52 protein-coding genes, 1 tRNA gene and 5 pseudogenes (1 of these 58 only partly in view) are annotated in these 56592 nt (G+C 58.4%); 23 read left to right on the top strand and 35 right to left on the bottom strand.

The annotated features are described in order from the left end of the window. The 6 genes from QO002_RS02875 to ccoN form a co-directional block, all read right to left on the bottom strand. On the bottom strand, positions 1-228 hold the beginning of the coding sequence (locus QO002_RS02875) for a FixH family protein (RefSeq protein ID WP_307226503.1). Its footprint begins 270 nt before the window's first position; only the first 228 of its 498 coding nucleotides appear in the window; the start codon lies at positions 226-228; its stop codon lies off the left edge, out of view. Beyond that, positions 225-1799 carry a cytochrome c oxidase accessory protein CcoG gene (gene ccoG, locus QO002_RS02880; RefSeq protein ID WP_307226505.1) on the bottom strand — a complete coding sequence of 525 codons (1575 nt, stop codon included), beginning with the start codon at positions 1797-1799 and terminating at the stop codon, positions 225-227. Before ccoG ends, QO002_RS02875 begins: the two co-directional genes overlap by 4 nt. Before the next feature lie 116 nt (positions 1800-1915). After that, positions 1916-2845, bottom strand: coding sequence for a cytochrome-c oxidase, cbb3-type subunit III (ccoP, locus tag QO002_RS02885; protein WP_307226507.1), 930 nt, complete (start codon positions 2843-2845; stop codon positions 1916-1918). A gap of 1 nt (position 2846) precedes the next feature. Continuing rightward, the gene (locus QO002_RS02890; RefSeq protein WP_307226509.1) at positions 2847-2996 is read right to left on the bottom strand and encodes a cbb3-type cytochrome c oxidase subunit 3; all 150 of its coding nucleotides are present in this window, start codon (positions 2994-2996) and stop codon (positions 2847-2849) included. A 9-nt stretch (positions 2997-3005) separates the two neighbouring features. Next, positions 3006-3737, bottom strand: coding sequence for a cytochrome-c oxidase, cbb3-type subunit II (gene ccoO / locus QO002_RS02895; RefSeq protein ID WP_307226511.1), 732 nt, complete (start codon positions 3735-3737; stop codon positions 3006-3008). Between the two features lie 11 nt (positions 3738-3748). Continuing rightward, positions 3749-5359 carry a cytochrome-c oxidase, cbb3-type subunit I gene (gene ccoN / locus QO002_RS02900; RefSeq protein ID WP_307226513.1) on the bottom strand — a complete coding sequence of 537 codons (1611 nt, stop codon included), beginning with the start codon at positions 5357-5359 and terminating at the stop codon, positions 3749-3751. On the opposite strand from ccoN, the gene QO002_RS02905 reads away from it, so the two are divergent. From QO002_RS02905 to QO002_RS02915, 3 genes are all read left to right on the top strand, one after another. Next, a complete protein-coding gene (locus tag QO002_RS02905) occupies positions 5358-5567 on the top strand; it encodes a hypothetical protein (RefSeq protein ID WP_307226516.1) in 210 nt (69 codons plus the stop codon). The two genes, ccoN and QO002_RS02905, sit on opposite strands and share 2 nt — an antisense overlap. Positions 5568-5631: 64 nt before the next feature. Continuing rightward, positions 5632-6975 carry an oxygen-independent coproporphyrinogen III oxidase gene (gene hemN, locus QO002_RS02910; protein WP_307226517.1) on the top strand — a complete coding sequence of 448 codons (1344 nt, stop codon included), beginning with the start codon at positions 5632-5634 and terminating at the stop codon, positions 6973-6975. A 78-nt stretch (positions 6976-7053) separates the two neighbouring features. After that, on the top strand, positions 7054-7227 hold the full coding sequence (locus tag QO002_RS02915; protein WP_307226519.1) for a DUF1328 domain-containing protein: 174 nt from the start codon (positions 7054-7056) through the stop codon (positions 7225-7227). A gap of 65 nt (positions 7228-7292) precedes the next feature. Here the strand turns inward: QO002_RS02915 and QO002_RS02920 are convergent, their stop codons facing one another. The 3 genes from QO002_RS02920 to QO002_RS02930 form a co-directional block, all read right to left on the bottom strand. Next, the gene (locus QO002_RS02920; RefSeq protein WP_307226521.1) at positions 7293-8732 is read right to left on the bottom strand and encodes a sensor domain-containing diguanylate cyclase; all 1440 of its coding nucleotides are present in this window, start codon (positions 8730-8732) and stop codon (positions 7293-7295) included. A 215-nt stretch (positions 8733-8947) separates the two neighbouring features. Beyond that, on the bottom strand, positions 8948-10633 hold the full coding sequence (locus QO002_RS02925; RefSeq protein WP_370878444.1) for an ABC transporter permease: 1686 nt from the start codon (positions 10631-10633) through the stop codon (positions 8948-8950). Positions 10634-10775: 142 nt separating this feature from the next. After that, a complete protein-coding gene (locus QO002_RS02930; protein WP_307226527.1) occupies positions 10776-11798 on the bottom strand; it encodes a Fe(3+) ABC transporter substrate-binding protein in 1023 nt (340 codons plus the stop codon). A 359-nt stretch (positions 11799-12157) separates the two neighbouring features. Here QO002_RS02930 and QO002_RS02935 point away from each other — a divergent pair, with 359 nt between their 5' ends. Further along, positions 12158-12526 (top strand): PepSY domain-containing protein, encoded by a 369-nt coding sequence (locus QO002_RS02935; protein ID WP_307226529.1) that lies wholly within the window; start codon positions 12158-12160, stop codon positions 12524-12526. Positions 12527-12673: 147 nt separating this feature from the next. Here QO002_RS02935 and QO002_RS02940 read toward each other — a convergent pair whose 3' ends face one another. Beyond that, entirely contained in the window at positions 12674-13462 is a 789-nt protein-coding gene (locus QO002_RS02940) for a COG4705 family protein (protein ID WP_307226532.1), read from the bottom strand. 26 nt (positions 13463-13488) lie between these two features. After that, complete coding sequence (locus QO002_RS02945) at positions 13489-13749, bottom strand: hypothetical protein (protein ID WP_307226534.1); 261 nt, start codon at positions 13747-13749, stop codon at positions 13489-13491. 323 nt (positions 13750-14072) lie between these two features. On the opposite strand from QO002_RS02945, the gene QO002_RS02950 reads away from it, so the two are divergent. The 4 genes from QO002_RS02950 (at position 14073) to QO002_RS02965 (ending at position 17284) form a co-directional block, all read left to right on the top strand. Then, positions 14073-14450 (top strand): hypothetical protein, encoded by a 378-nt coding sequence (locus tag QO002_RS02950; RefSeq protein WP_307226536.1) that lies wholly within the window; start codon positions 14073-14075, stop codon positions 14448-14450. A gap of 167 nt (positions 14451-14617) precedes the next feature. After that, positions 14618-15295, top strand: coding sequence for a winged helix-turn-helix domain-containing protein (locus QO002_RS02955; RefSeq protein WP_307226538.1), 678 nt, complete (start codon positions 14618-14620; stop codon positions 15293-15295). Continuing rightward, a complete protein-coding gene (locus QO002_RS02960) occupies positions 15282-16655 on the top strand; it encodes a HAMP domain-containing sensor histidine kinase (RefSeq protein WP_307226540.1) in 1374 nt (457 codons plus the stop codon). Before QO002_RS02955 ends, QO002_RS02960 begins: the two co-directional genes overlap by 14 nt. Positions 16656-16720: 65 nt before the next feature. Next, positions 16721-17284, top strand: a complete 564-nt coding sequence (locus QO002_RS02965; protein ID WP_307226543.1) for a dual specificity protein phosphatase family protein — start codon at positions 16721-16723, stop codon at positions 17282-17284. Positions 17285-17485: 201 nt separating this feature from the next. On the opposite strand, the gene QO002_RS02970 is transcribed toward QO002_RS02965, so the two are convergent. The 8 genes and pseudogenes from QO002_RS02970 to napA form a co-directional block, all read right to left on the bottom strand. Next, positions 17486-18223 (bottom strand): phosphatase PAP2 family protein, encoded by a 738-nt coding sequence (locus QO002_RS02970; protein WP_370878445.1) that lies wholly within the window; start codon positions 18221-18223, stop codon positions 17486-17488. 60 nt (positions 18224-18283) lie between these two features. Then, a complete protein-coding gene (locus QO002_RS02975; RefSeq protein ID WP_307226545.1) occupies positions 18284-19633 on the bottom strand; it encodes a sensor histidine kinase in 1350 nt (449 codons plus the stop codon). A gap of 17 nt (positions 19634-19650) precedes the next feature. After that, positions 19651-20028 carry a diacylglycerol kinase gene (locus QO002_RS02980; protein ID WP_307233111.1) on the bottom strand — a complete coding sequence of 126 codons (378 nt, stop codon included), beginning with the start codon at positions 20026-20028 and terminating at the stop codon, positions 19651-19653. 2 nt (positions 20029-20030) lie between these two features. Further along, positions 20031-21683, bottom strand: a complete 1653-nt coding sequence (locus tag QO002_RS02985; RefSeq protein ID WP_307226546.1) for a phosphoethanolamine transferase — start codon at positions 21681-21683, stop codon at positions 20031-20033. 269 nt (positions 21684-21952) lie between these two features. After that, positions 21953-22162, bottom strand: coding sequence for a hypothetical protein (locus QO002_RS02990; RefSeq protein ID WP_307226548.1), 210 nt, complete (start codon positions 22160-22162; stop codon positions 21953-21955). Positions 22163-22668: 506 nt separating this feature from the next. Next, positions 22669-23367, bottom strand: coding sequence for a NapC/NirT family cytochrome c (locus QO002_RS02995; protein ID WP_370878446.1), 699 nt, complete (start codon positions 23365-23367; stop codon positions 22669-22671). 4 nt (positions 23368-23371) lie between these two features. Next, the gene (locus tag QO002_RS03000) at positions 23372-23875 is read right to left on the bottom strand and encodes a nitrate reductase cytochrome c-type subunit (RefSeq protein ID WP_307226550.1); all 504 of its coding nucleotides are present in this window, start codon (positions 23873-23875) and stop codon (positions 23372-23374) included. Beyond that, positions 23842-25578, bottom strand: a pseudogene (gene napA / locus QO002_RS03005) (periplasmic nitrate reductase subunit alpha); the annotation flags it as partial. The pseudogene napA and the gene QO002_RS03000, both read right to left, overlap by 34 nt. Before the next feature lie 156 nt (positions 25579-25734). Between napA and QO002_RS03010 the strand changes: the two are divergent. Genes QO002_RS03010 through QO002_RS03020 form a run of 3 tightly spaced genes read left to right on the top strand, consistent with a single transcriptional unit; the run spans position 25735 to position 28888 of the window. After that, positions 25735-26961 carry a tyrosine-type recombinase/integrase gene (locus tag QO002_RS03010; RefSeq protein WP_307226552.1) on the top strand — a complete coding sequence of 409 codons (1227 nt, stop codon included), beginning with the start codon at positions 25735-25737 and terminating at the stop codon, positions 26959-26961. Beyond that, positions 26958-27896, top strand: a complete 939-nt coding sequence (locus QO002_RS03015) for a tyrosine-type recombinase/integrase (protein ID WP_307226554.1) — start codon at positions 26958-26960, stop codon at positions 27894-27896. The genes QO002_RS03010 and QO002_RS03015 overlap by 4 nt, the downstream gene beginning before the upstream one ends. Beyond that, positions 27893-28888 (top strand): tyrosine-type recombinase/integrase, encoded by a 996-nt coding sequence (locus QO002_RS03020; protein WP_307226556.1) that lies wholly within the window; start codon positions 27893-27895, stop codon positions 28886-28888. Before QO002_RS03015 ends, QO002_RS03020 begins: the two co-directional genes overlap by 4 nt. A gap of 104 nt (positions 28889-28992) precedes the next feature. On the opposite strand, the pseudogene QO002_RS03025 reads toward QO002_RS03020, so the two are convergent. The 4 genes and pseudogenes from QO002_RS03025 to napE form a co-directional block, all read right to left on the bottom strand. Next, a pseudogene (locus tag QO002_RS03025) lies at positions 28993-29763 on the bottom strand (molybdopterin-dependent oxidoreductase); the annotation flags it as partial. Further along, a complete protein-coding gene (locus QO002_RS03030) occupies positions 29738-30025 on the bottom strand; it encodes a chaperone NapD (RefSeq protein WP_307226558.1) in 288 nt (95 codons plus the stop codon). The gene QO002_RS03030 and the pseudogene QO002_RS03025, both read right to left, overlap by 26 nt. Beyond that, positions 30018-30518: a ferredoxin-type protein NapF gene (gene napF, locus QO002_RS03035; RefSeq protein WP_307226560.1), complete on the bottom strand. Its 501-nt coding sequence runs from the start codon at positions 30516-30518 to the stop codon at positions 30018-30020. The genes QO002_RS03030 and napF overlap by 8 nt, the downstream gene beginning before the upstream one ends. A gap of 7 nt (positions 30519-30525) precedes the next feature. After that, the gene (gene napE / locus QO002_RS03040; RefSeq protein ID WP_307226562.1) at positions 30526-30711 is read right to left on the bottom strand and encodes a periplasmic nitrate reductase, NapE protein; all 186 of its coding nucleotides are present in this window, start codon (positions 30709-30711) and stop codon (positions 30526-30528) included. A 225-nt stretch (positions 30712-30936) separates the two neighbouring features. On the opposite strand from napE, the pseudogene QO002_RS03045 reads away from it, so the two are divergent. The 7 genes and pseudogenes from QO002_RS03045 to tnpC form a co-directional block, all read left to right on the top strand. Continuing rightward, positions 30937-31114, top strand: a pseudogene (locus QO002_RS03045) (integrase core domain-containing protein); the annotation flags it as partial. Between the two features lie 261 nt (positions 31115-31375). After that, the gene (locus QO002_RS03050) at positions 31376-37276 is read left to right on the top strand and encodes an Ig-like domain-containing protein (protein ID WP_307226564.1); all 5901 of its coding nucleotides are present in this window, start codon (positions 31376-31378) and stop codon (positions 37274-37276) included. Positions 37277-37548: 272 nt separating this feature from the next. Next, on the top strand, positions 37549-37908 hold the full coding sequence (locus QO002_RS03055) for a hypothetical protein (protein ID WP_370878447.1): 360 nt from the start codon (positions 37549-37551) through the stop codon (positions 37906-37908). Between the two features lie 85 nt (positions 37909-37993). After that, positions 37994-38332 carry a SpoIIAA family protein gene (locus QO002_RS03060; protein WP_307226566.1) on the top strand — a complete coding sequence of 113 codons (339 nt, stop codon included), beginning with the start codon at positions 37994-37996 and terminating at the stop codon, positions 38330-38332. A 75-nt stretch (positions 38333-38407) separates the two neighbouring features. Continuing rightward, positions 38408-38770, top strand: coding sequence for an IS66-like element accessory protein TnpA (tnpA, locus tag QO002_RS03065; protein ID WP_307226568.1), 363 nt, complete (start codon positions 38408-38410; stop codon positions 38768-38770). Then, complete coding sequence (gene tnpB / locus QO002_RS03070; protein WP_307226570.1) at positions 38767-39087, top strand: IS66 family insertion sequence element accessory protein TnpB; 321 nt, start codon at positions 38767-38769, stop codon at positions 39085-39087. The genes tnpA and tnpB overlap by 4 nt, the downstream gene beginning before the upstream one ends. 98 nt (positions 39088-39185) lie before the next feature. Continuing rightward, a pseudogene (tnpC, locus tag QO002_RS03075) lies at positions 39186-40540 on the top strand (IS66 family transposase); the annotation flags it as partial. A 284-nt stretch (positions 40541-40824) separates the two neighbouring features. On the opposite strand, the gene QO002_RS03080 reads toward tnpC, so the two are convergent. After that, positions 40825-41946, bottom strand: a complete 1122-nt coding sequence (locus tag QO002_RS03080; protein ID WP_307226573.1) for an IS110 family RNA-guided transposase — start codon at positions 41944-41946, stop codon at positions 40825-40827. A 56-nt stretch (positions 41947-42002) separates the two neighbouring features. On the opposite strand from QO002_RS03080, the pseudogene QO002_RS03085 reads away from it, so the two are divergent. After that, positions 42003-42239 (top strand): annotated as a pseudogene (locus tag QO002_RS03085) (transposase domain-containing protein); the annotation flags it as partial. Beyond that, on the top strand, positions 42239-42565 hold the full coding sequence (locus QO002_RS03090; protein WP_307226575.1) for a hypothetical protein: 327 nt from the start codon (positions 42239-42241) through the stop codon (positions 42563-42565). The pseudogene QO002_RS03085 and the gene QO002_RS03090, both read left to right, overlap by 1 nt. Before the next feature lie 861 nt (positions 42566-43426). Here the strand turns inward: QO002_RS03090 and QO002_RS03095 are convergent. The 6 genes from QO002_RS03095 to QO002_RS03120 all read right to left on the bottom strand — a co-directional run bounded on the left by QO002_RS03095 (position 43427) and on the right by QO002_RS03120 (position 47288). After that, the gene (locus QO002_RS03095) at positions 43427-44230 is read right to left on the bottom strand and encodes an SDR family NAD(P)-dependent oxidoreductase (RefSeq protein WP_307226577.1); all 804 of its coding nucleotides are present in this window, start codon (positions 44228-44230) and stop codon (positions 43427-43429) included. After that, positions 44227-45012, bottom strand: coding sequence for a hypothetical protein (locus QO002_RS03100; protein WP_307226580.1), 786 nt, complete (start codon positions 45010-45012; stop codon positions 44227-44229). The genes QO002_RS03095 and QO002_RS03100 overlap by 4 nt, the downstream gene beginning before the upstream one ends. A gap of 10 nt (positions 45013-45022) precedes the next feature. Further along, positions 45023-45616: a protein-S-isoprenylcysteine O-methyltransferase gene (locus tag QO002_RS03105; RefSeq protein WP_307226582.1), complete on the bottom strand. Its 594-nt coding sequence runs from the start codon at positions 45614-45616 to the stop codon at positions 45023-45025. 53 nt (positions 45617-45669) lie between these two features. Next, complete coding sequence (locus QO002_RS03110) at positions 45670-46254, bottom strand: hypothetical protein (protein ID WP_307226585.1); 585 nt, start codon at positions 46252-46254, stop codon at positions 45670-45672. Positions 46255-46411: 157 nt separating this feature from the next. Then, positions 46412-46531, bottom strand: coding sequence for an ABC transporter (locus QO002_RS03115; protein ID WP_307233116.1), 120 nt, complete (start codon positions 46529-46531; stop codon positions 46412-46414). A gap of 169 nt (positions 46532-46700) precedes the next feature. Further along, on the bottom strand, positions 46701-47288 hold the full coding sequence (locus QO002_RS03120) for a L,D-transpeptidase (RefSeq protein WP_307226587.1): 588 nt from the start codon (positions 47286-47288) through the stop codon (positions 46701-46703). A gap of 211 nt (positions 47289-47499) precedes the next feature. Between QO002_RS03120 and QO002_RS03125 the strand changes: the two genes are divergently transcribed. Continuing rightward, entirely contained in the window at positions 47500-48255 is a 756-nt protein-coding gene (locus QO002_RS03125; protein ID WP_307226589.1) for an SDR family NAD(P)-dependent oxidoreductase, read from the top strand. 324 nt (positions 48256-48579) lie between these two features. On the opposite strand, the gene QO002_RS03130 is transcribed toward QO002_RS03125, so the two are convergent. Then, positions 48580-48655, bottom strand: a tRNA-Ala gene (locus QO002_RS03130). A 261-nt stretch (positions 48656-48916) separates the two neighbouring features. After that, positions 48917-49303, bottom strand: a complete 387-nt coding sequence (locus tag QO002_RS03135) for a TIGR02300 family protein (RefSeq protein WP_307226591.1) — start codon at positions 49301-49303, stop codon at positions 48917-48919. A 309-nt stretch (positions 49304-49612) separates the two neighbouring features. Here QO002_RS03135 and cmk point away from each other — a divergent pair, with 309 nt between their 5' ends. Beyond that, on the top strand, positions 49613-50239 hold the full coding sequence (gene cmk / locus QO002_RS03140) for a (d)CMP kinase (protein ID WP_307226593.1): 627 nt from the start codon (positions 49613-49615) through the stop codon (positions 50237-50239). A gap of 116 nt (positions 50240-50355) precedes the next feature. After that, complete coding sequence (gene rpsA, locus QO002_RS03145) at positions 50356-52059, top strand: 30S ribosomal protein S1 (RefSeq protein WP_307226594.1); 1704 nt, start codon at positions 50356-50358, stop codon at positions 52057-52059. A gap of 80 nt (positions 52060-52139) precedes the next feature. On the opposite strand, the gene QO002_RS03150 is transcribed toward rpsA, so the two are convergent. From QO002_RS03150 to QO002_RS03160, 3 genes are all read right to left on the bottom strand, one after another. Further along, a complete protein-coding gene (locus QO002_RS03150; protein WP_307226596.1) occupies positions 52140-52745 on the bottom strand; it encodes a nucleoside deaminase in 606 nt (201 codons plus the stop codon). A 76-nt stretch (positions 52746-52821) separates the two neighbouring features. Next, a complete protein-coding gene (locus QO002_RS03155) occupies positions 52822-54294 on the bottom strand; it encodes a nucleobase:cation symporter-2 family protein (RefSeq protein ID WP_307226598.1) in 1473 nt (490 codons plus the stop codon). Positions 54295-54458: 164 nt separating this feature from the next. Then, complete coding sequence (locus QO002_RS03160) at positions 54459-56321, bottom strand: hypothetical protein (RefSeq protein ID WP_307226600.1); 1863 nt, start codon at positions 56319-56321, stop codon at positions 54459-54461. Positions 56322-56592: the final 271 nt, after the last annotated feature.

Below are 56592 nucleotides of genomic sequence, written 5' to 3' on the forward strand. Positions count from 1 at the left end.
GAAATCCATCGTCCAGCCAAGTGCTTCCTGTTTGCGGGCGGCGGCGAGGCCTTCGTTGAATTGCTGGCTCGCCACATAGGAGTTTTCGACAACGAGGCCGCTCCAGCTGGATTTGGCGAAGCTGAACATCACCATGTTGACCGCTATGATGGTGCCGAAGAAGGCAACGAGGATGGCAAGCATGTGCCGGCCGGTGAATTCGCGCGGGCGTGCAGCGGCAGTTTTCATCTCGGGATCTCCGGTGTTTCGAAGCTGGTGCGATAGGTGCTCTGTTCGTCGCTGCCGCGATCTTCGGCGATCAGATCGAAGCTCACGGCACCGGGTGTGGCATCTGTCGATGGCTGACGCACGAAAACCTTGACAGTGCGCAGGCGATCGGGTTCGACGGGGACGATCAGCGCGCCGCTGGCGTCGTTTTCCAGGCCGGCCGCCGTCATCGAGGCACCGGCAAGGCCTTCCATATGCAGCGTGAAGGCTCGGGGTTCGGGGCGCATGTTGAGAAGCTTGACCGTATAGCCGTTGCGGATCGAACCATCCGAGAGCAGCACATATTGCGGATTGCGGTCCCTGAGCACGTTGATTTCCACGCGGTTCCGGGTGACGAGGGCCGTGAGCAGCAGCCCGATACCGAGTAAGGCCCAGAGGCCGGCATAGAGCAGCGTGCGTGGTCTCAGAAGCGTAGCCGGCTTCACACAGGAGAGTGCCGGGGAAAGCTTACCCTCTGCGGTGCGCACCAGCGACGGCGTGATCGGCTGGATGCCGCCGGCGGTCGCGATCGCCATGTTGGCGTTGTAGTCGTTAAGGGTGGCGTAGGAGATCAGACCGCGCTCCTTGCCGAGCTTGTCCATGACGCCATCGCAGGCGTCGATGCAGAGCGCGCAGCTAATGCATTCCAGCTGCTGGCCGTCGCGAATATCGATGCCCATGGGGCAGACGGCGACGCAGGCGTTGCAATCGACACAATCGCCGGCCGTAACGCCCGTGGCTGCCGCCTTCTTCTGGTGGCGGCCGCGCGGTTCGCCGCGCCAGTCGTTGTAGGTAACGGTCAGCGAGGTCTCGTCGAGCATGACGGCCTGGATGCGTGGCCAAGGGCACATATAAGTGCAGACCTGTTCGCGCATCAGCCCGCCGAAGGCATAGGTCGTGGCGGTGAGGATTGCGACTGTGATATAAGCGACGGGTGCGGCTGCGCCGGTCATGACCTCGTGCAGCAATGTCGGCGCATCGGCGAAGTAGAAGATCCAGGCGCCGCCGGTCGCAACCGCGATCACGATCCAGATCGAATGCTTGACGGTCCTGAGCCAGAGCTTATGCGGGCTCATCGGCGCTGCATCGAGCTTCATGCGGGCATTGCGGTCACCCTCCACCCAGCGCTCGACCACGAGGAAGAGATCGACCCACACCGTCTGCGGACACGTATAGCCGCACCAGGCGCGGCCGACGACGGAGGTGACGAGGAACAGGCCGATGCCAGCCATGACGAGAAGGCCGGCGACGAAGAAGAATTCCTGCGGCCAGATCTCGATGAAGAAGAAATAGAAGCGGCGATTGGCGAGATCGATCAGCACGGCCTGATCGTGTGCATAGGGACCGCGATCGAAGCGCAACCAGGGCGTCAGATAATAGATCGCCAGCGTGATCGCCATGACGATCCACTTGAAGCGGCGGAAATTGCCGGATGCGCGCTTCGGAAACACCTTCTTGCGGGCTGCATAAAGCGGTTGGCGGATCCGCGCAGAATTGACGGCGACGGCATCCAGCGTTTCCACCTCCGGCTTGGTTTGGGTCTCGTCCAGCATCCGTATTCTCCGGCCAGCGCCTTCACGAGGAGGCGAAGCGGCCACCGCCACCTCGCCTCCTCAGCTTCGTCCTTCCCCACCGTCGCATCCGAGGCCGCGCAGTGCCTTGATCCGGATCAAGCCGGACGGGCGACGCGGGTGATTTCTCTCTTCTCTCCGGGAGGGAAAAGAGAACCGCGCACTACTTGCCCGCCTCCGAGCGAATGGACGAAGACCGTTAGTTCCTTCACCGCGGTGTCGCCGAGACGTGCGCCCCAGGCGGGCATCATGCCGTGCTTCGGCGCCTTGATCTGGGCGACGATGCCTGCCTCGCCATGGGTTTTCAGCCAGATGGCATCGGCGAGATCGGGTGCGCCGAGTTCCTGGTTGCCCCTCGCATCATTGCCGTGACAGGCGGCACAGCTTTCCGCAAAGACCGTCCTGCCCTTTTTGACCAGACCGGAGTTTTTCGGCGTACCGGAGAGGCTGACGACAAAGGCGGCGACGGACGCGATCTGCTCGCGGTCGAGTATGTCGGAGAAAGCCGGCATTTCCGACTGGTGCGTATCGGCATCGCCGGCCGAACGAATACCGTGAGCAATGGTGTATTCGATCTGTTCCGGCTTTCCGCCCCAGAGCCAGTCGTCGTCATTGAGGTTGGGATAGCCTGCACCGCCAGCAGCGCCCGAACCATGGCACTGCACGCAATTGACCTTGAAGGCGGCAGCACCTGACTGGATCGCCGTCTGCCGCAGCGTATCGTCGGCCAAAATTTCGCTGACGCTTTTGTTGGCAAGGGCTGCCGTATGGGCGCTGCGTTCGGCTTCGACAGAAGCAAGCTCGGCCTTTACCTCGCCGCGGCTGGAGTAGCCGAGAACGCCCTGCGTCGCCGACGTCACCAGCGGCCAGGCGGGATAGAAGACCGTGTAGCCCAGAGCCCAGACGATGGTCGCATAGTAGGTATAGACCCACCAGCGTGGCATTGGGTTGTTGAGCTCGCGGATACCGTCCCATTCATGGCCGGTCGTCGATACTCCCGAAATTTCGTCCAGATGGTCTTGCTTCATCTCAGTCATCCTTGAAGGGGACATCGGCCGCTTCATCGGCCAGCGACTTGCTGCCGGGCCGGAAGGCAAAAATGAGCGCGGCGAGGAAGAAGGCCGCCATGGCGACCAGCCCCCAGCTATCGGCAAAGGCGCGCAGCCAGTGATAGTCCATGGCTGCCTCCTATCGTTCGCCGGCAGTTTCGTCGTAGGTCTTGAAGTCGACCAGCGTGCCGAGCATCTGCAGGTAGGCGACAAGCGCATCCATCTCGGTTAGCGCCTGCGGATTGCCGTCGAAATCGCCGAGCTTGGCCTTCGGATAGCGGGCTTCGACGCCGGATGTGTCGGCATTCGGATCGGCCTGCGCCCTGATATCCGCCGCGGCGTTGTCGATCATTTCGTCCGAATAGGGTACGCCGACGGCGCGGTTTGCCTTCAGGTTCATCGCTACCAGATCGACGGCAAGCGGCGTTTCCTTCAGGAAGGAATAGCTGGGCATCACCGATTCCGGCACAACGTCGCGCGGCTCGATCAGGTGCTGTACATGCCACTCGTTCGAATAGCGGTCGCCGACACGAGCGAGATCAGGTCCGGTGCGCTTCGAGCCCCACTGGAACGAATGGTCGTACATGGATTCCGCCGCGAGCGAATAATGCCCGTAGCGCTCCACTTCGTCGCGGAAGGGCCGGATCATCTGGCTGTGGCAGACGTAACAGCCCTCGCGGACATAGATGTTGCGGCCCGCGAGTTCGAGCGGCGAATAGGGGCGCATGCCCTCCACCTTCTCGATGGTGTTTTCGAGGTAGAAGAGCGGTGCGATCTGTACGATGCAGCCGATGGAAACGACGATCAGCGATCCCACGAGAAGAAGCGTCGCGTTGCGCTCGATCAGCGAATGCTTGTCAAGAAGTGCCATGGGTGCGGCTCCTATTCGGCCGGCTGAGGAACAGCTGCGAGACCCGGAATGGCGGTCTCGTCGCGCTGGTAGCCGAGGATTGTCATGGTGAGGTTGAAGGCCATGATGAGCGCACCCGTGAGGTAGAGCCCGCCGCCGATGGCGCGTACCACATAGTAAGGGAACATCGCCGCCACGGTTTCCGCGAAGGAATAGACCAGGAAACCCTGCGAATCATATTCGCGCCACATCAGGCCCTGCTGGATGCCGGCAACCCACATGACGGCGGCATAGACGACGATGCCGAGGGTAGCGAGCCAGAAGTGCCAGTTGACCATGCGCATGCTGTAGAGGCGTTCGCGCCCCCAGAGCTTCGGCGTCAGGTAATAGAGGGCGCCGAAGGTGATCATGCCGTTCCAGCCGAGCGCGCCGGAGTGCACGTGACCGATGGTCCAGTCGGTATAGTGGCTGAGCGAATTCACTGACTTGATCGACATCATGGGGCCTTCGAAGGTCGCCATGCCGTAGAAGGCGAGCGCCATGACCATCATGCGGATGATCGGATCGGTGCGGATCTTGTCCCAGACGCCCGAAAGCGTCATCAGGCCGTTGATCATGCCGCCCCAGGAGGGCATCCACAGCATGATCGAGAACACCATGCCGAGCGTCTGGGCCCAGTCGGGCAGCGCGGTATAGTGCAGGTGGTGCGGCCCGGCCCAGATATAGAGGAAGATCAGCGACCAGAAATGGATGATTGACAGACGGTAGGAATAGACCGGCCGGTTCGCCTGCTTCGGAATGAAGTAATACATCATGCCGAGGAAGCTGGTGGTGAGGAAGAAGCCGACGGCATTATGGCCGTACCACCACTGGGTCAGCGCATCCTGCACACCCGAGAAGGCCGAATAGCTTTTCACGCCGAGAAAAGAGACCGGCACTGCCAGGTTGTTGACCACATGCAGCATGGCAATGGTGATGATGAAGGCGAGGTAGAACCAGTTGGCCACATAGATATGCGGCTCCTTGCGCTTAAGGATCGTGCCCAGGAACACCACGAGATAGCAGACCCAGACTACCGTCAGGAACAGGTCGACATACCATTCCGGCTCGGCATATTCCCGGCTCTGGGTGATGCCGAGCAGATAGCCGGTCGTCGCCATGACGATGAAGAGATTGTAGCCCCAGAAGACGAACCAGGCGAGATCGCCGCCGAACAGCCGGGCGCGACAGGTGCGCTGGACGATGTAGAACGAGGTCGCGATCAGCGCGTTGCCGCAGAAGGCGAAGATGACCGCCGAGGTGTGCAGCGGGCGCGTGCGGCCGAAATTGAACCAGGGTTCGATATTGAGATCGGGATAGGCGAGCTGCAACGCCACGACCACGCCGACCAGAAAGCCGACCACGCCCCAGAACATGGTGGCGACCACGCCGTAGCGGATCGGGCCATCCATGAAGGCATTCGGGTCCACTTTGGGCGAGGGACCGAAGGAGGAGGTGCGCATCAGGGCGATGGTGGCGCACAGCAATACGAAGAAAAGCACCCACATGTGGCTTGCAAACAGATGGTCTGCCGCAAAGCCCGCCCCGAGAAGGGCCAGAAAGGCCGATAGGCCGGTGCCGATGATGGAGCGTCCGTGTGTCATGAAAGAGGTCCCCACCTCGATGTATCAGCGACGAAACCGGCCGCTGGCACGAAATGATGAAGCCATGCGCCGTCGCCTTAGACACAACGCGATGGTGATCCGACCCCTGATCGGTTTCCGGGTCTTCACGGCTATTTACGGGGTGGCGGGCGCTTTCGCCTTGATCCAGATCAAGTCGAGAAAGATCGACTTGGAGGAGGGAATTTGACCGGGATCAAGGCGGGCGGGTGGCGCAGACGCTAGGTTGATCGGCGAAAACCGGAGATTTGCCGATGAGATCGACCCCTTCCGCGCTGCTCAGCCAGTCGGTTCCGCGCTACACCAGCTACCCGACCGCACCACATTTCCACGCCGGCATCGATTGCGAGACAGCGCGCCGCTGGCTGGGCGACCTGCCGCGCGAAGAGCCGGTGTCGCTCTATGTGCATATCCCCTATTGCGATCGGCTCTGCTGGTTCTGTGCCTGCCACACCAAGCAGACCCGGCAATACGCACCCGTGGCCGCTTACCTGGAGGCTTTGCTTTGCGAGGTCGCGACGATCGGACGGTTGATAAAAGCCCCCGTGAAGGCGATCCATTTCGGCGGCGGCTCTCCGACGATGCTGACGCCTGAGGACATGAAGAGGCTCGGGGAAGCGCTCAAGGGCGCCTTCGACTGCGCGCCCGACCTGTCCCTCAGCGTCGAGATGGACCCGAACGACATGGATGAGGCGCGCTTCGATGCGCTGGCCGAGATCAGCATGAGCCGCGCCAGCCTCGGCATCCAGGATTTTGATCCGGTGGTGCAGAAAACCATCAACCGTATCCAGTCCCTCGAGGATACCGCCTGGGTGGTTGAGGGCGTTCGCGCCCGCGGTGCCCGCTCGGTCAATTTCGATCTGCTCTATGGCCTGCCGCACCAGACCGTCGCGGGTGTCGGCACGACGATCCGGCAGGCTTTGTCGCTGAAACCAGACAGGCTGGCATTGTTTGGCTATGCCCATGTACCCTGGTTCAAGAAGCACCAGACGATGATCGACGAGGCCAGCCTGCCGGATGCTGCCGCGCGCCTTGCGCAAGCCGAGGAGGCACGACGGATCATTCTCGCCGCCGGCTACCGGGCGATCGGCATCGATCACTTCGCGCTTCCCGCCGACAACATGGCGATCGCGGCCGAAAACGGCCGTCTGCGTCGCAACTTCCAAGGTTATACGGACGATAGCTGCGACAGCCTGATCGGGCTTGGCTCCTCCTCCATCAGCCAGCTTCCACAGGGCTATCTCCAAACGATGCCGGCCACAGGGGAATATATGCGGCTTGTACCGGCGGGTGGTTTGGCCACGGTGCGTGGCACCGCACTCAACGACGATGATCACGCGCGGGGCTGGGTGATCGAGCGGCTGATGTGCGATTTCGGCTTCGACGGACAAGAGGTAACCCGTCGCTTCGGCGCGAACGGGCAGGCTATCTTCCAAACCGCGAACGTGCTTGCGATCGGCAACGATCTCGGCTTCCGTCGCCGCGGCGACCGATTTGAACTCGACCCGGAAAGCGCTCACAGGACGGCACGACTGGTTGCGGCGGAATTTGACGCCTATCTCGGCACGGGTGCAGCGCGCCATTCGGTCGCGATGTGAGGATTGAAGGAGGCGGTGCGGAACCGGAATGGGGTCGCAAGCGTTTTATGGGTATTGAACCCCAGAAGGAAAAATTCGATGCTGAAATGGGCGCTTATCTTCTTCGTCGTGTCGCTGATCACCGGCTTCCTCGGCTTTTCCGGCGTTTCGGCGGCGACCGCCACGATCGCCAAGATTCTGTTCTATATTGCGCTCGTCATCTTCCTGATTTTCCTAGTACTCGCCTTCATGGCCGGCAGCGTTGTGGTCTGACGGAAAACTGGAATACCAAAGGCCGACAGGCCCCTCTGTCGGCCTTTTCCTTTCCCCAACTGGTTTTAGGAACGGGCCTCGCGCGGGGGCGCAGGCGTTCTGATCTCCTCGTAGTGGGCCTGCTTATGCTGATACATCAACAGATCGGCGCGGCGTACGACGGCTTCCATTTCTTCACCGGGCTCGCTGGTGGCGGCACCGACAGCGATGCTGATCGGCGCGTTGGAGTAGTACTGGTTGTTGATCTTCAGGAGTTTGTGGAGATTGTCGATCATGATGGCGACATCAGCCTCATCGCTGGCCGGCATGATCACAGCAAATTCGTCGCCACCAACGCGGGCAGCGTGATTGGGGAGCGAAACCGCTTCGTTCAGCACCTCGCCCAAGCGCCGCAGAAGGGAATCCCCCGCTGCATGGCCGAGCTGGTCATTGGTGGTCTTCAGTCCGTTCAGGTCGATGACGATGACTGAGACGGGACGAAGTGACTTGCGCTGAAGCCGGTTAAGCTCATCGGTGTAGAAGGCGCGGTTGTGCAGCTTGGTCAGCACATCGTGCTTGCCGAGATATTCGAGATAGGCCTCGGCCTTCTTGCGAGCGGTGATATCGGTCAGCGCCACCTGAACCAGCGACCAGTCGCGCTCGCGACCGGGGAATACGGAAAACTGCAGGAGCACGTAGCGCTCGCTGCCGTCGAGCGCATAATTCACCACTTCGCGTTGGTGAAACAGATTGCCGTTCCACAGCTCGATGAGCTGTTCGCGAAAATGTTTTTCCATCTCGTCGCGGAAGATCTCGGACTGGCGCTGCAGCAGCGTCCTGGAATCCGGCGCACCGAAGAGATCGAGCGTCGCCCTGTTGACGGCGATGACGCGGATCTCGCTCATGCACTGGCGCACGAATTCCGGATGAACATCGGTAAAGACGCGGAAATCGACGATGCCGCGGTCGCGCGCACCTTCGAGCAGGTTCTTCACGCCGCTGAAATCCTCGACCCAGAGGGAGACCGGCGAATGTTCGAACACACCTTCGGCATAGCGGCGCGCATCCTCGCGGGCCGTCACGTCCTCCGTCGTCAGGAGCACCCTGCCGAGGCTCTCCTCGTATCCCGGCAGAACGGAGCCGCGCAGTTGGATATCGAGCCTGCGGCCGGAGAGCGTGTAGTTGACGGCGCTGCCGGAAAATTCCGTGCGACCTTCCCAGAGCTGGGACAGTTCATTGATGTGGCTCGTCAGCATCTCGTCGCGGAACACGGAATGGAGATTGGCGACCAGATGGTCGCGGTCGCGGGCCTCGAAGAGCTCGAGCATGCGGCGGTTGACCTTCAGGACACGAATCCGCTGCGAGCAAGCGACGACCCGGCCTACATCTGCCCTGAGAAAGGTTCGGATATCCTGAACCCCCTCCGCGCGCCAGAGGTCGAACAGCTCTTTCACCCCGCTAAAATCCTCGATCCACATCGCAATCGGTGCAAGATCGAAGACATTGGCTTCATCGGTATCCATCATCAGTACTCATTTTTTACACCTGCAGATCCGGTTGAGCGCCGCAACACGCAGTCGCCCTTCCGCCACCAGAGGTACACGCCACCTTGCCAAAGCACAACGCGGCGCATGCATGTGTCCTATGCAGAAAACGATGAGTGAAGCGCTGTGCGGCGGATCTGGAGCGACCTGGGTTGGCCGGACGGTTGGGTCGTGGGTCCGCAGTTCCTTGGAGCGGATCAGCGCGGGATGGAGGAGCGAGCGCGCCCGACCCTGGAAAGCAGGATGACGGGCAGAATGCTGATTGCAACAATGGCGAGGGCCGCGATGGAGGCTTCCTCATAGGTGCCTCTTGCCGCTTCTCCGTAGAGATGCGTGGCGAAGGTCTCGATGTTGAGCGGTCGCAGGAGCAGGGTTGCCGGTAACTCCTTCACGCAATCGACGAAGACCAGCAGGGCCGCCGCTGAGATCGCCGCTTTGGAGAGCGGCAGATGCACATGCAGGAACGTGGCGGTTTGCGACCGGCCGAGACTACTTGCTGCATGATCGAGCGACCCGGGAATGCGCAAAAGCCCCGCTTCAATGCCGCCGGCCGATATCGCGAGGAAGCGAACCGTCAGTGCATAGACGACCGCGATTCCCGAGCCGATGAATATCAGCCCGGTCGAAAAACCGAACCACGCTGTGGCGGTCCGATTGATGAAGCCGTCGAAGCCGTCCAGGACGATCAACACGCCGATGGCGATCACTGTGCCGGGCGCGGCATATCCCATGGAGGAAACGCGCAGCAGCATGGCGGACTTTGCTCCCGGCCTGACGCGGGTTGCATAGGCCACCACCAGCCCGAAGACGATCGTGGCGATAGTCGCAAGAGCGGCAAGTATGATGGTGTTGAAGGCTTCATCGATAATCCGCGATGACAGGCCGGCGAACTGGTAGCGCTTCCAGGCTTCCGCCGTGAGGTAAAACGCCGGTGCGCCGAAGCCCAGCAGAACGGGCATGAGGCCTGCGAGGAAGAGAAGCATGCCCTTCGGTCGCGATACCCGCTGCACCGTCAGTCCACGGCTGCGGCGGGCATCGGTGGCGTAGTGCTGCTTGCGCCGCGCCCAACGTTCCAGCGCAACCAGCGCCACGACGATCAGCAGCAGCGCGAGTGCAAGCTGGGCGGCCCCGGGCAGGTCGGAACGGGTGATCCAGGTGGTGTAGACCGATACGGTCAGCGTCCTGACGCCAAGGAACTCCGCAGCGCCGATATCGTTCAGCGTTTCCATCAGCGCAAGGCTGATACCGACGGCGACGGCAGGGCGCGCGAGCGGAAGCGCTACGCGCCAGAACACCGCCCGCCGTGAGATACCGAGCGTGCGGGCCGCGTCGATGAGATTGCCGCACTGGGTGAGAAACATCGCCCGGGTGGGGATGTACACATACGGGTAGAGCACAAAACCCAGGAGCAGGATGCAGCCGATCATGGAACGTGTGTCGGGCAGGCGGAATTGCCGGGGGCTGTCATAGCCCAGCAGCCAGCGGATGGCGCCTTGTACGGACCCGATGGGATGCAGGATATCGAGATAGGTGTAGGCGATGATGTAGGTGGGCACGGCAAGCGGCAGCAGCAGCGCCCATTCCAGCATGCGGCGGCCAGGAAATTCATAGGCCGTCACGAGCCAGGCCGTCGTCGTGCCGAGTGCAGCCGTGACCAGGCCGACACCTGCGAGCAGGATGATCGTATCGACCAAGGCCACTGGCAGAGTGGTTGACAGAAGGTGCCCCCACAGATCTGCGGAGCCCTTGGCTGCTTCCAGCAGCAGGCCGCCAATTGGGAGGACGACAACGAAAGCGATCACGCTGGCAACTGTCAACCAGCCGCTGCCGGAGTGCCTTGCGGAGCGGACGGCCGCCGTACTGATCGCCATTGCCTGATCCATGGGTGGTGGAAGAAGACGCCCGAAGGCGCCTTCCGCATGCCTTAGAGGATGTCCGGTTCAGATTGAACCGGACATCCTCTAAATTCCTCTGTTTTCGTTTGTTTTTTCGGGAAAACAGGTTTCCACTTTTCCCTGACGAACTTTAGTTGTCGAAGCCGACTTTGTCTACGAGTTCGCTCGCCTGCTTGCGAAGGCTGACGATTTCCAAAAGCGACTTGTTGTCGATCTTCAACTCGCCGAAGGAGGCGATGATCGGATCTGCGGCGGCACCCGGCTTGACCGGATATTCATAGTTGGCTTCGGCATAGATCTTTTGTGCTTCGTCGGAAACGAGATATTCCAGAAGCTTCACTGCCTCGGCCTTGTTCGGCGAATGCTTGGCAACGGCAGCACCGCTGATGTTCACCTGCGTCCCGCCATCCTTGAACGTCGGCAATACGACCTTGATAGCTTCGGACCACTTGGCCTGGTCCTCGCCGCCCTTTCCGGAGCGCATCAGCCCGACATAGTATGAGTTGGCGATTGCGATATCGCAGATACCGCCGAGGATGTCCTTGGCCCCGTCACGGTCGCCGCCGGCGGCTTTGCGTGCCAGATTGTCCTTTACGCCCGCCAGCCATGTCTCGGTTTCTTCAGCACCGTGGTGGGCGATGTAGTCGGCGAAGAGAGCGGTGTTGTAGGGATGCTGGCCGGAGCGAATGCAGACCTTGCCTTTCCACTTGGGGTCGGCCAGGTCTTCATAGTTGAACGAAGCGAGATCGAGATCCTTGGCCACGTAGAGAACACGGGCGCGCATCGAAAGACCGAACCAGTTGCCCTGCGCATCGCGCAGCTGCTCGGGGACGGCCGCATTCAGCACCGTGGAGTCGATCGGCTGGGTAAGGCCTTTGTCGACGAGATCGACGAGGTTGCCGGCATCGACGGCCATCAGGATATCGGCGGGCGAGCTTTCACCTTCGGACGCGACGCGCTCGGCAAGACCATCCTTCAGGAAAACAGTATTGACCTTGGTGCCGGTCGACGCCGTGAAGGCTTCGAGCAGAGGCGCGATCAGCGCGGGCTCGCGGGTCGTGTAGACGTTGATTTTCGCAGCCGCAGCAAGCGACGGGATCGTCAGGAGCGATGTGGCGAGAAAGGTCGAGGTCAGGATAGTGCGCGGGTTCATGAATTCCCTCCGGTGTGAATGCGCACCGCTTCGATCATTTCATGAATAGATTAGTCAAGTTTGATCCGCCGAATTTACCGTATCTTTCACGCGGACTTGATTGGCTGTGATTGCACGCACACGTTTTGCAATGCGGTATCCGGTCCAGCAGCGTCCGCTATCTGGTGAAAGCGCAGAGGAGCGCCATCCAAGGGTGTCATTTGGCAGTTCATTACGCCATAAGCCGGCGCGTTCTTGACCTGGGTGGGCAATCCGGGCCTCCTTACCAAAGCGTAAACTCCGGAAGAACCCGATGTAAGTTCGGCAGCCCATATTCTGATTTGGCAGGCCATCCCGGTCTCGCCAGATTGGAGTAGATTATGACTGGATACAAATCCCTCTCCGTTGCAATGGCCGTTCTGCTGGCTACGGGAAGTGTCGCTTCCGTACTGACGACCCCGATCGCTGCCATCGCTGCAGAGCATGAAGACAAGAAAGATGACGCCTCGGAGTTTGCAAAGCTGAACGCGGCAAAGATCAGCCTCTCCGAAGCGGTCGCAGCAGCCGAAAAGGCCAATGGCGGAAAAGCGGTCAATGCCGCTCTCGATAACGAACAGGCCGATGCCGTCTTCGAAGTCGAATTGATGACCGCCGATGGCTCCAAGAGCGTTTCAGTGGATGCGATGACAGGCAAGGTCAGCCAGATTGCCGACCAAGGCGAAAGCGGCCAGGAATCCGACGTCGAATGATCTCGTAGCCAGGTTGTATTGAACGCTGCCTCCGCAACACAGTTGCGGGGGCTTTTTCGAGTCGGGCGCGAAATGGGTGATGCAGCAAAAGGCCTCCCCGTTTCATCGGGAAGGCCTTTCGTGCCGATCCAGATTGCGTGTGACAGCCTATCCCTGCTGCTCGCCGGACAGTCCTGTCGTGCGCGGGGCCTGGGTAACCGTCAGGTAGGCGACGAGCACGACAATGACCAGGAGGAAAAGGAAGCTGGTGATGATTGTCCCGAAACCCAGGCCGCCATATTCTACCGGTTGCGACAGCAGATCGCCAAATGAGGCGCCTAGGGGGCGGGTAAAGATATAGGCTAGCCAGAAAGCGAGGATCGCATCGATCTTGAACGCATAATAGGCCGCGGCAATCGCCGCGATGATGGCGCCGAAGAGGATCCCCGTTGTCAGATAACCGAGCGCGAAAACTTCAGCAACGAGATCGCCGACCGCGGTGCCGAGCGCAAACGTAAAGAGGATAGCCAGCCAGTAGAAGGCCTCCCGTCGAGCGGTGAAGATGGAGTGAATGGACAGCGTCTTCTCCACTGCATACCAGACTGCAAAAGTCGCTGCGAGCGCCAGCGTGAAACCGATGGCCGTCGTTTCCAGCGCCACCCCGAAATTGTCGACGAGGTTATGGGTCACCAATGTGCCGACGACGCTGATCAGCACCACGGCCGTCCAATAGAAGGACGGCACGTAGCGCTTCTGTGCGAACTGGAACCCGAGCGCGATCACGAGAACGGCCGACATGAGGACGGACGTCGCCGTCAGCCCCCATCCGAGATTGACCGCCAGATAGTCGGCGGCAGTTTCGCCCATGGTGACGGCCATGAGTTTGATGAGCCAAAATTCCACGGTGACATCGGGAACCCGGTTCTGCGGAAGGGACGTCGAGGCAAAATTGGTCATGATGGTTCTCCATCGCAAGGGGCGTATCACTTGCCCATGATCGTCATGGCTTCGGTCAGAAAACCGTCCGAACGGGCGTCGTCGTCGGCATTGCAGCGCTCGACGGCCTTGGTCTCCAGGTCATTCACCTTTGCCATGTCGGCATTGCTGAGCGAGGTGGTCTGTTTGGCAGCGCGCATCTCCTTCAACATCTCCTCGCAAGGAACATTGGCTGCCTGGGCACCGGAGAGGGAAAGCGGGGCGCCGGCAATTACGGCGATGAGGGTGGCGGCAAGAAACGACTTCATCGGATATTTCCTTCTTTGAAACTCAGGGCTTAGCTATTCCGCTGCCATAGAGGGCGGGATGCACAACCTCTAACCGCACGCTCATACGCTCGCCTGGCCGTGAGAATACGGTTTTGTAAGGTTTATGAAGAACGTCTTGATGCGATCGCCATGACAAGATGATTTTTATTTGAAAACAATAGGATATATAATTTATATGATTGGTTCGGCAGATAAAAATCCTCAGCTTACCAAACCGTAATCCACCCGCGAAGTTATCGTAAAAACTTCTCTTCATTCTCGCAACCACCGGACGACCGGGCCCTGCCTCAATGGAGATCGTGATGAAGAAACTTCTTGTCGTTGCTGCGTTCCTGTGTTCGCCAGCGCTGCTTGCCGCCCTCTCCCCTCCGGTTCTTGCAGCCACCGCGCCAAGCGAGCTCGGCGACCTCTCCGAGTTCAAGGTAATCGCAACCGATAGGCTTGCGCTGGTCACGAAAGGCGATCTCACCGCCGCCAAGAAGCGGATTACGGATTTCGAAACGACCTGGGACCAGAACGAAGCGACGCTCTACCAGAAGAATCATGATGAGTGGGGTGTGATCGATGACGCCGCAGACCTTGCGATCGGCGCACTTCGCAAAGGAAGCCCCGATCCCGTAGAGGCCGAGCAGGCCGTGAGCGGATTGATCAACGCTCTTGAAGATCCGATGGTGCATTAGCGTTAGCGCCGTCACGCTCCCGCTCGCCGCCGCAAGCAGGAGCGTATCGGCGGGCGCGATTGACGCACCCCTCGCCATCGCGTCCGCCCCCTAAACCCATTTTTCCATGAAGGAGACCTAAAGATCCTTCTTTGTTATAAGCAGACACCGAAGCCAGTGAGATCCGGATGCGTATCCTTCTGATCGAGGACGATCGAAAGACCATAGACTACATCGTCAAGGGATTGACGGAGGCTGGCCACGTCTGCGATCCGGTCGAGGACGGCCGCGACGGGCTGTTCCAGGCAACTCGTGAAGCATATGACGTCCTGATCGTTGACCGGATGCTGCCGGGGCTCGACGGATTATCGGTGATGAAGGCGATGCGCGCTGCACGGGTGCTGACGCCTGCGCTCTTCCTCACCTCGATCGGTGGCGTCGATGATCGCGTCGATGGCCTGGAGGCCGGGGGCGATGACTATCTTGTCAAACCCTTCGCATTTTCAGAGCTGCTCGCGCGCGTCAACGCGCTTGGCCGCCGGCCGCCGCCCCAGGAGCAGACGACCGTGCTTCGTGTCGCCGATCTTGAGCTCGACCTCGTCAAGCGGAGTGTGCGCAAGGGAGGACAGGTCGTCGATCTGCAGCCGCGGGAATTCACCCTTCTGGAAACCCTGATGCGCGGGGAAGGTCGCGTCCTGACCCGAACCATGCTTCTTGAACGCGTCTGGGACTTCCATTTCGATCCCAAAACCAGCGTAGTCGAAACGCATATCAGCCGGTTGCGTGCCAAGATCGATAAACCTTTCGAGGTCCAGCTTCTCCACACGATCAGAAATATCGGCTACAGCCTGCATGCGCCCCGTTAGACTGTATCGCAGTACGCCGTTTCGCCTGGCACTGGCCTTTGGCGTGCTTTTCGTGCTGGGCTTCCTCGTTTCCGGCCTCGTTACCTATCAGTTCCTGAAGCGTGAGCTCATGGCGACGCTCGATACATCCGTGGCGGAAATGTACTCGGTGACAACGTCGAACTACGCGCCGAACGACATGGAAGATCTCGTTTCCGCAATCGAAGCGTATGGCAAGCATCCGGCGCCGGATGCACGGATCTTTTCGCTGGTCGACGGCGCCGGGCGCCGCATTGCCGGCAACATAACCGCTCCCAAGCTTCCGGATGGCCTGTCGAGCATCACCGCCTGGGATATCGGCATCGCTGACGATACGGTGTTCCGCGTCTTTTCAGGCGCGGTCGGCCCGAACAGGCTGACGGTTGGACGCAGCCTGTCGGAAACCGATGATTTCGAAGATATTGCCGTTCTGAGCTTCGGTTGGTCGGCGCTTCTGACCATCATTTTTGCGGCGGTCGGCGGCATCATACTGGCGACCAGAGCACAAAAGCGGCTCGATGGCGTCGTTGACACCATGGTCGATATTTCGAATGGACACATGCAGGCCCGTATCCCCGTCAGCGGTCGGCGTGACGACATTGATCTTCTTTCGATCAGGATCAACGACGCGCTTGAGCGACTCTCGCGGCTGGTCGAGAGCATGCGGCAGGTGAGTGCCGATATCGCCCATGATCTCAAGACGCCCCTCAATCGGCTGAAAATCACCATCGAAGATGCGATTGAGCGGAATGAAAAAGGCAAGCCCGTCGGCGATCTCCTCGCGGATGCCTTCTGGGAAAGCGACCAGATCAATGCGACGTTCGACGCGCTGCTGCGGATATCGCAGATCGAGGCTGGCGGACGCAAGGTTCGGTTCCGCTCGGTCGATCTTGTGGATGTGATGGCCGAGGTAGCCGAAATCTATGCAGACGTTGCAGAGGACAATGGCCAGACATTGACGCTCGCAAACCCTCCGGCCTCGGATTGCCGCGTTCTGGGAGACCGCGAGCTTTTGACCCAGCTGTTCGTCAATCTCGTCGAAAACGCCATTAATCATGGTCCGCCGGGAACCCGAATCGGCCTTGCGCTTGACGTCGATGGGAATAAAGTAACAGCGACTGTGCGTGACACCGGTCCCGGCATTCCGTTGGAGGAGCGCGAGAATGTCTTCCGCCGGCTCTATAGACTGGACAAAAGCCGTTCGACGCCCGGAAGCGGCCTTGGTCTCAGCCTGGTTCAGGCCATCGCCGAGCTTCATATGGGCGAAATACAACTGTCCGACAATGCGCCAGGCCTTGTTGTCTCTTTGATCCTTCCGGTTGTGCTTCCCGCCGACTTTTAGGTGTGTCGTTCAGCTTCCTGTCAGGACAATAAGCGAAAAGTGTGCTGATCAACAGGAAACAGTCGATGCGTAAAATGTTGAAATGGTCCGGAATCTCGGCATGCCTGGCCGGGATCGGTCTTGGGGCGTACCTTGTCGGGATCCAGTTGACGGGTAACTTCGCCGTTGTCGTGCCCGGCGAGGTTTATCGTTCCAACCAGCCATCGGCCTCCGAAATAGCGGACTATGCGCAACTCTATGACATCAAGTCGATCGTCAATTTGCGCGGCAGTGATGACAAGGCTGCCTGGTACAAGGACGAGGTCACCGCTGCGAAAGGTCTGGGCCTGACCCACATCGACTTCAAGATGTCAGCCGACCAGGAATTGACTCTCGAAGAAGCGCGTCAACTGACAGCCATTCTTCGCGATGCGCCAAAGCCCCTTCTGATCCACTGCCGTTCCGGCGCCGATCGGACCGGTCTTGCATCGGTCATCTATCTCAATCGTATCGCGAAGGTCGATGAGAGCACCGCGGAGCGACAGCTCTCCATCCGCTTCGGCCACGTCGGTATTCCGTTCTTTTCGCCCACCTACGCTATGGACGAAACCTGGGAGCGGATTGAAAAGGACGACAATTTCGCAGGCTAGAGCCTGTCGCGTAAAACTGTGCAGCGGTTTTGCGATAACGACATTCGCAAGAACAAAGAGCTAAGGCGTGGGGAGCGAATCTGAAAGATCGTGACGCGCTTTGGAGTTTGTCAGGGAAAAGTGGAAACCGGTTTTCCAGAAAAGACAAACGAAAACAAAAGAATCTAGAGGATGTCCGGTTCGATCTGAACCGGACATCCTCTAGCGACTTTCGTGCAGCTCTTCCTTTTCACGACTTTCGGTACCGAAAACCAAAGTCCGCGCCACGATCCAGCAAAGCGTTGCCCAGACGGTACCCGCGCACCACCCCCCAAGAACATCTGTCGGATAGTGTACGCCGAGATAGACGCGGCTCATGCCGATCAGCAGCGTCAGCAGAACGGCAATACAGATGATATAGATCCGGGCGCTGCGGCGGAGCTGCAGGCGTGACAGAAGTGCGCCCAAGGTCAGATACGTCACCGCCGACAGCATGGCATGGCCGCTTGGAAAACTGAGATCGTGCACGTCAACGAGATGCGGGACGATCTCGGGTCTCGGCCGGGCGATGCCGAGCTTCAACAGCGTGCTAATTCCCCAACCCCCGAGGACGCCGAGAAGCACGAAAATTCCCAGGCGTCTTTGCCGAATGATCAGCAGATAGAAGACGGTGACAAGCGTGATCAGGGTGAGGACCGTCGTTCCGCCGAGACTGGTGATGTCATCAACCGAATGGGTCAGCCAACCGGGTCCGATCGGTACCGAAAGATCGTTTGCCCGTCGCAGGGAAAGCAGGATTTCTTCGTCGAAACCCCTCGTGTCACCCTCGGTGACCTCGCTGGCCAGTTGCAGAAACAGGAAGCCGCCTGCCGATACCAGGCCGAACATCATCAGAAGCCAGGGCTCAATCGAACGCAGACGGGCAATCAGCGGCTTGATCAAGGTAAGGGGATGCAACAAGTCATGTTTCCATTCATGATCAGGCAAAGGGCGATGGAACGATAGCCCCTGCGAGGGTATTCAAAGTTCAATGCGGGCTTCAAAACCGGCCGTCTTCCCTCTCGCCGGTGACGCAAGGATCAATCTTCCCTTCATTTCTTCCACCAGACGCTTCGCAATTGCCAGTCCCAGTCCAGAGCCCGCAGCCTTTGTTGGTCCGCGCATGAAGCGTGTCGTCAGCCCCGCCAGAACCTGCGGCTCGATCACATTGGCGTCATTTAATATACAGATGCAGCCGTCTTTTTGTACCCGGACGTCGATCTTGCTTTTCGGCGGACTGTGGATGAGTGCATTTTCCAGGACATTTCGAACCACGATCGCGAAAGCATCCTGGCTAGTTGCGCGCTGTAGGTCGACACCGTCCTCAACGATAAAATCCATACGACCGGATCCGAGCGAAGACCGTTCGAAATCCTGCACGATCAATCCTAGGACCGGCAGCAGGTCGATCTCCTTGTCGACGATACCGAGGCCCGCTTCCGCGCGGGACATTTGCAGCAGCTTTTCAGCAAGCCGCGCGAGATTTGAGAGCGAGCGCTCGATCCGTCTCGTGCGCTCCTTGAATTCGGCGGGTACTTCAGCCCGTAACCGTTGTGTCTGCGCCAGTGCCGCGGCGATCGGTGTTCGCAATTCATGGGCGCTGTTTGCCGTGAATTCGCGTTCAGCTTCAAAGGCCGCTCGCAATCGACGGAGCAGAATATTGACCGACCGCGCAATCGGCTTCAATTCTATCGGCAACGATTTGTCCGCGACCGATGCCAGATTACCGCCATCCTTCTGGGCAATTTCTGCGCGCAGTTGATTGATTGGTTCCAGAAAGCGTCGCGTTGCCAGAAATATGGCAAATATGCTTGCTGGAACGAGAATGATCAGGGGTAGGAAAAGTGCAATTCCGCCCTCAAACAGCGCCTCCCGCCGATGCTTCAGAGAATCGGCGACCTGGACAAAGATCGAATTGTCGTCAGTGCTTGTAGTGTAGATTCTCTGAGACGGCGTATCGGTGAAGCCGTTGACAAGGGGCACATCAAACGGCTTTGCGCCCGCACCGCGGGAGTGCAACAGCACCATGCCTTTGCGATCGCGGGCCTGAAATGTCAGATATTCATCGTTTGAAGGCTGCCTTTCGGTGGTTTCCTGCGGCGTCGTGGTCGTTGCCTTCAGCTTCAGATCGTCTACGACAATCGGCAGCAGTCGTTCGGCCGCCTGCCGCAGGCCATTGTCGAAGATTTCCGAATATTCGTCCTGCATGATGGCCAGCCCGAGGCCGATGGTGAAAAGCCAGACGATGACCGTAACTGCCGTAAGAGCAATCGTCAGCCTGCGGATCATGCTGGTGCGATACTCTCGCCTTGTTCTATCCGCAGCCGCCATCGATCGGCATCCTCCCGCTATGGCAGCAGCGAAGTGCCGATCGTGTAGAGCAGAAGAATCCCGTTGGCGCACAGCAGGCAAAAGACGGAAAATGACCCCAGATCCTTGGCATGTCGTCCCGTTGCCGAGATCTCCGGTGAAATTCGATCGATGATTTCCTCGATCGCTGTGTTTATTGCCTCCACAGCAAGGAGCAGCAGAAAGAGGATCAGCGCGGCCACAAGAGTGAGGCCGCTGGCACCGATCCACCCGTAAATGGCCACAAGAACCAGGAAACCGAACACCTCATGCCGGAAGGCCGCTTCCTTCCAAGCACGCACGGCCCCGCTGGCAGAATACTGGGCCGCGGCGAAAAAGTGCCTCACGCTGGTAAGTTTCGGGACGGTAGAGGTCATGCTCATGAGGACACTCCCGTCTTGCATGGGCTGAATACGTCGAGCGACTTGTCGTATATGGAGGTTTGCACGTTCGTCATTCCGAGAACGCTATGAAACAGGTTGTCATGGGAGCGTCCCCCGGCCGCTGCCTCCTTGGACAGGCAACTGCGATCGACCCCGATCGAGCGCGCAAAATCCTCATCGAGCCAAACGACGAACGGAACATGCGTTTGCACGTCAGGGGCGAAAAGATAGGGGGTGCCGTGAAGATAAAGGCCACTCTCCCCGAGTGACTCTCCGTGGTCGGACATATAGAGCATGCTGCTGGCAAGCTTGTCTGAGCGTTTGGCCAGTCGGTCGATCACTTCGGAAAGAAAATGGTCGGTATAGAGGATCGTGTTGTCGTAGGCGTTGACGATTTCCTCATCCGAACAGTTGGCGATTTCAGCAGTCCTGCAATCAGGCTTAAAGCGCCGGAATTCCTCGGGATAGCGCAGGTAGTAGGTCGGACCATGGCTTCCCAACTGGTGGAGGACAAGAACGCTGTCTTTCGTCACGGAGTCCAGCCATGCGTCCAACCTGTCGAGGAAGATGGCGTCCTTGCATTCGCCTTCCGTGCACAGCGTGGGATCTTTCGTATTTGCAAGATCGATATACTTGATCCGGTCGGCGACGCCTTTGCTGCCGGTGTTGTTGTCCCACCAGGCAACGTCAAGACCGGCATGCGCCAGCACGTCGACGAGTGTCTCTTGCGCGAGAGCGCCCGCGTGGGAATAGCCGGCGCGCGTCAGGTTGGAGAACATGCAAGGCAGGGAGGTCGCGGTTGCGGTTCCGCAGCTTTCCGTGTTCGGGAAATAGATCACATCGCGTTTCTTGAGCTCCGGGTCGGTTTCCCGGCTATAGCCATTGAGCGAGAAATTGGCGGCCCGGGCAGTTTCGCCCGCCACGATGATAGTCACGCGAGGTTTGCGAAGTCCCGCCAGCGGAGGCATCAGCGTCGCGTCCTGCCCGAGCGGCTTGGCAATGATCGTCTTTTCCCTGCCAGTAAGAATGAGATATTTCACGGCGCCGGAGATGGGAGTGACGGGGTTGAGCATCTTGACCAAATCCCTGTGCTGCCGAATGGCGGCGGTATAGGGTTTGGAGAAGGCAACAGAGACAATGCCCACGATCACCAGACTACCGGCGACGACAGCTGTATTCCTGGCAATCTTCTGCAGGACCGGTCTGTGGACGACGCGAACCCACAGAACAAGCAGGATCGGCAACACGACAAACAACGCCATATGCAGCAGGAATTCAGGTGTGATGAGATGGTTTGCTTCAGCTGGCGTCGTCTCGGCGGCATTGCGAATCATGTCACTGTCAATGACGACGCCAAAGCGATCCATGAACCACGCGGCGCTTCCGGCCGCTGCGATCAACAGGATAAAAAATGCCTTTGTCACGTACTTGATTGAAAAGGGGATCACAACGGCGATGAAAAGGAAGCTCAGGCCGACATAGAGCCCGATGAGTGCGCCGGGATGATCTGCCAGATAAGTATTCGCCCTGGACCAGAAGGTGAAGTTGGTGAGGAATACAAGGTAGAGCGCGACGATCGCGCTTAGCGTGACACTACCAATCGCAGGCCTGCGCCAGATGCCGCCGGCCTGCTTGCTGTCATTTTGCATTTTTCAACTGCCAGATTAATTCGATGGGATGCCGCGCCTTTTGTACACCGACGCGATACCCCAGGCAAAGCATCGGCGTCCTTGCGGAGCGCCGTTTGGCTCGCCTCATCGACTATCAATCTGACACGTACCTGAATGGCCAGGTCTTTGGCATCACCGAGCCCGCATGGCGACCGAGCCGCCATTGGATTTCTGTCGTGTTTAATAGACCTAACCTGCGAGAGGGCACCGCAAGGGGGTGCGGAAATAGGGCTGGCTCTTGCCGCTGATCATCTCAAACACCCCATCGACCTTGAAGACAGATTGAAGGTGTCCGCTTGAGGCCAAGTCGGCACTTGCGCCTTCAAACGCGCGCTTTCCGCCTGACATAACATCACCCGATCGGCAATGGCCATCGTATGGTTGAGATCGTTGATTGTCAGAACGATGGCAAAACCACGTTCCGTGCTCAGACGGTCGAGCAATTGCAGGATCTCCATCTGGTGGCCGATGTCGAGAAAGGACGTTGGCTTTTCGAGCAGCAGCGTATCGGCTTCCTGTGCGAGGGCGGTTGCAATCCAGCCCCTTGTCGTCCCCCGCCGGAGAGAGCTTTGAGGTCGCGGTCAGCGAGAGCGACGAGGCCTGTTTGCTCGAGGGCTCGGTTGACAGCCTCCCGATCCTTGCTCGAAAAGCCCTGAAACGGGCCCAGATCCGCAAACCGTCCCTGCCGGACGAGCTGCTCCACCCGTCTGTTCTCCGGGGAGGTCGGGTTTTGCGTAAGAAACGACAGGCGCCTGGCGAGTTCCCGGCGCTTTCAAGTGTTGACCAGCCGATCCACGTGGTGGGCGTCTATGAGGTCTCGAAAGCTCCTGATGTCGGCTATGCCAGGCAATTTCTGCTTTGGCTTGAGAAATGGCACACAATGGAGCTGAGTGATCCTGCTTTTCGGGTCGATTGGATCATAATGGGTTTGGGACGCCGCAGATTCCGACTCAGGCGTATCTGGTCAGAATGCCTCGGCGTGGGCTTCGGCCAAAGCACGCCGAAGATCTTCGATGGGCGTGTTGTCCGCCATCTTCTTTCCTTCGAGTTCCTTCGGCATTTTCCAGCCTGGATCGATCCCCTCCATATTGGGTAATTCGTGAGCGATGCCTTTGTGACAATCGATGCACGTCGCCTTTCCCGAAAGGAGATATCGCGTATGGATTTCGGCGGCTCTCTGGGTTTGCTTCTGAAGATCCATCGCGACTGAAGAATGGCAGTTGCGGCATTCCAGACTATCGTTGGCCTTCATCCGGGCCCATTCGTGCTGGGCCAGCTCGAGGCGATGTTCGAGGAATTTGGATCGCGTATTGATCGTGCCGAACATCTTGCCCCAGACTTCCTTCGACGCCTGCATCTTGCGGGCGATCTTATCGGTCCACTGGTGCGGCACATGACAGTCGGGACAGCTCGCGCGCACGCCTGAGCGGTTGGAAAAATGAATGGTACGCGTCAGTTCCTGATAAACATTGTCATGCATCTCATGGCAGGACGTGCAGAATTTCTCGGTATTGGTCAATTCGAGCGCCGTATTGAACGCGCCCCAGAACATCACACCGCCGACGAAACCGCCCAGCGTCAGGAAGCCAAGACCGAGGCTTCCGGCTGGCGTGATCATGATCGCCCAGGCCCAGGCGACAAGTTTCATGATCCATCCGATCATGGCATTACTCGCTTCCCGCCGGCTTGAATCCCAATTCGCTCATGTCCTTGAAGATATTGCGTACCAGTGGTTGGGTATTTGCCTGCGGAACGTGACAGGCCGTGCAGAAGTAGCGCCTCGGTGAAACATCGGCGATCATCTGTCCGTCCCGGGTCATGTAGTGCGTCACGCTGATCATCGGGGCACCGGAATCCTGCGTGAACTCACGCTTGTGACAGGTAAGACACCGGTTGGCGTTGACGGAAAGCTCGTAGCCCTCGATCGAGTGCGGGATAATGGGCGGCTGGTCGGGATAGGCACGCATCCTGCGCTGGTCATCAATGACCCATTTTGGCAAAATGGCCGCAGCGCCGGTCTCCATGGACGGCGTCGGACCCTCGAGCTGCGGCACCGTCTGCGACACAACCTGACCAATCGCAGTCGTCGCGGCAAACATCAGTATCCCAACGACGAGTACTATCCATTCAGGTCGCCTCAAATGGCGACGGGGAGAATCTTGACCGCGCATTTTTTGAAATCCGTCTGTTTGGAGATGGGATCGGTGGCGTCGAGAGTAACCTTGTTGATCAATTGACTGGCGTCGAACCATGGAACGAAGATGACACCGGACGGCATGCGATTGCGGCCACGAATGTCTATGCGGGAACGGATCTCGCCACGACGCGAGATGATGCGGACTTCCGCCCCTTGGTTGATACCCCGCTTGCGCGCGTCATCGGCATTCATGAAGCAGCGTGCACCGGGAAAAGCCTTGTAAAGTTCAGGCACCCGCATGGTCATAGATCCGGAATGCCAGTGTTCCAGCACCCGCCCCGTGACCAGCCAGAAATCAAACTCCTCATCGGGCGATTCTGCCGGCGGCTCGTAAGGTACTGCGAGGATGATCGCCTTGCCGTCCTTCTGCCCGTAGAACTTCACGCCTTCGCCAGCCTTCACATAGGGGTCGTACCCCTCACGGTAGCGCCACCGTGTTTCCTGGCCGTTCACAACGGGCCAACGCCGGCCACGGACCTCGTGATAGAGGTCGTAGGGCGCGAGATCGTGACCGTGTCCCCGCCCGAACGATGCATATTCCTCGAACCGGCCTTTCTGAACGTAGAACCCGAATGCCTGGGCCTCGCTGTTGTCGTATTCGCCATTGATCTCGTTGAGCGGAAACCGATCGACCTCGCCGTTGCGAAACAGCACATCGAAAAGGGTCTTGCCCCGATAGGTCGGATTGGCGTCGAGCATCTCCGCCGGCCAAACCTCGTCCGTGGTGAAGCGCTTCGAAAATTCCATCATCTGCCAGAGGTCAGAGCGCGCTTCGCCAGGAGCCTGGACAAGCTGATGCCAGACGTGGGTCCTGCGTTCTGCGTTGCCGTAAGCACCTTCCTTTTCCACCCACATGGCCGCAGGAAGGATGAGATCGGCACTCATCGCAGTGATTGTCGGATAGGCGTCGGAGACGACGATAAAGTTTTCGGGATTGCGATATCCCTGATAGGTCTCGTTGCTGGTGTTGGGTGCTGCCTGGACGTTGTTGTTCACCTGAACCCAATAGAAATTGAGCTTGCCGTCCTTCAGCATCCGGTCCTGCTGGACTGCATGATAGCCGGGTTTCTCGGGAATGATGCCATGGGGAATGCGCCAGATTTCCTCCGCATGTTTGCGATGCTCGGGATTGGTTACAACCATGTCTGCCGGCAGGCGGTGTGCGAACGTTCCCACCTCGCGTGCCGTGCCGCAGGCAGAAGGCTGCCCCGTCAGCGAGAACGGACTGTTGCCCGGCTCGGAGATTTTTCCCGTCAGCAGATGCAGGTTGTAGACCATCTGGTTTGCCCAGACGCCGCGGACATGCTGGTTGAACCCCATGGTCCAGAGTGACATGACCTTGCGATCGGGATCTGCGTAAAGCTCCGCCAATTGTTCAAGGAACTCCGGATCGACACCGGTCATCTCGACCGTTTTCTCCAGTGTGTATTCAGCGACGAACTCCTTGAAGGCCTCGAAATCCATCGGCTCGGTCTTACCCGGATCGGCCGAATTGGCAGCCTTCATTTCCACCGGGTTGTCCGGTCGCAGGCCGTAACCGATGTCAGTCGCGCCGCGGGCGAATTTGGTATGTTGCTCGACAAAGGCCGTGTTCACACGTCCCGTCTGGATGATGTGGTTGGCGATGTAGTTGAGGATTGCAAGATCGGTTCCCGGCTTGAAGATGATCGGAATGTCATGTGATATGTTCGCCAGAACATATCACCTGTTATGTTGCGGCCGGATTTATGTTGCGCAAGCCTCTCAGTTGCTAGGGCGCTTGGGCGTCGTGGGGTTCTTGACGCAACATAATTCAAGGGGTGGGTAGCAAGCCTTTTCCAATGGAGGTTTGCTATGGATCTGACGACTGATACCGACCATCCGGCCGGCTGCTACCATGATGACGCGCCGTTTGCCGAAGAGCGGGACCGTTACCTTCACCACTGTGCGGAATGCGGGGCGACTGCCGCTTCGCTGACGATAAAGCGCAACGAGCTGTTGTGGATTGCCACGCGTCTCGGCCCGGATGTTTCTTCGAAGCACATCGACATCGAGGCACTCCGACGGATTGCTATTGAGAGGCAACAAGCCCACGGAGCAGTCACAGCAGCGCGAAGAGTTGTCGATATCGGACGACCTTGGCTTCGATTTCTCGGCTGGTGGCGTGAACCGAGTGCCGGATTTGAGTATCAGAGCCAACTCGACGAGTATGTGACATGGATGCGCGATGAGCGCGGCTTCACACCATCGACACTCGAGCAATGGACCCGTGTGATCGGAAGGTTCCTGCGCTGGTGTGACGAGACAAATCGGCATCTTGGCGATCTTCAGGCCGGCGACATCGACGCTTATTTCGTTACCCAGGCAACGGGACGATGGTCCCGCGTGTCGGTCGCCAACACTGCTTCGGCTCTGCGCGGATTTCTACGCTACGCCGGAAAGCGGGGAATGTGCGAAGACAGTCTGGCCGGATCGATTTGCCGTCCCCGGCTCTACCAACAGGAGTCTCTGCCGTACGCCCCGGACTGGTCAGATGTGCAGCGCATGTTGGCCGATGCCGAGACCGACAAGCCGCGGGACATCCGCGATCGTGCAATCCTGCTGCTGCTTGCGGTCTATGGAATGCGTAGCGGCGAGGTCGTTGCATTGCGCCTCGATCAGATCGACTGGTCCGGTCGGACGCTCAGGCTTTTCCGTCTGAAGCGCCGCCAGCCACAGATCTATCCGCTCGTTTCGTCTGTTGCTGAGGCGCTCGCCCGCTACATCGACACGGTACGGCCGCCGTCATCGTGCCCGGAAGTCTTCCTCTGCATGCAAGCGCCCCGTCGGTCGTTGAAGGCAGGCAGCATCTATGACGTCGCCAACCGCAGATTTGTCGCGCTTGGAATCGAAGCGGCCCATCGCGGAGGGCATGCCCTGCGCCATGCCTGCGCCTCTCGGCTTCTCGCCGAAGGTCTATCGATAAAGGAGATCGGGGACCACTTGGGGCACCGTAGCGCGACGGCAACCAGTATCTACGCCAAGGTTAACATGAAAGCCCTTCGCGAGGTTGGTGCATTCGACCTGGGAGCGCTGCAATGATGCTGACCGATGTTGTCGACGCGTATCTGGCCAAGCAGCGGTCATTGGGCATGCGTTTCGAGTCCGCCGAGGTGCTGCTGCGCAGGTTCTGCCGCGTAATGGGCAATCTCGGGATCAGCGAGATTGCCCCAGAGGCCGTAGCCGCGTTTCTCCAAGGCAGCGGCTCGCTCAGCGCCACCTGGATGCTGCGTTACAGGGTTTTGAGCGGTCTTTACCGCTTCGCCGTCAGCCGCGGCTACGCAGCGTCCTCGCCAATGCCGACAATGTTCCCGAAGTTGCCGCCGCAACAAACGCCATATGTCTATTCGACGGAAGAGCTACGCCGGCTGCTGGACGCGACCTCGATCCTGAAGCTTGGGCACAGTCCTCAGGTGCCGGCAATGTATCGCACCCTTCTCCTGCTGCTTTACGGTAGCGGTATGCGCATCGGCGAGGTGCTTCGCTTGGTCTTGCAAGACGTGGACCTGACCGAGCAGATCATCACTGTCCGCGACACGAAGTTCTTCAAAACGCGTCTCGTGCCGATCGGACCAAAGCTCAACTACGAGCTGGCTGCGCATATCGAACGCCGGCGTCTTCTCCCTTTGCCGCGTGGAGAAGAATCACCGTTGTTCACCACGCGCGATGGCCGGCCGTGGCACTATGTGCGGGTTATTTCCTGGTTCCAGCATGTCCGTCGAGCCGCCGGAATCGATTGCCCGTTCGGCGAGCTTCGGCCGCCACGACTGCACGATATTCGTCACACCGCCGCCGTGCACCGGGTGGTCGCCTGGTATCGCTCCGGTCAAGACGTGCAACGGTTGCTTCCGCAACTCACAACCTACCTTGGCCACATCGATATACGTTCAACGCAGCGCTATTTGCACATGACGCCCGATCTTCTCGATGCAGCCAGCCAGCGCTTTGCGCAATATGCAATGGGGGCCGGACCATGAAGGATGAGAACCCCCTTGGTCCGTGGATCCGTCGCTTCCTGTTGGAGCATCTGGTCGCTGAACGCAATCTATCCCGCAACACCCAAGCCAGCTACCGCGACACGCTTAAACTACTGTTGCCGTTTGCAAGTAAGCAAGGAGGTTGCGCCATCGAACGTATGACAGTGGAAGAGCTGACGCCGGCGGTCGTCCGCAAATTCCTGGCCCATCTAGAACGCGATCGCCAATGCAGCGAAGCAACCCGTAACCAACGGCTTGCGACCATTCATTCATTGGCACGCTACATCGGCATGCGTTCGCCGGTCCATCTGGCCTGGTGTTCCGAGATAAGGGCGATCCCATTCAAGAAAACGGCAAAAGCCTCGATCGGCTATCTCGAAAAGGCCGAGATGGATGCGCTTCTCGGTCAACCCGACAGGCGTACGAACCTTGGAGTGCGCGACCATGCCCTGCTGTTATTCCTATACAACAGTGGTGCGCGCGCTGATGAGGCAGCAAAATTGACGATCGGCAATCTTCAGCTGGGCACGTCTCCGTCAGTGCGGCTTCATGGTAAGGGAAACAAGATCCGGATCTGCCCATTGTGGCCAGCGACTGCGGTATCGCTGGCTCGCCTCGTCACCGATCGGGATGGGAGCGATGCAGTCTTCCTGGGGCGGAGGAAGGATCCTTTGACACGGTTCGGAATACACCGCATCGTCACGCAATATGCCGCTGCGGCGAGCAAAATGGTGCCGGCCCTGGCCACAAAGCGCGTCAGCCCCCATACGATTAGGCATACGACAGCAGTCCACCTCCTGCGCGCGGGCGTCGACATCAACACAATCCGCGCCTGGTTGGGCCACGTGTCGTTGGATACCACCAATATCTACGCCGAGGTGGATCTGGAGATGAAGGCAAAAGCATTGGCCAAAGTTGATATCAGCGGCCTGAAGGAGCCCCCAAGGCAACAAACCCTGCCGTCACTAATGGCATTCCTGAAAGCATTGTAGTCACCACCATCCCGTTCTTCTTATGTGGCGCTAGGGCCAAGGAAACATCGATGATCCTTGGCCCATCCCCCGCAGTCGCAACATAAATCCGGCCGCAACATAACGGCCAGATCCATACTGCGATGGGTGAAGGTGGACAAAACCGCGACGCGAACATGTGGCTGGCCGAGGCGGCGATCAGCAACCCGCGTCCACAGGATCGGGTGCATCTCGGCCATGTTCGATCCCCAGAGCACGAAGGCATCCGCATTCTCGAAATCGTCGTAACATCCCATCGGCTCATCCATGCCGAAAGTACGCATGAAGGCGACGGCAGCCGACGCCATGCAGTGGCGGGCGTTTGGATCGAGATTGTTCGATCGGAATCCGGCCCGCATCAGCTTGGTTGCTGCATAGCCCTCGAAGATCGTCCACTGGCCGGAGCCGAACATGCCGACGGCTATTGGCCCTTTCTCCTTCAGCACTTTCTTGCACTGCTGCGCCATCACATCGAAGGCTTCGTCCCAACTCACCGGCGTGAACTCGCCATCCTTGGCGTAGGCGCCGTTGCTCTTGCGTAGAAGCGGAGTCTTTAATCTGTCCTCGCCGTACATGATCTTGGAAAGGAAGTAGCCCTTGATGCAGTTCAAGCCGCGGTTTACCTCCGCCTGCATGTCGCCGTGGGTTGCTACGACCTGACCTTGCTTGACGCCGACCATCACGCCGCAACCGGTCCCGCAAAATCGGCAGGGCGCTTTCGACCATTTGATCTCCAGCGCAGTGACGCCACCGGGCACCGGCTGTGCGGCAGCGGGAAGCGCTATGCCTGCCGTGGCGGCGGCAATGCCGGCTGCATGGGCCTTCAGGATTTCACGCCGCGTCAGTTCTCCAGTCATCGTTCTGCGCCTCTCCCGTTTCGACATGTTCGAAAACCATGTTCGCGGCGATCACTCCCTCAAGAAGTGAAATGGCCGTCAGGCACTGCCCCATCACCCCGGTGCTCGTTCCCTCAATGACGATGATGATCTTCCCGTTTGCGTGAGCATGGATTTCGACATTTTCCATCTTGGCGATCTCTGCAAGAACGTCGCCCGTCCTTGCAGGCAGCGTCGCAACGACCGCGCTTGAAATGTGATATGTCGCCATCGGCTCAGGCATGGACCAGCTCCAGTGCACGTGGCTTTGTCCCGATCGATCCGACAGGGCAAACCTGCAGGCATGCGCCGCAACCGCTGCAAATCTGGTCGTCGAGTTCCGGAACGAACGGGCCGCCCAGACGTGGCCGGAAACGGATAGCCTGGACAGGACAACTCTCGCCGCAGGACTGGCACGCAACATCTTGTTTCGCCAGGCAGCTATCCGCAATCGCGGCGACGTGGGGGAAGCGGAAGACAGCTTCCGGTTCGAATACAGGTTCCGGACAAGCCGTCCCGCATTCGCCGCAGAACGTACATGCACCCAACGAGAAATCAACCGACGGCAGGCCATCGACCAGAACGATTATCCCGGTGGGACAGTGTTCGGCACAGAGATTACAGCCTGTACAGGTGGAAAGGCCAAGGTCCGATGCGCCCGGTGGATAAATTCCACCGGCGCTCCTGGTCGGGAGGCCACGGAACAAGTCACGACGTGAGATGGATTTTGTAAACATCGCCGCCTCAATGCCCGGGAGGGCCTGGCGGACCGAAAACGATCTGCCACATCCACACGGAAAACCCGTAGCCGCCGACAATGCCTACTGCAATGATTGGCCATATGCCGAATGCAAGGGCAATAAAGGTGAGAAGCTCCGCACGCCGCCGTGGATGCGCGTTGGTCAAACTATCGTGAGACGGCTCTGACATCAGCACTCCCTCAACTTGAAGTGTATAGTATCAAGGGCGATGATTAAATAAAGGGCAAAGATACTACATTTTTATACTCAGGTTTTGAGGGTTCAATCGGTATGTAGCGCTATGCTATTGGCGACGTTTGACAGGGTCGCGTTTGATCATTCCCTGTTTTAGCAGGATAGTTTGTCTGCATCTGAAGTCGGCGTCGGCCGAGAAAGCCTCTATCGGGGCATTTATGGCCGCTTCCGGGCTGATTGTCTGAACCAGCATTGGTTCCTGACACTTGCGGATGTACGCGAAAAGATGGAGGATCGGCGTCGATAGCTATGATGAGGCGCGACCTCATGGTGCAGTCGGCAACAAGGTGCCGGTCCTGCTTGTAAATTCGGGAAGCGTATTCAGCCCGCCTCCCTGAATGATACCGGAAACGCTAACCTCCGGTAATCCAGAAATCTGGGGCGGTTCACTCGCGATCCAACTGCCCCAATTTTGGATATGGCATTTATCAGCAATGTTTTTGATGCCAATGGCGATGCCATCGGCACCGAAATCCGAGGCATACGACACACTCCAAATGCAATTTGCCCCCCAGACCACCGCGTTGCCTGGTGGTCGCTGGGTCGTAGCCTGGGCGTCAGGTTCAGAAGGAAACGAAGTCTATCAGAGGAAGTTTTCCATGAGTACCGGAGTTGGCGAAACGATCGATGGTGATGAAGACGACAACGTTCTTAATGGAACAAGCGGCGACGATACGATCAGCGGCTATGGTGGCAACGACACAATCAATGGCTATTGTGGCAACGATATCCTCGATGGTGGCGAGGGTGACGACACCATCGAGGGTGGAGACGGCGACGACACGATCCGCGGCGGCAGCGGCATCAACACGCTGAACGGTGGCATCGGCAATGATAAAATTTTTGGCGAGTGGTATAGCGGCAATACGATCAATGCCGGCAGCGGAGACGATATCATCACCGTCGTTGACAGTACCGATACTGTCGATGGTGGCGACGGAAATGATATTCTCCGGGTTTACTGGGCCAATCTTCAAACCTCGACCGCAACAAAAGTGGAGACACTTGAAGCGGGTTACGTCTCTGCTACCGCAGCCTTCCTGAGCGGCTTTGATACCATTCGCGGACACGCCGACTACGCAGGCTTCGAAACGATCTATCTCCATCTCAACGGGGCGGGAGATGCCGTTCTCAACATTCAATCAGGTGTGGGTGGTGAGATCTGGGGGAGTGCACACAACAACGGCATCGATTTTTCCAGCGCGACCCAGGCATTCGCAATATACGCCGGCAAGGGCGATGACATCGTCAAGGCCGGCGCAGGGGACGATATCATCTACGGGGGAGATGGCCTCGATACCCTTGTCCTGGACGGCGCGCGCACGGACTACGAGATTGTCATCGGTGACGACGGCCATGTGACAATCACAGACTTGCGCGAAGGGTCGCCCGGTGGGACGGACGAAATTTATAATGTCGAGCTGGCCCAATTCTCGGACGGGTCGGAGGGATTGGACGGGTCAATAGGTAGCAATTTCGACGACATATTGGTTGGAACGGAAGGTGACGATAGCCTGTATGGGTTTGGCGGAAACGACAGCCTGCGCGGGCTTGGCGGCGCCGATACGCTCGATGGCGGGAAAGACGACGACAAAGTTGAAGGTAGTGCTGGCGATGACGTGCTGATTGCAGGCGATGGCAATGACATCCTGATCGGCGGTTCCGGCAATGACACGTTCCGTGTTGAAGCCTCTGGCACGCCCGAAGAAGGCGACAAGGTTCTTATCAAGGACATCGGCGGCACCGACACAATCGACGCATCCAAAGCCCGCTCCGGCGTGACGCTTGACCTGACGACGGGCGGTGTTGTGGATGGGCGTAGCGTTGAATTCGAAAGTGGCGCCTTCAGCGGCGAGGCAAAGCCGCTCGATCTCATGTTCGTGCAGGATCTCAGTGGTTCCTATGGGGATGATATCTCTACCGTCAGGACATTCCTGCCGGATTTGCTGAACCTGGTCCTGGCCAGCAACACGAATGCCCATTTTGGATTGAGCTCCTTCGTAGACAAGCCGGTATATCCCTTTGGTAGCAGTGGCGATTACGTGTATCGCACGGATCTCGCGCTCACCAATGATGCCGCGGATTTTCTCGATACATATAGAAATCTCGCCATCCTCGGTGGGAACGATACCGAGGAAAGCCAGCTGGAAGCCCTCATGCAGGTCGCTCTGCGGACCGTCGAGGTGGGGTGGCGCCCGGGCGCGAACAAAGTTGCGATCCTGTTCACTGATGCTCCGCCCCACATCGCTGGTGACGGCGCCGCCGGCGGCATCACCGTTGCCAACAACGGCGATGCGGTTCTGAACGGTACGATCCCCGGTACGGGCGAGGACTATCCCGCCATTGCCCAGGTCGCGGCCGCACTTCTTGCGGCCGGTATCATTCCCGTGTTCGCGGTCACCGAAGGCGTAGCATCCGCCTATGAGGAATTCGTTGAAACGCTGGGCGCCGGCGCCGTGCTGGATTTGAGCTCCGATAGCGCCAACGCCCTGGCCGTCATCAACTCGGCACTCGGCTTCCTTGAAGGCGATGGTTATATCGAAAATGCGGTTGGTTCCGATTTTGCGGATACGTTGAAGGGCAACCGGCTCGACAACCGGCTTGAAGGCGGCGCGGGTGCCGACACGCTCGACGGTGACGCCGGCAACGATACGCTGGTCGGCGGGGCTGGGAATGACACGCTGAAAGGTGGCCTTGGCTCCGACAAGGCCGTCTATTCAGGCGATATCGTCGACTACCTCGTGACGGTAAATTCCAATGGCAGCAAGACCGTCAAAGACTTGCGCGGGGGTAGCCCTGACGGAACCGATACGCTTACGGGCATCGAGATACTGCAGTTCAACGACGGAACGCTTGGCAGCAGTTCCGCACCGGAGAACGTGACACTTTCGGGTCACGTTCTCACGCCGAAAGCGGTAGCAGGCACAGTCGTCGGCACGCTTTCTGCCCATGATGTTGATGGTGATGCGATAAGTTTCAGTCTCACATCCGACAGTTCGGCACTGTTTGAGATTGTCGGTAATCAGCTGCGTCTCAAGACCAACGCCAATCTCGATCCGCTGGCAACGCCCGTGCTGACGATTATCATCACTGCGACGGATATCGCTGGTCTCACCGCCTCAAAGGCCTTCGAGATCAATATCAACCAGCCACCTGAGGGATTGGCGCTTTCCAAGGCAACCGTTGCCGAGAATGTCGCTGTCGGTACCGAGGTCGGCGCGCTGTCTGCGACCGATCCGGAAGGCGGAGCGCTGAGCTACAGCCTGACCGACAATGCCGGTGGCCTGTTCAAGCTTTCCGGCAACAAGCTGGTGACGGCCAAGGTGATCAACTTCGAAACGACACCGTCCGACACGGTGGCGGTTCAGGTATCGGATGCCGCCGGCAACAAGATATCGAAGACCTTCACGATCAATGTGACGAACGTCAATGAAGCGCCGACCGGGCTTGGTCTTTCCAAGGCAACCGTTGCCGAGAATGTCGCTGTCGGTACCGAGGTCGGCGCGCTGTCTGCGACCGATCCGGAAGGCGGAGCGCTGAGCTACAGCCTGACCGACAATGCCGGTGGCCTGTTCAAGCTTTCCGGCAACAAGCTGGTGACGGCCAAGGTGATCAACTTCGAAACGACACCGTCCGACACGGTGGCGGTTCAGGTATCGGATGCCGCCGGCAACAAGATATCGAAGACCTTCACGATCAATGTGACGAACGTCAATGAAGCGCCGACGGGGCTTGGTCTTTCCAAGGCAACCGTTGCCGAGAATGTCGCTGTCGGTACCGAGGTCGGCGCGCTGTCTGCGACCGATCCGGAAGGCGGAGCGCTGAGCTACAGCCTGACCGACAGTGCCGGTGGCCTGTTCAAGCTTTCCGGCAACAAGCTGGTGACGGCCAAGGCGATCAACTTCGAAACGACACCGTCCGACACGGTGGCGGTTCAGGTATCGGATGCCGCCGGCAACAAGATATCGAAGACCTTCACGATCAATGTGACGAACGCCAATGAAGCGCCGACGGGGCTTGGTCTTTCCAAGGCAACCGTTGCCGAGAATGTCGCTGTCGGTACCGAGGTCGGCGCGCTGTCTGCGACCGATCCGGAAGGCGGAGCGCTGAGCTACAGCCTGACCGACAGTGCCGGTGGCCTGTTCAAGCTTTCCGGCAACAAGCTGGTGACGGCCAAGGCGATCAACTTCGAAACGACACCGTCCGACACGGTGACCGTTCAGGTATCGGATGCCGCCGGCAACAAGATATCGAAGACCTTCACGATCAATGTGACGAACGTCAATGAAGCGCCGACCGGGCTTGGTCTTTCCAAGGCAACCGTTGCCGAGAATGTCGCTGTCGGTACCGAGGTCGGCGCGCTGTCTGCGACCGATCCGGAAGGCGGAGCGCTGAGCTACAGCCTGACCGACAATGCCGGTGGCCTGTTCAAGCTTTCCGGCAACAAGCTGGTGACGGCCAAGGTGATCAACTTCGAAACGACACCGTCCGACACGGTGGCGGTTCAGGTATCGGATGCCGCCGGCAACAAGATATCGAAGACCTTCACGATCAATGTGACGAACGTCAATGAAGCGCCGACGGGGCTTGGTCTTTCCAAGGCAACCGTTGCCGAGAATGTCGCTGTCGGTACCGAGGTCGGCGCGCTGTCTGCGACCGATCCGGAAGGCGGAGCGCTGAGCTACAGCCTGACCGACAGTGCCGGTGGCCTGTTCAAGCTTTCCGGCAACAAGCTGGTGACGGCCAAGGCGATCAACTTCGAAACGACACCGTCCGACACGGTGGCGGTTCAGGTATCGGATGCCGCCGGCAACAAGATATCGAAGACCTTCACGATCAATGTGACGAACGCCAATGAAGCGCCGACGGGGCTTGGTCTTTCCAAGGCAACCGTTGCCGAGAATGTCGCTGTCGGTACCGAGGTCGGCGCGCTGTCTGCGACCGATCCGGAAGGCGGAGCGCTGAGCTACAGCCTGACCGACAGTGCCGGTGGCCTGTTCAAGCTTTCCGGCAACAAGCTGGTGACGGCCAAGGCGATCAACTTCGAAACGACACCGTCCGACACGGTGACCGTTCAGGTATCGGATGCCGCCGGCAACAAGATATCGAAGACCTTCACGATCAATGTGACGAACGTCAATGAAGCGCCGACCGGGCTTGGTCTTTCCAAGGCAACCGTTGCCGAGAATGTCGCTGTCGGTACCGAGGTCGGCGCGCTGTCTGCGACCGATCCGGAAGGCGGAGCGCTGAGCTACAGCCTGACCGACAATGCCGGTGGCCTGTTCAAGCTTTCCGGCAACAAGCTGGTGACGGCCAAGGTGATCAACTTCGAAACGACACCGTCCGACACGGTGGCGGTTCAGGTATCGGATGCCGCCGGCAACAAGATATCGAAGACCTTCACGATCAATGTGACGAACGTCAATGAAGCGCCGACGGGGCTTGGTCTTTCCAAGGCAACCGTTGCCGAGAATGTCGCTGTCGGTACCGAGGTCGGCGCGCTGTCTGCGACCGATCCGGAAGGCGGAGCGCTGAGCTACAGCCTGACCGACAGTGCCGGTGGCCTGTTCAAGCTTTCCGGCAACAAGCTGGTGACGGCCAAGGCGATCAACTTCGAAACGACACCGTCCGACACGGTGACCGTTCAGGTATCGGATGCCGCCGGCAACAAGATATCGAAGACCTTCACGATCAATGTGACGAACCTTGATGAAGGCCCGGCAAACATTAAGCTTTCCCACACAAACGTTGATGAGAATGTCAATATTGGCACCACGGTCGGCACGTTCTCGACTGCGGAACCGGAAAGCAGGACGCAGGTATACAGCCTGACCGACGATGCCGGCGGCCTGTTCACGCTTTTGGGCAACAAGCTGGTGACGGCGAATTCGGTCAACTACGAAACCTTGCAAAGCGACACCATCACCGTGCAAGTGGTCGATAAAAATGGAGAGAAGACCACCAAGACGTTCACGATCACTGTGAACGATCTGCTTGAGACCGTAAACGGCACATTCAGGAGCGAGACGCTCAAGGGTGGGATCGGCAAGGATAAAATTGTCGCAGGAGCCGGCAATGATACGTTGCAAGGCGGCGATGGCAATGACCAATTGTTTGGCGATATCGGCAACGATACGCTGTACGGTGGTAAAGGGGCGGATCATCTGACTGGCGGCGTCGGCGCCGACATATTCGTCTTCAAGGCTCTGTCCGATACGATGGTCTCGGCAACGAGCCGCGATACCGTCCTCGACTTCAATGCCGGGCAGGGTGACCGCATCGACATCTCTGCGTTTGACGCGAATACTCAACTATCCGGGGACCAAGCCTTTTCTTTCATCGGAACCAAAGCCTTCGCGGGGAAAGCCGGAGAACTCCGTTACGAGAAAACGACCTCGGACACCTATATCTATGGCGACGTAAACGGTGACAAAAAGGCGGATTTCGCAATCCACCTGGACGATGCTGTTACGCTCGATAAGGGGTATTTTTTGCTTTGATCCGCAAGGTCAATTTTCATCGCCGGGTTGGGTGCCTCTCCGGTCGGCATCGCCGTGATGGTGATGCACGAAAGGTACCCTTCGAAATTTCTTTTTGGAAATCTTTGGACGGGACATCGCGCGCTGCCCAATCACGAGCTGGCCGATCGGAAATAATTTCGAGGCCGTTCAAGGATGTGCTGATACGTGATAATATCAGCAATCTTGACACACAGACGATCAGGCTTCGTCTATCTGTCATGGATAGACTATGGGTTGCTGGGAGCGCGCCTATGACTCGATCATCGCTTGTAACAATGAAAAAATCTCTGAAGACGGTTGTGGCGACGCTCGCTGCCATTTGGATGATGTTGGGAGTGCTTGAAGTTTCCGCCGCCTACGCGCAAGAGGATCCTTTCGCTCAATTTCCGTTTGTTATCACCTGCAAGAACAAGGGCACTCAACTCGCATTCTATTTATCCAGGGTCACCGAAGACGGCACCGCAACTTATTTGGCCGCGGATAGGCTTGCCGGCACGATCACGTTGGACGGGAATGCAAAAGCGGTTGGTGACACGGTAGGTGGCACCTGTTTGGGCAAAACGCTTGAACAGTTGCGCGCGTCTGGCCAAGCCCACGACCTCAAGCCCTAGTGGGCAGGGAATATCCCCTGCCAGACAGGCGCAGGAACCAAGGCACGCGCCGGAAGGATCCTGGTTCAGATGAGGAAATGCCGCCATGGTTCTCCTTGAGCCCCTGCGTGAAAAAAATATCCTGATTGTTGCGCCTCAGGGTCCTCTCGGGCAGGCGGACTTCGAGACGATCGCAAAAGCGGTCGATGCCTGCCAGACTTCAGAGGGCAAGGTCGCCGGTCTGATGATCACGATCGGTTTGTTTCCCGGATGGCAGAGCTTTTCGGCTTTCACTGCACATCTGAAGTTTGTCGCTCGTCACCACCGAAGAATCCACCGTATCGCAGTCGTGACGAATAGTGCGCTTTTGAAAATCGTTCCGGGTATCGCCGGCGTTTTCCTTCACCCGGAAATCCGTAAGCGTCCGGCGAGCAGATTTCTCTGATCGGCCAAATCAGGCGATGTTCTGGCATTAGAACCAGCATTAGTGCTGACATTAATTCCAGATCAAAGAGGTTTCATGGCTCGAATTGAGATCATGTCCGGGACTGAGCGCAGACGGCGTTGGTCGGACGAAGCGAAACTGAGGATATTGGCAGAAGCGGATCAACCTGGTGTTCGCATTGGTGATGTGGCTCGCCGGCATGACATTCATCCTGGCCAAATCCGTTTGTGGCGGCAGTCCTTCAGCTATGTTGGTCGACCAGCGATGTTCCTTCCGGTGGAAATCACCGAGGAAGTGAGCGCTACCCAGGCACCTGATACGCCACCGACGCCAGCGGTCATTGAGATCTCGCTACGAAACGGTCGGGGCTTGAAAGTCCCGATTGATGTTGAGCTGAAGCTGCTTACGTCGCTGGTGGCCTGTCTGGAGGCGGCATGATCGGACCTTCCGGGAATGTGCGGGTCTATCTGGCCTGCGGAGTAACGGACATGCGGCGTGGCATTGATGGTCTATCGGCGCTGGTCGAGACGGCGATTAAGGAGGCACCGGGCTCGAGTGCGATCTTCGGCTTCCGCGGAAAGCGCGCCGATCGGATCAAGCTTCTCTGGTGGGATGGCCAAGGGTTTTGCCTATTTTACAAGGTTCTTGAGCGCGGATACTTTCCATGGCCGACGGCGAAAGAGGGCGTTGCGCACCTGACGCAGGCGCAGCTCTCGATGCTTGTGGAAGGGATTGATTGGCGCCGACCTGCATGACTTCGGCCCCGGCGAGAACGGGCTAAAACGCTTATTTTGCAGGGAAATCCGGGGCAAAATTCTGGCGCTCCAGGGGCAAATCTGCTACGTTTACGGGCATGGGAACAACGCCTCTGCACAGTCAGGACGAGCTATCTGTTTTGCGCGCACTCGTCGCGGAACAGGCGGCGAAACTTGAGAGCCAGGAAGCCGAAGTCATCAAGCGCGACTCCATTATCGGGCTGTTGCGGGCGCAACTGGAATTGCTCCGACACCGGCAGCATGGCGCGTCTTCGGAAAAGATCGACCGGAAGATCGAGCAGTTTGAGCTGATGCTGGAGGAGATCGAGGCCTCTCGTGCCGAGGCTGAACTGCGCTCCGGGAAAACCCCTCTGCCGGAGTTGGACGACACATCCGAGAAGCCGAAGCGCAAGCCATTGCCAGATGGTCTCGCCACCGAAGAACTGGTCTATGCAGCTCCCTGCAATTGCCCGACCTGCGGTGGCACCTCGTTCCTGAAGGCGGCCGACAGGGTGGTCCAGGTGCTGGAGCACGTGCCGGCGTCGGTGAAGATTGTCCGCCATGTCGAAAAGCGCATGATCTGCAGGGAATGCGATACGACAGTGGCTGGCGAGATGCCGACCCTGCCGATCGAGCGCGGCAAACCCGGACCGGGATTGCTCGCCCATATCATGGTCGCCAAGTTCGACGATCACATCCCCCTCTACCGCCTGTCCGAGATGTACGACCGGTTGGGGATAGACATCTCCCGATCCGTGATGGCGGACTGGGTCGGTCGCGTCTCCGTTCTACTGGCTCCTCTCATCTTGCTGATCAGAGCCCATATCGCCGCGCTTGACCGAATACATACGGACGATACCCCCGTCGATGTTCTCGACCCCGGACGGGGCAAGACAAAAACCGGCAGGGTCTGGGTCTATGTCTTCGACGGCAGTGGCTATCGAGCCGCCACTCCCGGTGCCATCGCTTATTACTATAGCCCTGACCGCAAGGGCATGCATCCGGCCGACCACCTCGCAAACTTCAGCGGTGTGATGCATGCCGATGGCTATGGGGGTTACAAGAAGCTCTACGGCAACCAGATCGTCGAGGCCGCCTGCATGGCGCATGTGCGCCGCAAGTTCCATGACGTGATCAAGCTGAAGCCGTCTCCGATCGCTGAGGAAGCGTTGTCGCGGATCGGAGCGCTCTACGATATCGAGAACCGTATCCGCGGCATGTCGGCTGACGAGCGGCGTACCCTGCGCCAACAACATGCCAGCTGGGAGAGTTGAAGGCCTGGATCGAGGCGACGCTTCCGATGCTGCCACAGAAGCAGAAGCTGGCCGAAGCAATGCGATACGCCCTCTCGCGATGGACAGCCTTGAGCGTTTACATCGACGATGGCCGTGTCGAAATCGATAACAACATAGCTGAACGAGCCATGCGTCCACTTGGAATTGGAAGGAAAAATTCTTATGACCATTATCAAGTATTGGGACGCACTTTAAAGCGCCACCCACCACGCAGGCAGCGTATAGCATTGCGTCACGGTCGGGATGGGTCAGAGCGCCAGGAATACTCGACGGTTGCTCAAACTCTTGTCCTGGGATTGGCTACCCAATGGTGACGATGCGTCGGAAGGCTGCCTCGATCTGGCTACGGACATAGGATAAACCCGTCCAAATTTTTGCCCGAGGATTCCTTCTCCGCTCCCGACGCTCTGACCATTCCCGATCGCTGATTATGGGCTAGCTCTCAAGCAGCAGGTGACATTGTTTCGACTTCCGTTTTGCGAGCAACATCCCATAGGAAGCCGACAAGCTCGCGAGCGACCGCGGTGATGGCCACGTTGCTCTTTTTACCTGATCCGACCAATTTGCGGTATCGAGAGCTCAGCCGCACCTGTGCTTTCCAGGCGATGTCATTAATGGCCTGCGGGACGTCCGGGCGTCGCTTATGCATCCAGTTCCCAACCTTGGCCTGAACGCGGTAGGACCAGGCAGCTTCGAAGAGCAAGGCGCGAAGGGCCGAGTTGCCTGTCTTCGTTATCCCGCGTGGTCGAACGGAACCGCCGCTTGAGTGCTCTCCAGGGACCAGTCCAAGGTATGCCATGAGCTTCCGGGGACTGTCGAAGCGAGAAAATATTCCGACCTCGGCGACCAGTGTTGCGGCAATGACCAAGCCTATGCCTTTGAAGGCCTGCAGGTTCATCACTGTACGTGCCAGGGACCATGTTTGAGAAATGACAGCGATCTGATCCTCCAACTCCTTTTTGCGGGCCTCGGCCTGTTCCAGTCGATTTAGATAGCTTTGAAACGCGATCTGCTGTGCATGATGTTGGAAATGTCGGTTGCGTAGCCAGGTTCTATGCCTCGAAGTCCATGACTTGGCTGAATACCGGAGGTCATGCTTTAACAAAAACAGTTGGATCAATGTTCGTGCTTTCCGCGCATCGTGAGACGCGACAGACCGGGCTCGCACTAGGTCACGCATCGCCTCGTGCACGACATCAGGAACCCAAACGAAGGTAAGTTCTCCGGCGCGCAACAGCCTTGCAAGCATCATGGCGTCGCGAGTGTCGTTCTTCTGCCGATTGCCCGGTCGGACAGGGGTATGGCTTGGCGCGACTACCCGGCAAACAAACCCCAACGCCTCAATTTGCCGAAAGACGTTGTATCCACACGGCCCTGCCTCGTAAACAAACTCTACCCGTCCGTGCCTGCTCGAAAGTTTCTTTACAAGTTTGGAGATCGCGTCTGGCTCGTTCGGAATCGCTCCGAATAGACGGACCTCGCCAGAACGGCCAGCGTCTGCAATGGCAACGGAGATCGAGTCTTTGTGGACGTCCAACCCAATATATGCATCGTAGTCAGTCATGACGAATCCATCCTCCCCATCGGCCGAAATGGCACCAGGCTATGCTGCGCTCAACGAATGACATCGCAAGGAGGAATGGTCATAGCATCTGGTTATTCGCAGGCTCGGACAAGGGTGGCGATCGCATCGCCAACATCCTGACCATCATCGAAACGGTCAAATTGCACGGCCATAATCCGGAGGTCTATCTGACAGATGTCCTGATCCGGATCCAGGATCACCCCAAGGACCGACTTGAAGACCTGTTGCCCTGGAATTGGACACCAGCAAAAGCCCGATGCGAGGCCGCCTGATGGCACGCTCGACCCGCGTATACACGATCAAAGCCGTCGCGGACCTCATCGACGAGGATATGGAGCTGCTCGAAGAGATCACGTACAATTCCGACAACATCGACTACGGCGAGATGATCCACATAGAAGACGGGTCCGAAGATGGCATAACCGGATTTACAGATCGCGGCATCGAATGCATAGAGGAACTCCTGCGCGATGCCCGGAGCTGGAAGGGCGGACTACGAAGCTTCCTGGTCGCGGATCATTGTGACCCGGAAACGATCGAACGCATCATGGCTAAAGAACAGGTTCGAATCGAGGCTCAAAACCGTAAGCAGGCATAAAATCTATTCGCCGGACGCTTACGGAAATCCGGTGTTTTACGCAAAAGGAACAGGCCCTTGCATGGTTGGAAAGCCGTCGATGACGAGGGGTTTGCGAGGGACTGCCGAAGGCGCTCCTGAGGGTGGACGGTGTGATCGGGTTCCTGCCTGAACCACTGCAGGCTCACAGAAGTGAAGTGGCGCGAATGTCCCGGGAACGGCTCTTTACCCAAACCGGCCTTGTTCAAACAAGGAAGAGGTGCTCGCAAGGAGGGCCGGCGATCCGGCTTCAATGGACGAAGGGCGCCGACTTTGGCTGGGAATTTTGCTCTTGCAGCACCCCTCATTTGATCCGTGGATGCAAGGTAGCCTATTGGTTGAGTTGACCTCCAGCGTGGACCGGGAGACCTTCCACTGTCAACTTGATGAAGAACGATCACAGTCGCGATCGTCAAAGCTGAGGAGTATTTCACGATGATAATTGCCGTGATCGCCTATTTCGTCGTGGCACTTGCCTTTATGGGATTCTCTTACGCGGAGGGTCGGGTTGCATTGCGACCTTCGTGGACGCCGACCAGGGTTCTGGGGCTACTGCTCGCGATCGTTTGGCCCGGAATACTTTTGGTCGTTCTGATTACGCACTTTGTAATGAAGTTCGAACAGCCGCAAAACACGACAATGATCCCTGGAAGGGTAATTGGAGTCCACAGCAACTGGCGTTGAACCGGCGATGATTCCCCATTTGCCTTTGCATCTGTTGCGGGCCTGCAAGGTCACACGGCGGGTTAGGATTTCCGTGTGCTTGGCGTCATGGCAAGCATCATCTCTCAAGTGTGCTCTGCCCCGGGGACCGAATACCCCGACCGTCTTCGAGCCGAGATCTCATGAATCCTTCCTCCTGCGCTGCAGGCGGCCTATCAGGGGTAGAATTATTGCAGTCGGCAGGAGCGCGGCGACAAGAGTGATCAACTTGGCTGAAATACCGGGAACAACGCGGCGACGGCCGGACTTGAAACCGCTCCAGGCGCGCTCGGCGACATAGTCAGCATCCAGCTTCGGCAATATCTTGAATAGAGCCGCCCGGTCCGCGCCGGACCTTTCAAGGAATTCTGTGGATACCGGTCCAGGCGAGACGCAGGTCACAGTTACACCCGCGCGCGACACTTCCTGATGGAGTGCGTCGGAAAATGAGCGTACGAACCCCTTGCTTGCATAATATAAAGCCATGTACGGCCCGGGAAAGAAACCCGCTATGGAGCCGAGATTGATCACGCCGCCACGTCCGCGCGCCAGCATTCCAGGCAGGAAGCGAAGTGTCATGTCGGTCAGGGCGCGGATATTGAGATCGATGATCCCAAGCTGATCGTTGACGGGGAGTGCTGCTGCCGGGCCTCGCAGGCCATACCCAGCACTGTTGACCAGGACACCGCAGATCAACTCTTTGGCGGCTAGGAAAGCTTCCAGACGTGCCGACGCATCGGCTGCGAGGAGATCCAGTTCCAGCGTGAAAGCCTTACCTCCGGCCTGCTCCACATCGAGCGCCGCTGCGGCGAGACCCTCAGGCGAGCGCGCCACGAGCACGACGACATTGTGCTCTCGGGCGGCAACTTTGGCGATTGCCCGTCCGATGCCGCGGGAAGCACCGACCACGACGACGGATGAACGAAATTCATCCTGTAAAGTCATTTCGATGCTCCTGCTGCCGATGTGATGGCAGGGGCGCCGCTCTGGGCGAGGACTTTGATTTCCTCGACGATCTCGCCGTTCAAGATCCTTTCGAACCGTTCCAATGCCCGTGCGATATTCGCTCCATCCATGACCCTGTGGTCATAGTGGACACGGACAGCAACCGATCCATCCTCGCTGATTGGACCGTAGTTGAGGAGTGTGGTCAGTGGGGTGAGGGGGTTGAGGGACTCCGCCCCGAGGCCCGAATAGACGGACAATTGAAACGTGCCGAAAAAGCGCGCACGCTTCCGCCCGATATTGAGCCCGAGCCACATGAGCAGCCACCTGACAGGCGCGGGCGCGCGAGCAAGTTTCAGAGAGCGCCGAAAGTCCTTGATCTCCAGAACAGGAAGGGACCTTGCAGAGCGAACAAGTGCTTCCAGCTGGGGGATTGAGCATTGCTCGGGACCTTTGATGGTGCTCAGCAGAACGACCCGTTCTCCGTCATGCTCGCGCTCGTGGGCAATGGAGGCCACGCTTGTCGGATATTCATAGAGCTGCGGCCTTGGAAACTTGATGTAGGCGCGCCGCAGCTCAGGCGTTTCCTGAGAGAGCAGAGCGTATCCCTTCAAGAAAAGCACCGTCCAGGACGGGCGGGTATCCAGCCCGTGTCTGGCCTCCAGCAGGGGGCGGAGGTTCATTTGCCGCTGAACTGTCACACGCGGCACTCCGATCGAAAACCTCATGAGATCTCCGACGAGTCGTCGTGACGCCGAAAGCTTGATCGTTCGGCCTCTCATCTTGATACCTCTAGTAAAGATAGGGGATGATGCGCTTGGTCTTCGCCATATAGGCGCTGTACTCTGGGCCGAAAACTTCCAACATCATACGCTCTTCCTTGTCCACCCTCAGGAAGAATAGTACCGCGAAGCCGATCAGGCCCGCCATTCCGGCCACCCAGTTCGACAGCAGAAACGCTTGAGAAAGCCCCATCAGAAGGAACGACGTATACATAGGGTGACGGACAAGGGAGTACGGGCCGGCGCTGATCAATTCGTGCTTTTGTCGGATCTCCAGCGTAATGGACCAGTTTCGCCCTAATTGCTTGTGGGTTCTTCGAAAGACCCACATTGCGGTGCAAAAGAGTATCGCACCGATCACAACGGCCCATAAATGGGAGGTATAGTCGGCCGCTCCAGGGATGCCGGTCGCGACGTAAAATCCCGGCACAATCGCAAGCCCTGCGAGAGCTGCAGCAAGTCCAACCGCCTCCGAAACGGTACGGCGGTTACTGACGACCGGCACTCGTTTTGCGCGACGCTCGAATGGGTATCGTATGATGCACCATGCGACAATTCCAAGAACCCAGACAATCTCGCCGACAACGGCTACTGATAAGTTCAAATCAAGTCACCAGAACCTTTCTGTGATCTGCCTTCCTGGATGCCCGTGCGCCATCAACCTGTATTCATTTGCCGAAGTTTTGTAATGAACTGTTGCGGCCTTAGCCAGATGCCTGGCGTCTTGTAGCCCATATGCTGCGCGATATCCGCAACAAAGGCGTTGCAATTATAAACCGACGCCTCCCAGAGATGGGATTTTGCCTGCAATTTGCGTATATATGCAACTGTGTCGCTGTATTCATCATCAGTCAGCATCACGCGCCAGCTCGCCGACCTGTACTGCTCTTCCAGGTCACCGTCTGTTGCTCCGGTCGAGGCCTGAACGGGTATGAAGTGGCCGACGACATAGGACGCGGCATCAGGAGAAGCTGGGGCAAGTCCTGCGACTTCGGGATTGATCATATTTCCGTTCTTATCCGTCCGGCCGAAAACGACATAGGTGTGGCCGTAGGTTAGCGCATAGCGGGAGCGGAACTCGATGAAATACCGATTTGATTTGTTTTCGGCCGCATTGGTTGGAGCGAGGCCCCTGCCGTTGGACGTATAATGCGGTAACGGTCTTTGATCTTCTGTCTGGCACGATGATAGAACAACCGCCATCACAATAACTAGCGGCACACCGCCTCTTCCAAGCGCCATTAGTAAGCTCCAGATGCAGGCCCTGACGAACACGAGCCCGAAGTCAGCATTAAGTCCACGCGTGCGCTGTGAGTTGCGAAGAAGCACAAGCCTGGCGATCTATGGGGATGAAGAGGAAGGGTCTACGTGACCCTTCCCAAGAATCAAACGCGATATGCTACTTGTAGACAGCTTCTGCTGGCGGTGGGGCCTTCCCCTTGCCTTTGCCAATCGTTCCGCAAGCACTCAGATTGGCTACGGCAAACATCGCAACGATTACGAATAGAATTCTGCTGATCATGAAGTCCTCTCCTCGTCATGGGATAGCTTTTCGAAGGCTACACCTTAAAGTTGGGCTGACGATCTGCACCTTGAATAGGGCAGATATGCATGTAGCATGCAACGAATCTACATTAGCATACACATATCGAGATGGCCAACCCTACGATTTCAATTGGTAAACGCCGTCAGATGACCACCACGCGTGTGCCAATATGAACTCGAGAGTAGAGATCGACAATGTTCGTGTTCGTCAAGCGAATGCACCCATTCGAAACTGCATGGCCTATTGACCAGGGAGCATTCGTTCCGTGCAAGCGGAACAAGGTGTCTTGTCCGTTCTGGTAGAGATAAAGGGCCGCGGCACCGAGAGGGTTGAGTGGCCCTCCCGGTACCCCATCGGCATACTTCGCCAGCCGGGGCTTGCGCTCAATCATGTCTTCGGTGGGCTTCCACGAAGGCCACTCTGCCTTGCGGCCGATGGTGGCTTCGCCCTTGAAACTCAGCCCTTCCTCCCCGACGGCAACGCCGTAGCGGGTCGCTTGTCCGCCCGCCTCCACAAGGTAAAGGTAGCGGCTCGCCGTATCGACGACGATAGTTCCAGGCGGTTCACTGCCCGGGTAGGCGACCTCCCGTCGTCGATAGCGGGGATGGATGTCCGGGCTCATCGAAAATGCGTAGCTCAATGGCGGCCTATCGTCCGAAGTGCATCCAGAAAGCACCAAAGCCAGGCTACCCAGCACGAGCCCGCGGCGTGTAATATCTTGTCTGTCCATTTCCACCTGCCAAGTGATTCGGTCGACCCCGTTTATTCCAAGCTAGATTATGACATCTTTTGACAAAGACACTCAACTCTGTGGAGTATGAGTTCGCCACACCGGCAACTTCTGAAGCTGCGCAATACCATGCGCTTCCATTTATCCGTAAAACCTTTGCATCAACAACGTGCTCTGGTCAAACATTAGCATATTAACGGGGGCCGAAACGATGAAGCTTTGCCTGGAAGGAAAGGTTGCGATTGTAACGGGGGCAGGTTCGGGAATTGGTGCCGCCGTTTCCCGGCAACTCGCTGACGAGGGGGCTGAGGTTGTCGTTGCCGATATCAATGCGGAAGCGGCAGACGAGATTGCTGCTGCGATCAGGTCAGAGGGAGGCCGCGCCCGTGATTTTGTCGTCGATGTTGGCGACAGTGACAGTGTCCAGAGACTTGTCGATTTTGCAGTCGAGACCTGTGGCGGCTTGGATTTGGCGGTGAACAACGCCGGAATTGATGGAGTTCGCGCGCCAGTCGGAGCCTATCCGCTCGACAATTGGCACAAGGTGATGAATGTCAACCTGAACGGAGTTTTCTATTGCATGAGGTGCGAAATTGCCGCGATGCGTAAGCTGAGCGGCGGCGCAATCGTGAATATGTCTTCAACGCTCGGTTCCGTTGGATTGCCCACCGCGGCGGCATACACCGCAGCCAAGCACGGGGTTGTCGGACTGACGAAAGTCGCTGCGATGGAGTATGCAAGATTCGATATCCGCATCAATGCCGTCGGTCCAGGCTGGATTGAAACACCACTTCTGTCAGAGCATATCGAGGCGGCGAGTACGCGACGCGCGGCATCACTTCAACCGATGGGCAGGCGTGGAACGCCGGAGGAGGTCGCGGCTCTCGTGTGTTTCCTCCTGTCCGAGCAGGCCAGCTTCATCACGGGGGCGCACTATCTGGTGGACGGCGCCTATACCGCTCACTGAAGAAGGGGCCTGGAGAGTGGACGTCGATTTTCTGGCTGTTCCGATTTTTTGCTAGAAGCTTGCCATTGCCGGAGGGACGCCAGTGTCCTGCCCCGAAGGGGCGGACTGTGTCGGAGAATTTACGGTCGGGCGTGACGCCTCGTGAGGTTTTGGAGCGGTTTGGACCAATGCCGAACCACTGTCTTTGTGAAGGGGCGGTGGTTGGCGGGTAGCTTGGCCGCGCAGCAATTTAAGCTTGGGTAGGGTCGTGCCGCACCGGCGTGTCCCAGAAATTCTGCCAGCTCGCGATCACGCCTGCAAACAATTGGTAGTCTGGAAAAAATTTGGTGGAGCTAAGCGGGATCGAACCGCTGACCTCTTGCATGCCATGCAAGCGCTCTCCCAGCTGAGCTATAGCCCCATATCGGGTTCCGGCAAAGCCGGTCCGGGAAGTCCGTCCGGGCGTTTCGTCCCGGGCAGGTGGCGGCTTATTACTTGCGCTTTTGGCAGATAGCAAGCCGAAAAATCAGACCGGGTACAATTTTCTTGATCTGGCCCGATGAAAGCCCCGCGCGACGAAACGAATGCCCGCGAGGATATCAAATGCAAGCCTTATGAAAGGCTTAAAGCATGTCGAGCAAATGCGCAGAGTGGATTTGCGGCAGCGACATGCTTTGGAGTTTTAGACTTCGTCGTCGTCGTCCGAAACGCCGATCAGGTCGGACAAGCCGTCATCATCGTCGTCTTCGTCTTCTTCGAGGAAGGTGTCGTCGTCGTCGCCTTCGATCTCGACGTCGTCATCGCCCAGGTCCGGAATGTCGTCGCCGCTATTGGCTTCGTCGGCCTCCTCCAGCGAAACCAGTTCGACTTCAGTGTTCTCGGTATCGACTTCCTGCACGTCCTCTTCCTCGGCCTTTTCAAGGACCTTGGCAACCGACGTCTCTTCGAAGAAGGACAGCGGATAGGACTTGCCGGTATAGGGAGAAACGATCGGGTCCTTGTTCAGATCGTAAAACTTACGGCCCGTTTCCGGATCGATACGCTTGGTTCCAAGTTCCGCTTTTGCCACGGTCAATGCCTCTCGTATGGCCGGGAGAGCCGGCATCTGCCGGAAAACCGGCGTTGACGAAGAAATGAATTAGCCGGTCCCCATAATCATCTTGGCCTTGTCTGTCAAAGCCTAACTTTCCTAGGGTGCGGCAAGCAGAGGTGGGATTGCATGCATGAAAGTCAAGAAGGACAGTTGGGGGAGACTTTCACATGGGAGGATCTGACGCAACCGGCTTGGCCTTCCTTTGTTTTTTCCGTTAACAGAGGAAAACCATGGCTGTGGAATCACTCTTCGCAACAGCCGATCGAACGCTTGAGGATTTCGACCATGATCATCGCCATCGACGGACCCGCTGCGGCCGGAAAGGGAACACTTTCACGCCGGATCGCCGCCGAATACGGCTTTCATCATCTCGATACCGGCCTCACCTATCGCGCCACTGCCAAGGCACTGCTCGATGCGGGGCTACCACTCGACAACGAGCCGGTCGCGGAGAAGATGGCGCTTGAGGTGGAGCTCGCAGGTCTCGACCGCGAGGTGCTCTCGGCCCATGATATCGGTGAGGCTGCCTCCAAGATCGCGGTCATGCCCTCCGTACGAGGTGCGCTCGTCGAGGCGCAACGTGCCTTTGCAACCCGCAAGCCAGGTGCCGTGCTCGACGGCCGCGATATCGGCACGGTCGTTTGCCCCGATGCGCCGGTAAAGCTCTACGTGACGGCTTCTCCCGAAGTGCGCGCTCGGCGGCGTTTCGACGAAATGGTCGGAAATGGCGTTCCGGCTGATTATCTGGCCGTTCTGGCCGATATCCGGAAGCGCGACGAGCGCGACATGGGCCGTTCCGACAGCCCGCTTCGCCCGGCTGAAGACGCGCACTTGCTTGATACGTCCGAAATGAGTATAGAGGCCGCATTCTTGGCGGCGAAGGTCCTCATCGACGCTGCATTGAACAAATAGTCCGAAAGACCGTCCCCGCGCCGGATTTGCTCCCTGATGAATGGAGCGGATGGATTTTGGACATGATCAACACGAACCACCGGCGCTTGTGCCCATGCGGCACATCAGGAGTATTCATGTCTCAAGCCAATCCCACCCGCGACGATTTCGCCGCGCTGCTGCAGGAATCCTTTGCCACGCAGGATCTTGCCGAAGGCTACGTTACCAAGGGTATCGTCACCGCCATCGAAAAGGACGTCGCGATCGTCGACGTCGGTCTGAAGGTCGAAGGCCGCATCGCGCTCAAGGAATTCGGCGCCAAGGCCAAGGACGGCACGCTGAAGGTCGGCGACGAAGTCGAAGTCTATGTCGAGCGCATCGAAAATGCACTTGGCGAAGCTGTTCTGTCGCGCGAGAAGGCTCGCCGCGAAGAGAGCTGGGTTCGTCTCGAAGTCAAGTTCGAAGCCGGCGAACGCGTCGAAGGCGTCATCTTCAACCAGGTCAAGGGTGGTTTCACCGTCGATCTGGATGGTGCCGTTGCCTTCCTTCCGCGCTCCCAGGTCGACATCCGTCCGATCCGCGACGTTACCCCGCTGATGCACAACCCGCAGCCCTTCGAAATCCTCAAGATGGACAAGCGTCGCGGCAACATCGTCGTATCGCGTCGTACGGTTCTTGAAGAGAGCCGCGCTGAGCAGCGTTCGGAAATCGTTCAGAACCTTGAAGAAGGTCAGGTTGTTGACGGCGTCGTCAAGAACATCACCGATTACGGTGCGTTCGTTGACCTCGGCGGCATCGACGGCCTGCTGCACGTTACCGACATGGCATGGCGCCGCGTCAACCATCCGTCGGAGATCCTGTCCATCGGCCAGCAGGTCAAGGTTCAGATCATCCGTATCAACCAGGAAACCCACCGCATCTCGCTCGGCATGAAGCAGCTCGAGTCGGATCCGTGGGATGGCATCGGTGCCAAGTACCCGGTCGGCAAGAAGATCTCCGGTACTGTCACCAACATCACCGACTACGGCGCATTCGTAGAGCTGGAGCCGGGCATCGAAGGCCTGATCCACATCTCCGAAATGTCCTGGACCAAGAAGAACGTACATCCCGGCAAGATCCTGTCCACGACGCAGGAAGTCGACGTTGTCGTTCTCGAAGTTGACCCGACCAAGCGCCGCATCTCGCTCGGCCTCAAGCAGACGCTTGAGAACCCGTGGCAGGCCTTCGCGCACAGCCATCCGGCTGGCACGGAAGTTGAAGGCGAAGTCAAGAACAAGACCGAATTCGGTCTGTTCATCGGTCTCGACGGCGATGTTGACGGCATGGTGCACCTCTCCGACCTCGACTGGAACCGTCCGGGCGAACAGGTCATCGAAGAGTTCAACAAGGGCGACGTCGTCAAGGCTGTCGTTTTGGATGTGGACGTCGACAAGGAGCGCATCTCGCTCGGCATCAAGCAGCTTGGCAAGGACTCGGTTGGCGAAGCAGCGGCTTCCGGCGACCTGCGCAAGAATGCTGTCGTTTCGTGCGAAATCCTCGCCATCAACGACGGTGGCATCGAAGTGAAGCTTGTCAACCACGAAGACATCACCTCGTTCATCCGCCGTGCCGATCTGTCGCGTGACCGCGACGAGCAGCGTCCGGAGCGTTTCTCCGTTGGTCAGGTTGTCGACGCCCGCGTCACCAACTTCTCCAAGAAGGATCGCAAGGTCATGCTGTCGATCAAGGCTCTGGAAATCGCTGAAGAGAAGGAAGCCGTCGCACAGTTCGGTTCGTCCGACTCCGGCGCTTCCCTCGGCGACATCCTCGGCGCGGCTCTGAAGAACCGTTCGGGCGAATAAGTCTTAACTCACGACATCAAGAAGCCCGCGGAAAGCAATTTCCGCGGGTTTTTTCTTTGAGTGGAATGGTTGCTGCCTTCTCAGTTCAGCGGAATGGCGTTGGCATCCTTGCCGGACTGATAGGTCGCGGAAAGCGCGTCGTATTTGCGGCTGATCGCCTCGGCGCGTTCCCTCAGATGCTTGCGCTCTGGCTCCGCAATACGCTCGATCAGATTGTGGATCGACTGGCCCTTCCAGAAGGCGTTTGCCTTGTTGTAGCCGCCCGGCTCCAGGGTGAAGACTTCCTTCAGGATCTTGAGATCGTGCGGAATGGAAAAGGCGTCGCGGGAATCCTCGTGGCTGAAGAAGTAGTAGAAGTTATCGAAACCCGCCCAGGTAATCGCCGAAAGACACATCGAGCAAGGCTCGTGCGTCGATAGAAAGATGAGCTCGCGGGAGGCGGGACGGTCGGATTGCGTCATCTCGTAGAAGCGCTTCAGCGTGTGCACTTCGCCATGCCAGAGCGGATTTTCCGTTTCATTGTTCGTCTCGACGAGAACCGTCGAATAATCAGACTTCCTCATGAGCGCGGCGCCGAAGATTTTGTTGCCCGCGGCAACACCGGCCTCGGTGGCGGGTATGATGCCGCTTTCCATCGCGGCAAGCAGCGCGTCGAGCAGCTCATAGGTTTCGTTTCGTTCAGTCATGTCGTCCTCTTTTGATAGGGATGAGGTGTCGCAGGTCAGGCATCTGCAGTTGGCTGCGACCAACTCTCGAAATTGATCAATGGGCTTCCGCTGGGATCAGCTGCACCTCGGCGCCCTTGGCGTCGTAGAGCTTGCCGTTCAGGAAATAATCGCCGTCATGCAGACGGGCGATGTCCTGATAGCGAATTGTCCGCTCTGTTCCTGCCACGAAGACCGACTGCTGGTCCGAATTCCCCAAGGTGAGGTGGTTGAACAGCAGATTGAGAGCGATTGCCATCAGCGCGGCGGAACTGATGCCGGAGTGGAAGATGGTCGCAACCCAGCCCGGAAAATGCTCGTAGAAGCCGGGAGACGCGATCGGTATCATGCCGAAGCCGATCGAGGTGGCCACGATGACCAGATTCATATTGTTGTTGTAGTCGACCTTCGACAGCGTGCGGATGCCGCTGGCGGCAACCGTGCCGAACAGCACGATGCCGGCGCCGCCGAGGACCGAGCTTGGAATTGCCGCGGCGACCCGGCCCATGACCGGTAGCAGGCCAAGGGCGACCAGGAAAATGCCGCCGGTGGCCACCACGAAACGGCTCTTGACGCCGGTGACGGCAACCAGACCGACATTCTGGGCAAAGGCGCTCTGCGTGAAGGAACCGAAGACGGGCGCGACGATGCTGGACAGCATATCGGCGCGAAGGCCGTCACCAAGACGACGGGAATCCACCTTCGTACCGACGATCTCGCCGACTGCAAGGATATCCGCCGAGGTCTCGACCAAGGTTACCATAATGACGATGAACATCGAAATGATAGCCGCGATCTCGAACGTGGGATAACCGAAGTGGAAAACGGCGGGCAGCGCAACGAGTGGCCCGTTGGTGACCTGCGAGAAATTGGTCATGCCCACGACATAGGCGATGCCCGTGCCGATGATGAGGGCGAGCAGGATCGACAGTCTCGAGATCGAAGCGCTGCCGAGCTTGCTGAGCAGCAGCACGATGAGCAGTGTCACCGCCGAGAGCTGGATGTTGGCCGGACTGCCGAAGTCGGGCGAGGCGCGGTTGCCGCCCATGGCCCAGAAGGCGGCGACGGGCATCAGCGTCAGGCCGATTGTGGTAATCACGATGCCGGTAACGAGGGGTGGAAAGAAGCGGGTAATGCGCGAAAAGACCGGCGTGATCAGCAAGCCGATCAGTGATGCCACGATCACAGCGCCTAGCACGGACTGTATGCCACCGCTACCGGCAATGGCGATCATCGTCGAAACCCCGGAGAACGAGACACCCTGCACAAGCGGCAAGCGGCTGCCGAAGAACGGCAAGCCCATGGTCTGCAGGATCGTGGCGAGCCCGCCGGCAAACAGCGACGCGGTGATCAACAGACCCGTATCGTTGGCACTCAGCCCTGCGGCTTGACCCAGAATGAGCGGAACGGCAACGATGCCGCCATACATTGTAAGGACATGTTGAAGTCCGTAGGCGATATTGGCTCCAATGCTGAGCCTCTCGTCTTCCGGACATAGGTATGATGCTTTTTCCTCTGTTATGTTTGCCAAGGGTATCTCCTCCTATACCTTCGCGAACGTCCCGGTTTCATCGGGACGAGATCAAGCTAGGGCAGGAGATCGCAAGCAGCCTTCCATAAAAAAGCGAAACACCTTACGGAAAAGCAGGCAAGTGCTGGCGCGCCACTCTTGAAATGACGGCTGGTGCATAGGTGCTAGCTGAAGCCGCCGAGGCGGCTGTAAAGCGCATAAGTATCGGAATCGCTGACATTTTCGTTGGGCGTGTTGACACCTTCCGAGAGTTCTTCGGCACTGTTGTCACGACGCTCGCCCGCTTCATTATCACGCGGCTCGTCGTCGCCCGAGGCGTCTTCGTCTTCCCGGCGACCAGAATCCTGCCATTCCTCTTCTTCTGCCATGGATGGAGTATGATTAGACTTGCCTGGCACCGGCATGGCAAGGAAGGGGATGCCCTCACGCAGGAAAAGCGCCTCCGGCAGTCTCTGCGGCAGCGAATCACGCTGTACATCGTCATTTAGCATGGTGCGGTTTGCAGTGGGGGCAGCCTCGCGTTCAGCGGTATCGAGCTCTGCAGGCATGTCCTGCGTCAATGGTAAATCGCGCGCCAAGTCGTCGCGCGCCGGTGTGCTTCCCGTTGAAAGCGACTTGCCATTGGCACTGGCGGGCAACTCGTTTTCCGTCCGGGACAGGGCAAAATCGGCCAGCAGCTGTTCCAGTGGCTCGTTGAGGCCATCGCTCGACAGGGGCATGCCGACCTCGATGAGGGTTTTCAGGGCATCGGCGATCGTGCGTGCCGTCCGCTCCGACACGGATGGTGCATTATGAGGCGAAGCCGTTTCGCCGGCCTTGTCTTGCGCTTGCCACCGTTCGACATCTGCGGTGCCATCCGAGGCATCGAGGTGTGACGGGATGTCATCTCCGACCGCAGCGTCCGGACCGGCGTCGTATGGCGCGTATTCCACCTCTTCCGTTTCGATCGCGACCGCACCCAGCGAGGTCTGTGGTTCCTCGGCCTTGATTGTCGACGATGCCATGTCGGACAAATCCCCGGTAGCCGACGAGGTCGGAATTTCCAATCCGCCCTCGCCAGGAAAGGCGGTCTCCAGCGGCAGGTCCATTTCCAGCGCCTGTTTGACCGCGTCGAACAGTTCTTCGTCTATGTCGCCACTGGCAATGGCGATGACCTGCGCCAGCGTCTCCGGATCGCTTGCAAGGAAGCGCACGACGGCATGAAGCGTCGGGATTGCTTCTCCGCCCAAACCTGAAGCCTGCCGCATGGCGGACATCGATGTGGTTGGGCGATCGGAACGTGTTGTCGCATCATGGGTCGTGGGTTCGCCGCTGCTGTCCTCCACGTCATCGGGGGCTCGGTCGATTGCCCGCAGCTCCTCGTCTACATTGAAGGCGCTGCGCAGGGCAGCCTGCAGCGCACCGGCATCGAATCCACCGGGAACGAAGGCGAAAGCGGCCGATTGCAGGGAGGAAAGCAGCGGCTGCGCTGGTACGGGCGAGCCGGACAGCCGCGGTTGAGGCTGGGGCAATGCCTGGCCATTCGCCTGCGACGCGGTCGTGCGCGCGACACCAGTCTGGCCGGGATCAGTCGTTGACCGCTGCGGCATGGCTGGCGCCGCATCAGGACGGCGCGAAGCCTCGGGCAACGGCATGGCCTTGACGATTTCCGCCAGGACCCGCACCGAGAGCGTGAGATTGCGCTGGCCGAGCTGCTTTTCAAGGGCAAGACGTGCGGCGGGCGGCAGGGTTTCGATGGCCGCAGCGATGCGCTTGCCAAAGTCGCGCAGGCTTTCCTGCGGAAGCGGCTCCACTTTCAAAAGACGCGACAGTGTGTCGAGGAGGCGCACCAGCGCTTCTTTCGGCAGGACCTCGGTCCCGACGAGATGCCGGTTCAGGGTTTCGAGAATGCGCAGTGCCGCTTCCGAGCGCTGGCCGGACTGGGCCGCCTGCTTCGGTGCAACCGTTTCCTTCGCCGGCACCTCGCCTGTGGGAATGGCAGCGGCGGGCGAGGTCACCGTCTTGACCGTGAGAATGGGTGTCAGCATCGCAATCTCCCGTCCGCTCGTGTTTCCCGCTTGTGTTTCGCCAACCGGCGTTGCCGGCATATTTAAAAATCGGCGGCCGTCGGCAGTGCCGGGTGACAAGGGAGATCGTCTGGGCGATGGAATAGAGCGCGTCATGCGCAGGCCCGGATGATAAATGCCACCCTCGGCAGTCTGCAGCATTCTCGACCGCGGCTTGCGATCGTCTTCATAGATTATCAATTTATGCGGAAATTCTTGATACTTCATTAAGCATATTGCGGTTGCGAAGAGC

Source organism: Pararhizobium capsulatum DSM 1112 (assembly GCF_030814475.1).
Classification (GTDB): Bacteria; Pseudomonadota; Alphaproteobacteria; order Rhizobiales; family Rhizobiaceae; genus Pararhizobium; species Pararhizobium capsulatum.

Bases quoted from the DNA above. Each gene is read 5' to 3' on its own strand.
- rpsA (WP_307226594.1), top strand. From the start codon at position 50,356: ATGTCTCAAGCCAATCCCACCCGCGACGATTTCGCCGCGCTGCTGCAG.
- ccoO (WP_307226511.1), bottom strand. From the start codon at position 3,737: ATGGCACTTCTTGACAAGCATTCGCTGATCGAGCGCAACGCGACGCTT.
- ccoG (WP_307226505.1), bottom strand. From the start codon at position 1,799: ATGCTGGACGAGACCCAAACCAAGCCGGAGGTGGAAACGCTGGATGCC.
- QO002_RS02980 (WP_307233111.1), bottom strand. From the start codon at position 20,028: ATGACCTCTACCGTCCCGAAACTTACCAGCGTGAGGCACTTTTTCGCC.
- hemN (WP_307226517.1), top strand. From the start codon at position 5,632: ATGAGATCGACCCCTTCCGCGCTGCTCAGCCAGTCGGTTCCGCGCTAC.
- QO002_RS02990 (WP_307226548.1), bottom strand. From the start codon at position 22,162: ATGGAGATCCTGCAATTGCTCGACCGTCTGAGCACGGAACGTGGTTTT.
- QO002_RS03055 (WP_370878447.1), top strand. From the start codon at position 37,549: ATGACTCGATCATCGCTTGTAACAATGAAAAAATCTCTGAAGACGGTT.
- QO002_RS03000 (WP_307226550.1), bottom strand. From the start codon at position 23,875: ATGCGCGGTCAAGATTCTCCCCGTCGCCATTTGAGGCGACCTGAATGG.
- QO002_RS02945 (WP_307226534.1), bottom strand. From the start codon at position 13,749: ATGAAGTCGTTTCTTGCCGCCACCCTCATCGCCGTAATTGCCGGCGCC.
- QO002_RS02935 (WP_307226529.1), top strand. From the start codon at position 12,158: ATGACTGGATACAAATCCCTCTCCGTTGCAATGGCCGTTCTGCTGGCT.
- QO002_RS03050 (WP_307226564.1), top strand. From the start codon at position 31,376: ATGAGTACCGGAGTTGGCGAAACGATCGATGGTGATGAAGACGACAAC.
- QO002_RS03015 (WP_307226554.1), top strand. From the start codon at position 26,958: ATGATGCTGACCGATGTTGTCGACGCGTATCTGGCCAAGCAGCGGTCA.
- QO002_RS03060 (WP_307226566.1), top strand. From the start codon at position 37,994: ATGGTTCTCCTTGAGCCCCTGCGTGAAAAAAATATCCTGATTGTTGCG.
- QO002_RS03125 (WP_307226589.1), top strand. From the start codon at position 47,500: ATGAAGCTTTGCCTGGAAGGAAAGGTTGCGATTGTAACGGGGGCAGGT.
- QO002_RS02925 (WP_370878444.1), bottom strand. From the start codon at position 10,633: ATGGATCAGGCAATGGCGATCAGTACGGCGGCCGTCCGCTCCGCAAGG.
- QO002_RS02905 (WP_307226516.1), top strand. From the start codon at position 5,358: ATGAAAGAGGTCCCCACCTCGATGTATCAGCGACGAAACCGGCCGCTG.
- QO002_RS02915 (WP_307226519.1), top strand. From the start codon at position 7,054: ATGCTGAAATGGGCGCTTATCTTCTTCGTCGTGTCGCTGATCACCGGC.
- ccoP (WP_307226507.1), bottom strand. From the start codon at position 2,845: ATGAAGCAAGACCATCTGGACGAAATTTCGGGAGTATCGACGACCGGC.
- QO002_RS02985 (WP_307226546.1), bottom strand. From the start codon at position 21,683: ATGCAAAATGACAGCAAGCAGGCCGGCGGCATCTGGCGCAGGCCTGCG.
- QO002_RS02950 (WP_307226536.1), top strand. From the start codon at position 14,073: ATGAAGAAACTTCTTGTCGTTGCTGCGTTCCTGTGTTCGCCAGCGCTG.
- QO002_RS03150 (WP_307226596.1), bottom strand. From the start codon at position 52,745: ATGACTGAACGAAACGAAACCTATGAGCTGCTCGACGCGCTGCTTGCC.
- cmk (WP_307226593.1), top strand. From the start codon at position 49,613: ATGATCATCGCCATCGACGGACCCGCTGCGGCCGGAAAGGGAACACTT.
- QO002_RS02975 (WP_307226545.1), bottom strand. From the start codon at position 19,633: ATGGCGGCTGCGGATAGAACAAGGCGAGAGTATCGCACCAGCATGATC.
- QO002_RS02955 (WP_307226538.1), top strand. From the start codon at position 14,618: ATGCGTATCCTTCTGATCGAGGACGATCGAAAGACCATAGACTACATC.
- QO002_RS02940 (WP_307226532.1), bottom strand. From the start codon at position 13,462: ATGACCAATTTTGCCTCGACGTCCCTTCCGCAGAACCGGGTTCCCGAT.
- QO002_RS03110 (WP_307226585.1), bottom strand. From the start codon at position 46,254: ATGGCGCTTGGAAGAGGCGGTGTGCCGCTAGTTATTGTGATGGCGGTT.
- QO002_RS02930 (WP_307226527.1), bottom strand. From the start codon at position 11,798: ATGAACCCGCGCACTATCCTGACCTCGACCTTTCTCGCCACATCGCTC.
- QO002_RS02965 (WP_307226543.1), top strand. From the start codon at position 16,721: ATGCGTAAAATGTTGAAATGGTCCGGAATCTCGGCATGCCTGGCCGGG.
- QO002_RS03090 (WP_307226575.1), top strand. From the start codon at position 42,239: ATGGCACGCTCGACCCGCGTATACACGATCAAAGCCGTCGCGGACCTC.
- tnpA (WP_307226568.1), top strand. From the start codon at position 38,408: ATGGCTCGAATTGAGATCATGTCCGGGACTGAGCGCAGACGGCGTTGG.
- ccoN (WP_307226513.1), bottom strand. From the start codon at position 5,359: ATGACACACGGACGCTCCATCATCGGCACCGGCCTATCGGCCTTTCTG.
- napF (WP_307226560.1), bottom strand. From the start codon at position 30,518: ATGTTTACAAAATCCATCTCACGTCGTGACTTGTTCCGTGGCCTCCCG.
- QO002_RS03030 (WP_307226558.1), bottom strand. From the start codon at position 30,025: ATGCCTGAGCCGATGGCGACATATCACATTTCAAGCGCGGTCGTTGCG.
- QO002_RS03100 (WP_307226580.1), bottom strand. From the start codon at position 45,012: ATGAGAGGCCGAACGATCAAGCTTTCGGCGTCACGACGACTCGTCGGA.
- QO002_RS03020 (WP_307226556.1), top strand. From the start codon at position 27,893: ATGAAGGATGAGAACCCCCTTGGTCCGTGGATCCGTCGCTTCCTGTTG.
- QO002_RS03120 (WP_307226587.1), bottom strand. From the start codon at position 47,288: ATGGACAGACAAGATATTACACGCCGCGGGCTCGTGCTGGGTAGCCTG.
- tnpB (WP_307226570.1), top strand. From the start codon at position 38,767: ATGATCGGACCTTCCGGGAATGTGCGGGTCTATCTGGCCTGCGGAGTA.
- QO002_RS03095 (WP_307226577.1), bottom strand. From the start codon at position 44,230: ATGACTTTACAGGATGAATTTCGTTCATCCGTCGTCGTGGTCGGTGCT.
- napE (WP_307226562.1), bottom strand. From the start codon at position 30,711: ATGTCAGAGCCGTCTCACGATAGTTTGACCAACGCGCATCCACGGCGG.
- QO002_RS03080 (WP_307226573.1), bottom strand. From the start codon at position 41,946: ATGACTGACTACGATGCATATATTGGGTTGGACGTCCACAAAGACTCG.
- QO002_RS02890 (WP_307226509.1), bottom strand. From the start codon at position 2,996: ATGGACTATCACTGGCTGCGCGCCTTTGCCGATAGCTGGGGGCTGGTC.
- QO002_RS03160 (WP_307226600.1), bottom strand. From the start codon at position 56,321: ATGCTGACACCCATTCTCACGGTCAAGACGGTGACCTCGCCCGCCGCT.
- QO002_RS02995 (WP_370878446.1), bottom strand. From the start codon at position 23,367: ATGATCGGATGGATCATGAAACTTGTCGCCTGGGCCTGGGCGATCATG.
- QO002_RS02960 (WP_307226540.1), top strand. From the start codon at position 15,282: ATGCGCCCCGTTAGACTGTATCGCAGTACGCCGTTTCGCCTGGCACTG.
- QO002_RS03010 (WP_307226552.1), top strand. From the start codon at position 25,735: ATGGATCTGACGACTGATACCGACCATCCGGCCGGCTGCTACCATGAT.
- QO002_RS02920 (WP_307226521.1), bottom strand. From the start codon at position 8,732: ATGATGGATACCGATGAAGCCAATGTCTTCGATCTTGCACCGATTGCG.